The following is a 57,671-nucleotide window of genomic DNA, read 5'->3' on the forward strand; positions in this document are numbered from 1 at the left end:
ATTTAATTATTATTATAACACGAGTGCAGTATCGAAGCGGCAAAAAAAGAAATTTCAACATTGGGTCAGAAAGTTCGAATTGGATTTTAAATTAATATCTAAGCTTAAAAGCAACCTCTGCATTGAGAGATTAAAAATTAAAAAAATCAATAAGATATTATTTTTCTCCCTTCCGGTAGAGATTGCATTTTTGCTTACGCTGGTTTTTATTCCGGTTTTAAATATAGCCGTCAAACCTGCCGGATTGGTCAGTATCAATAATTCAGAGTGGTTTTTGATTAATAAAGATGGTGCCCGTGAATATCAGTATTTTGGCGGGAATACGCCAGCGTGGATAGTAAATAAAGATAACTGTTTATCTCCGGAAGAAATAAAATCAACCTTAGATAAGGATACGGTCACTATGATTTGTAACACCTTTGATAATAAATCAGACCAGGATTATCTTGTGAAATTAATAAAGGAACAACGATTGGTATATGGTTTTTTAGCTATAGTGATATTACTCGTATCAGTATTCCGATTTAAGTATATGCTGTTTTTATCATACACTCTGGATGCAAGAAAGATGCTGTTTAATAAAATAAAATTATATAAGAAACGGAAATAAATATATATCAGGTAAGGCATCCTCCCGGATGCCTTATGAATATAGATTACACATTAAACAGGAAATTCAGTACGTCGCCGTCTTTCACAATGTAATCTTTACCTTCTGCGCGCATTTTACCGGCTTCTTTTGCACCTTGTTCGCCTTTGTACTGGATGAAATCCTCAAATGCGATGGTCTGGGCGCGGATAAAGCCTTTTTCAAAGTCGGTGTGGATTTTACCGGCTGCCTGCGGGGCGGTTGCGCCGACAGGGATAGTCCATGCACGGACTTCTTTCACACCGGCGGTGAAATAGGTCTGCAGGTTAAGCAGGGCGTAACCGGCGCGGATCACGCGGTTCAGGCCCGGTTCTTCGATACCGAGGTCAGCCATAAACTCTTCGCGGTCACCATCCTCCAGCTCAGCGATATCGGATTCGATTGCCGCGCATACCGGCACCACAACTGAACCTTCTTTCTCTGCGATTTCACGCACCTGATCCAGATACGGGTTGTTTTCAAAGCCATCTTCATTGACGTTGGCAATGTACATGGTTGGTTTCAGGGTCAGGAAGCTCAGGTAGCGGATCGCCCCCATTTCTTCTTTATTCAGGTTCAGTGTGCGCAGCATCTGTGCGTTTTCCAGCAGCGGCAGGCATTTTTCCAGTACTTCCAGCTCCAGTTTCGCGTCTTTGTCGCCGCCTTTGGCGCGTTTCTGCACACGGTGGATAGCACGTTCACAGGTGTCGAGGTCAGCCAGCGCCAGTTCGGTATTGATGGTATCAATATCTTCTGCCGGGTTAACACGGCCGGAAACGTGAACAATGTTATCATCGTCAAAGCAGCGGACAACGTGGCCGATAGCTTCTGTTTCACGGATGTTGGTCAGGAACTGGTTACCCAGACCTTCACCTTTGGAGGCGCCTTTCACCAGACCGGCGATATCGACGAATTCCATGGTGGTCGGCAGAATACGCTGTGGTTTTACGATTTCCGCCAGTGCATCCAGACGGGCATCCGGCATCGGCACCACGCCGGTGTTCGGCTCAATTGTACAGAACGGAAAGTTCGCCGCTTCAATACCTGCTTTGGTCAGCGCGTTAAACAGCGTTGATTTCCCGACGTTCGGCAGACCGACGATACCACATTTGAAACCCATAAATTCTTCACCTTAAAAATGACAGCAGACCAAAACGGCCTGCAAGCACGTTAAATAATTGCCGCCGATTATACACGGTTACGGATAAACAGACGATACCTGCGGCTCACTGACCGGCTTTAAATGTATGCAGACGTGAAATGGCTTTTGCCATGCCGTCTTTCATCAGCACATCGGTGCAGCGCACAGCTTCATCGATGGTCTCATCAATCAGTTGTTGTTCGGAGGCGGGGGGCTTGCCCAGTACAAAACCGACAACTTTGCTTTTATCACCCGGATGGCCGATGCCGATACGCAGACGATGAAAGTTCGGGTTGTTACCCAATTTGCTCTGGATATCTTTCAGACCGTTATGACCGCCGTTGCCGCCGCCGAGCTTCATTTTTGCCACGCCGGGCGGGAGATCCAGCTCGTCATGTGCCACCAGAATTTCATCCGGGGCAATCTGGTAAAAACCGGCGAGGGCACCGACTGCTTTGCCGCTCAGGTTCATAAAGGTGGTCGGTACCAGCAGGCGGACATCATTCCCCTGAATATTCAGACGCGCGGTATAACCGTAAAACTTACTTTCTGATTTTAATGACTGATTATAACGGCGGGCCAGTTCATCCACATACCAGGCACCGGCATTGTGGCGGGTTTGGGCGTATTCCGCACCGGGGTTGGCCAGCCCCACAATTAATTTTATCTGACTCACACTTGTATCACTTGTTGTTCAGGCAGGTTTTGACTGCAAAGAGGGCTATTCTACCCGTCACCCGCGCGGAGTACAAAAGAAACGTCCTTCCCGGACGGATGTGACTATTTGTGCAATAATTTAGCGATGAATTATTAAGTTTCGCTTTTTGGCACAATAAGCCAAATAAAAAGTTTTATTTTTGGTCTATGTGATCTCATACGCAACATATACGTATCAATTCGGGCTATAATCTATGTCAAGAAGGAATTCCTACTTTCGTACTTTGAGTTGTTAGCAGACAAAAGAGTGACGGAGGTCCCTATGAAACGTAAATTATCCTTATTGCTCGGTAACCTGCTGATGGTTGTCGGTATGCTGTTGATGGTCGGCAGTATGGCCTTTACTGTCGGAGTCCTTATTTTTGCACTTCCTTTACCGGATATCTATTCTGAAGCCTCCCTGATGGGGATCTTTATCGGTGCCCTGGTGTGGCTGGGCGGAGCCGGTCTGAGCGGGCGCCGTGAATCCATTGCGGATAAATATTACTGGCTGCGTCATTTCCACAGCCGCTACCGCCGTCGGATGCCGTAAACGAAATATTATCGCTAACGGTTAAAATGCCTGCCAACAAAAAACCCGTTGTCTTCACAACGGGTTTAAGCACGCAATGTGTATACTGATTATGAAATCAGTGTTCGAACATCGCGGAGATAGACTCTTCATTACTGATACGGCGGATGGCTTCTGCCAGCATTCCGGATAAAGTCAGAGAACGGACTTTATTCAGTGCTTTGATTTCAGCTGATAACGGAATGGTGTCACAGACAATCACTTCATCAATCACAGAATCACGGATATTGTTGACCGCGTTGCCGGAGAAGATAGGGTGAGTTGCGTATGCAAACACACGTTTCGCACCACGTTCTTTCAGTGCTTCCGCAGCTTTGCACAGCGTGCCCCCGGTATCGATCATATCGTCAACCAGTACACAGTCACGACCGGCAACATCACCGATGATATGCATCACCTGAGAAACGTTCGCACGCGGGCGGCGTTTGTCGATGATAGCCATATCAGTGTCGTTCAGCAGTTTGGCGATCGCACGGGCGCGGACCACACCACCGATATCCGGAGAAACCACAATCGGGTTGTCCAGATCTTTCTGCAGCATATCTTCCAGCAGGATTGGGCTGCCGAAGACGTTATCAACCGGAACATCGAAGAAGCCCTGAATCTGCTCAGCGTGAAGATCCACTGTCAGCACACGGTCAACACCCACACTTGAGAGGAAGTCAGCGACCACTTTCGCGGTGATTGGCACACGCGTTGAGCGGACGCGGCGATCCTGACGGGCATAGCCGAAATACGGGATAACAGCAGTGATACGACCCGCAGAAGCACGGCGCAGTGCATCAACCATGACAACCAGTTCCATCAGGTTATCGTTGGTCGGCGCACAGGTGGACTGGATGATGAAAACATCACCACCACGCACGTTTTCATTGATTTGAACACTGACTTCACCGTCGCTGAAACGACCGATCGCAGCGTCTCCGAGGTTAGTGTACAGGCGGTTGGCAACACGTTGTGCTAGTTCCGGGATGGCGTTACCAGCAAAAAGCTTCATATCAGGCACGAGAAAAACCTCAGGCATGCGTCCAGAGAGATTGAATTGTGAACCTGAAAGCGTCCGGAGACGGAATCAGGGGCAATTACAGTAGACCAGCGCGGAACTGATGAAGCGGCGAAATGTTGACACCACGTGCCACAAAGCCCTTCACCCACGCCGGCGCGTTAATTAACACCTGTCGGGCGGCTGCCTGGTTTTCGAACTCTCCGAACACACATGCACCCGTACCGGTCAGGCGTGACGGAGTATATTGTAGCAGCCAGGAAAGAAGGCAATCAACCTCACGAAAACGTTTTCTTGCAATCGGTTCACAGTCATTTGCGTACGGAGCCTGTAATAATGCGGCCAGAGAGCGGATCGGCGTGTCGCGAATTAATTGCGGATCTGTGAAGATAAGCGGTGTCGGAACCGAAATTCCGGGGTGTGCAACCAGATACCAGCGTTCCGGCGGAGACGCAGGGTGCAGAATTTCGCCTATTCCTTCAGCAATTGCCGCGTGGCCCCGGACAAATACCGGGACATCCGCACCGAGCATCACACCCAGCTCTGCAAGCGTTTCGTCGGGTAACTGTAACTTCCAGTGATAGTTGAGAGCGATAAGCACTGTGGCAGCATTGGAGGAACCGCCACCGATACCACCGCCCATCGGCAGAATTTTTTTAACGGCAATATCCGCACCGGGTAAATCCGCTGTCAGGTGATGCTCCCGTGCATAAATCTGTAACAGACGGGCGGCGCGGATCACCAGGTTTTGCTCATCCGGTACGCCGGCAAGCGGGGTCAGCAGACGAATTTCACCGTCAGTACGTGGTGTAATTGTGACGCTGTCACCATAATCCAGAAACTGAAACAGGGTTTGCAGCGTATGATAGCCGTCCGCGCGGCGGCCTGTGATATATAAAAACAGGTTCAGCTTGGCGGGGGACGGCCAGGTCAGTGATGTCAGTTGAGTGTCCATGAATCCATTTTCAGCTTGATGCGGTTATCACCCTGTTCGATATCCAGGCGGTTCGGCAGTTGCGGGGAGACTTTTTCATCATAGGACTGATAAGTGACTTTCCACTTTTCCATGCCCTGAGCCCAGCTCAGCGCTTTCAGGTGATACTGATTGCTGATGGCATAGGACTGCGCGTCACCCGGCAGGCCGACAATCCACTGACGCAGATTTTCCATCGGGATAGTCATACCGGTCAGCTGGTAAATCATGCTGTCCGGATCATCACTGTAATATTTCTGACCTTTGTTATCGGTCAGCTGGGTCTGGCCGTCTTTGACAATCAGTTCCAGCTCGGTGCTGCCGACCGGGTTGGTGAGCAGCAGTTTGTAGTTGTCCGGGGAATACTGCTGCCAGAAGAAACGGGCATAGGTTTTCTGGGTGGTACCGATGTAGGCAAACGAGCCGCGCGTCTGATAACGCTGTAACTGATTTATTTGTTCTGTCTGTGCTTTCCAGCCGGCAGAGGTGGCGGAAACATCGCCTTTCTCTGTATTGTCGGGCAGGGTACAGGCGGCAAGTATCAGGCTGCACAGGGGCAGAAGCCGGATAAAGCGCGGTAATTGAATAGAGGCCACGTTGTAATTTCCTTTAACAACTTATAAAAGCAATAACAGTATTGTGCCTGTTTCAGTGGCTGTTTCCTACCTCTCTTACGCTGATTTACGCAATTATCCGCCCGGCTGACACGGCCTGTTGCGCACCGCATTACGTGCTTATTATCACTGTTTCCCGTTTAACGCTTTAATTGCGCGGGATCGGCTGCTAAAATGCATGCAGTTATCCTTAGTAAGGGTGTTGATTTCCGGTATACTTAACCGGTATTTTACACACTTACCCCGGTCTGTATTGCAGGATATGACTCTATTAGCTCTCGGCATTAACCATAAAACCGCACCTGTTGCCTTACGTGAGAAAGTGACTTTCTCACCGGACAGCATGGAAGCGGCATTAACCAATCTGCTCGAACAACCGTCCGTGAGCGGCGGCGTTGTGCTGTCTACCTGCAACCGGACAGAAATCTATCTCAGTGTGGATGAACAGAATAATCAGCGCGATCAACTGATTGACTGGCTGTGCCGCTATCACAACATCAACCCGCAGGAACTGATGTCCAGCCTTTACTGGCATCAGGATAATGAAGCTGTCAGTCATCTGATGCGGGTGGCCAGCGGGCTGGATTCCCTGGTACTCGGCGAGCCGCAGATCCTGGGGCAGGTCAAAAAAGCCTTTGCTCAGTCACAGACATACCGTTCACTTTCCCGTGAACTGGAACGCCTGTTCCAGAAATCTTTCTCTGTCGCCAAACGGGTGCGTACTGAAACCGATATCGGTGCCAATGCGGTATCGGTGGCGTTTGCCGCCTGTACCCTGGCGCGTCAGATTTTCGAATCCTTATCCAGACTGAATATCCTGCTGGTCGGGGCGGGGGAAACCATCGAGCTGGTGGCCCGTCACCTGAACGAGCACGGCGTAAAACACATGATGATCGCCAACCGTACCCGCGAGCGGGCCCGCGTGCTGGCGCAGGAAGTCAATGCAGAGGTGATCACACTGCCGGAAATCGACAGCCGGCTGGCGGAAGCGGATATTGTTATCAGCTCCACGGCCAGCCCGTTGCCGATTATCGGTAAAGGTATGGTGGAACGCGCCCTGAAAGCGCGCCGTAACCGCCCGATGCTGCTGGTGGATATTGCGGTTCCCCGTGATATCGAAGCCGATGTGGAAAAACTCAGTAACGTTTATCTCTACACTGTGGATGATCTTGAGGCGATTATTGAGCACAATCTGGCGCAGCGCCAGGTGGCGGCACAAAAGGCGGAATCCATTGTGGTGCAGGAAAGCGGGCACTTTATGGAATGGCTGCGCGCCCAGAGCGCGGTCAATACGATCCGCGAATACCGCGAACAGGCTGAAGAGATCCGCGCCGCCATGGCCGCAAAAGCCGTGGCACTGATTCAGCAGGGGCATGACCCGGAAGAGGTTATCAACCAGATGTCACAGCAGCTGACCAACCGCCTGATCCACTCACCAACCAAATCACTTCAGCAGGCCGCCGGTGACGGTGATACCGGTCGTCTGACTCTGTTACGCGACAGCCTCGGGCTGGAGCATCATTAACTTCCTCTATATATTTTTTAAGGTAGCAGACTACGAATGAAGCCTTCTATTGTCGCAAAACTGGAAGCATTGAAAGAACGTTATGAAGAAATTCAGGCGCACCTAGCGGACGCCGATGTTATCGCTGATCAGAATAAATTCCGTGCCTTGTCGAAAGAATATGCGCAGCTGACTGACGTTGCGAAATGTTTTGAAGCCTGGCAGACCATTCAGGATGATATCGACACCGCCCAAATGCTTCTTGATGATCCTGAAATGAAGGAAATGGCACAGGAAGAGCTGAAAGACGCAAAACTGCGGAATGAAACCTTAGAACAGGAATTACAGGTCTTATTACTGCCGAAAGATCCGGATGATGAACGCAACTGCTTCCTGGAAGTCCGTGCGGGCACCGGCGGCGATGAAGCGGCGCTGTTTGCCGGTGATCTGTTCCGTATGTACAGCCGTTATGCGGAATCACGCCGCTGGCGGATTGAGATCATGAACAGTAACGACGGCGAGCACGGCGGATATAAAGAGATTATTTTCAGAGTCACTGGTGAAAATGCCTACGGTAACCTGAAATTTGAATCCGGCGGCCACCGCGTGCAGCGTGTGCCGGAAACCGAATCCCAGGGCCGTATTCACACTTCAGCCTGTACTGTCGCGGTGCTGGCGGAAGTCCCGGAAGCGGAACTGCCGGATATCAACCCGGCGGATCTGCGCATTGATACCTTCCGTTCATCCGGGGCCGGTGGTCAGCACGTTAACACCACGGATTCCGCTATCCGTATCACTCATATTCCGACCGGGATTGTGGTGGAGTGCCAGGACGAGCGTTCGCAGCACAAAAACAAAGCCAAAGCACTCTCGGTGCTGGCCGCACGAATCAAAGCGGCGGAAGAGTCCCGCCGTCATGAGGCGGAAGCCTCTGAGCGCCGCAACCTGCTGGGTTCCGGTGACCGTTCGGATCGGATCCGCACCTATAACTTCCCGCAGGGACGGGTGACGGATCACCGTATCAACCTGACTCTGTACCGTCTGGATGAGGTCATGGAAGGTAAGCTGGATGCACTGATCCAGCCGCTGGTGAACGAATATCAGGCAGATCAGCTCGCCGCGCTGTCTGAGCAGGACTGATGACGTTCCGGACCTGGCTGGCAGAGGCTGTCAGCCGTTTAAGTCACAGCGACAGCCCGAAACGGGATGCGGAAATCCTGCTGACGTTTGTCACCGGCCGAACCCGCAGCTACATTATTGCTTTTGATGAAACCCCGCTCAGCGGGGATGAACAGCAGCGTCTTGAGGCGCTGCTTGTCCGCCGGGAGCAGGGCGAGCCGGTGGCGTATATCACCGGTGTGCGCGAGTTTTGGTCACTGCCGCTGGAAGTGTCTCCCGCCACACTTATTCCGCGTCCTGATACCGAATGTCTGGTGGAGGCAGCGCTGGAATTGTTACCGGCAGCATCCTGCGATATTCTGGATCTCGGTACCGGCACCGGCGCGATTGCGCTGGCACTGGCCTCTGAACGGCCGGATTGCCATGTGACCGGGGCGGATATCCAGCCGGATGCAGTGGCGCTGGCACAGCGCAATGCCGCCCGTCTGGGGCTGACGAATACAACCTTTAAAGAAAGTCGCTGGTTTGCTTCACTGCCGATTCATCAATTTGCTATGATAGTGAGTAACCCGCCATATATTGATGAGAATGATGAGCATCTGGTGCAGGGGGATGTCCGTTTCGAGCCGCGCAGTGCGCTGGTCGCCCCGCAGAACGGCCTGGCCGATCTGGCGGAAATCGCTGCGCAGTCCGCTCATTATCTGACACCGGGCGGGTGGCTGATTGTGGAACATGGCTGGCGGCAGGGAGACGCTGTCCGCGAACTGTTCCGGGAAAACGGATTTTACCGGGTGGAAACCCGCCGCGATTATGGCGGAAATGATCGGGTTACTTTAGGTCAACGGGAAGAGAAATGAAAAGCATTGCCGATTTTGAATTCAATGGTGCGCCGTTACTGAGCGGCATTATGTTAGTGTTAAAAACTGTCCGTCCGGATTTTGACCGGGAAAAGGCAGAAGCACACATCAATGAACTTATCCGTCAGACCCGTAAACGCCTCCCGCCGTATTCCGACGAACATACCTGTTTACAGACCCTGATCACACTCTTTTACCACAAATGGCAGTTCAGCGGCGCCAGCGGCGTTTATTCGCTGTCTGACACGCTGTGGCTGGATAATGTGCTGCGTACTCAGCGCGGCTCGCCGGTATCACTCGGCATCCTGTTTCTGCATATTGCACAGGCCATCGGTTTGCCGGTTGTGCCGGTGGTTTTCCCGACCCAGCTGATTCTGCGGGCGGATCTTGATGACGAAACCCTGTTTATTAACCCGATTAACGGCGATCTGCTGGATCAGCACACGCTGGATGTCTGGATTAAAGGCACAGTCAGCCCGGCGCATCACCTGACCGGGGATGATCTCGAAGAAGCCGAAAACAGCCATGTGGTGCGCAAATACCTCGACAGTATTAAAGTCGCGCTGATGGAAGAGAAAAAAATGGAGCAGGCACTGAAAGTCAGCGAAACCATTTTATTATTTGATCCGGATGACCCGTATGAAATCCGTGATCGCGGGCTGATTTATGCCCAGCTGGACTGCAGCCATATTGCAGTTTCCGATCTGAATTATTTTATTGAGCAATGTCCGCAGGATCCGGTATCTGAAATGATAAAAATGCAGATCCACACTTACGAACAGCAGCATATCGTTCTGCACTGATAAACGGATATCGTTTTACATATTTTCATAAACGCAATTTAATTGCCTCTGCCAAAAGGTTATACCATGCAACAGAAAGTCGTATCTATCGGGGATATTCGTGTCGGCAACGCGCTGCCGTTTGTTCTGTTCGGCGGCATGAACGTCCTTGAATCCCGCGATCTGGCGATGAAAATCTGCGAACATTACGTGACTGTCACGCAGAAGCTGAATATTCCGTACGTCTTCAAAGCCTCTTTTGACAAGGCAAACCGCTCTTCCATCAATTCTTACCGTGGTCCGGGCCTTGAGGAAGGGATGAAGATTTTTGAAGAGCTGAAAAAAACCTTCGGTGTGAAAATTATTACCGACGTTCACGAATCCTGGCAGGCACAGCCGGTGGCGGACGTGGTGGACGTGATCCAGTTACCGGCCTTCCTGGCGCGTCAGACTGACCTGGTGGAAGCCATGGCGAAAACCGGCGCGGTCATTAACATCAAAAAACCGCAGTTTATCAGCCCGGGGCAGGTTGGTAATATCGCGGAAAAATTCCGTGAAGGCGGCAATGACCAGATCATTTTATGTGATCGCGGTGCAAACTTCGGTTATGACAACCTGGTTGTGGATATGCTGGGCTTTAAAGTGATGGAAAAAGCCTCCGGCGGTTGCCCGGTGATTTTCGATGTCACACACTCCCTGCAATGCCGCGACCCGTTTGGTGCCGCATCCGGCGGTCGCCGTGGTCAGGTGGCTGAACTGGCCCGCGCCGGGATGGCAGTCGGCCTGGCCGGTCTGTTCCTGGAAGCACATCCGGACCCGGATAATGCCCGTTGTGATGGTCCTTCCGCGCTGCCGCTGGCAAAACTGGAGCCATTCCTGCAGCAGGTTAAAGCTATCGACGATCTGGTGAAAAGCTTCCCTGAGCTGGATACCGAATAATTTCCGATGCAGCTTCACACAGTCGTTAACATGTTCGGCGCTGATCTTCAGCGCCGTTATGGCGAAAAAATCCATAAAATCACCCTCCACGGCGGCTTCAGCTGCCCTAACCGTGACGGCACCCTCGGGCGCGGCGGTTGTACCTTCTGTAATGTGGCTTCTTTTGCGGATGAAAATGCACAGTATGATTCCATTGAGGAGCAACTGAGCCAGCAGTCCGGCAAAATCACCCGTGCCAAACGTTATCTTGCCTATTTCCAGGCCTATACCAGCACCTACGCGGAAGTTGAACTGCTGCGTGAGATGTATGAATCCGCACTGACTCAGGCCGATGTGGTGGGATTGTGTGTCGGTACGCGGCCGGACTGTGTGCCGGAGGCGGTGCTGGAGCTGCTGCAAAGCTATCAGCAGCAGGGCTATGAGGTATGGCTGGAACTGGGATTACAGACCGCCCATGATAAAACCCTGAAACGTATCAACCGCGGTCATGATTTTGCCTGTTATCAGGCCACCACCCGGGCCGCCCGTGAACGCGGGCTGAAAGTGTGTTGTCATCTGATCACCGGTCTGCCGGGAGAAACCGCAGCCGATAATCTCATCACACTTGAGCGTGTGCTGGAGACCGGCGTTGAAGGTATCAAACTGCATCCGCTGCATATTGTGGAAGGCAGCACCATGGCAAAAGCCTGGCGGGCGGGGCGCTTACCCACCATTTCCCTCGAAGAGTATGTCGCCACCGCCGGGGAGATGATCCGCCACACACCGCCGGACGTTATTTATCACCGCATCTGCGCCAGCGCGCGGCGTCCGACTTTACTGGCTCCGGACTGGTGCAGCAACCGCTGGCTCGGCATGAACGGCCTGTGGCAGTATCTGCTGGCAAACGGCGGCCAGGGCAGCGCAATCTGAGCGTGAATTACAGCCAGCGCCGTGTCTGCTGGCAATAGGCCGCCCAGTCCTGTTTAAATTTTCCGGCAAGGAATTTTTCTTCCTGCGGGATGCTGAACAGATCGGTGATCAGCCAGAAAATAAGGCCGCCGATGAGAAAATAGTAAGAGTGGGTCAGCAGAGCAAAGCCGATACAGGCAGTGGTCAGCGCGAGGTAGACCGGATTGCGTGACAGACGGAACGGTCCGCCGGTGATGAGATGGGTCGCTTCGCCGAGCGGGTTCGGCGTGGTGTTATGGCGGCGGAAATACACCAGTGATGCACCAATCCAGCCGAGACTTTCCAGCCCGATCAATATGGCTAAAATGCCGCTCCAGCCGCTGAACTGAATCACCAGTGCATCTTTGGCATACAGCCAGATGGCTGCAACGGCGTTGATAATCAGCCAGTTAAGAAAGGGAAGACGGAATACGGCCATGATTTTTCTCCGGTAACAGATAAAGAAACGGCGGACATTACGCCCGCCGCTCTGTTCATTATAGCCTGATTACAGAGGTTATCATGCCTCTGATGTCACACCATCCATCAGCCCCAGTTCAATCAGTGCCTTACTGACCGACGGGTAAAAGCTGATTTTATTCTCAACCGGGACAATCCGTGCCCGCGCCAGGGTTTTCAGCGGCTGGAACGGAATATCGGTGACCACGATGTGTGTATCCACACCAGCTTCGTCAATAAAACGGCGGAAGGCTTTTAATCCACCCGCATCAAGTACCGGCACCGCATCCCACTGCATTACAATGGTGTGATATCCCGAACTTTTGACTTTCAGATCATCAAAAATCCGCTCGGCAGCGGCAAAGAACAGCGGGCCGTTAACCCGGACAACCAGAAGCCCTTTGTCGTGATCGGTATAGGAAGACTCACTCAGGCGCGTCATATTGGCGATACGGCGCATAAACAGCAGTGAGGCCAGCACAATCCCGACACTGATAGCAATGACCATATCAAACAGCACAGTGAGGCTCAGGCACAGCAGCAGCACGATAATATCGTCTTTCGGCGCGCGGCGGATAAGTTCAATGACTTTAGCCGCTTCACTCATATTCCATGCCACCATCAGCAGCAGAGCGGACATCGCGGCCAGCGGCAGATAAGAAAGCAGCGGCGCCAGGATCAGCAGAGTCAGCAGCACCAGCAGAGAGTGAATAATAGCAGAGACCGGCGATGTGGCACCGGCACGCACGTTAGCCGCCGAACGGGCGATAGCAGCAGTGGCGGTAATGCCGCCGAAGAACGGTGCGGTGATATTACCCAGTCCCTGACCCAGTAATTCGCCGTTGGAGTTATGTTTTTTGCCGGTCATACCGTCAAGCACCACCGCACAGAGCAGCGATTCAATCGCGCCCAGCATTGCCATCGAAAACGCTGCCGGCATCAGGGCGGTAATGGTGGCCCAGCTGAACACAAATTCTTTGCCGTCCGGGGTCGGTAAATTCCACGGCAGGATAAACTGCGGCAGAATCGGCGGGATCCCCGCACCCTGTGTACCGTCCGCCAGGGTATAACTGAAACGGGAGCCGATGGTGGCCGCTTCCATGCCGAACAGGGACAGCACCAGCATCACCAGCATCCCGGCAATTACAGCGGGAAGGTGTCCCGGCAGACGAAGTTTCAGTTTCGGCCAGTAGATCAGCACCAGCAGTGTGGTTACGCCAATCAGGGTATCCGACAGATTGATGGTCGGCATGGCTCTGACAAGGGCAATAACCTTATCAACATAGTTTTCCGGTACATGCGCCATGGTCAGACCGAAAAAGTCTTTCACCTGCATGGTGGCGATGGTGATCGCAATCCCTGAGGTGAAGCCGAGCACCACGGAAATCGGAATATATTCAATGAGTTTACCGAAACGCGCCAGACCCATTGCCAGCAGGATAATCCCGGACATCAGAGTGGCTATCAGTAGCCCGCCTAACCCGAACTGCTGGGATACGGGGTAGAGGATCACCACAAACGCGGCGGTCGGCCCGGAGACACTGAAACGGGAGCCGCCGGTCACCGCAATCACAATACCGGCGATAGCGGCCGTATACAGGCCATATTGCGGTGCCACACCACTGCCGATAGCCAATGCCATGGCCAGTGGGATAGCAATAATCCCGACGGTGATACCTGCAATGGTATCTTTTATCAGACGGGAAACGGAGTAAGGCTGTTTCCAGCACGAGTCAATTAATGCAGTAAAAAGAGATAATCCTTTAAATGTTGAAATTTTCATTTCCGGACAACTGTCACCTCTGAGTCATATGAAAAAAATAGGGAGACGCCAACGCGCATTAGTCTACGCAAAACAGGGAGAGATTTAGCTGAGATACATCAAATGACGCTGTATACAATAGCGGATATTAAAATAAAATCAAAAATATGAAGAAGTTAAGGTGTAATAAAACAGGATATTCTGCCGCCGGACCGGATAGCAGCATAAAAAAGAAAAAGCAGAAACGAAAAAAGCCTGCTGATTGCTCAGCAGGCTCTTCTCTTAAGATGGCGGTGAGAGAGGGATTCGAACCCTCGATGCACTTTCGCGCATACACACTTTCCAGGCGTGCTCCTTCAGCCACTCGGACATCTCACCGGGGTACTGTTCGTTGCGTTGATATCTCGCTGCAACGGGGCGCTACTATAGGGGAAGCGACGTAACCCGTCAATACACGCCATGAAAAAAAATGTGTTTTTTCGTTTGTTTAACCAAAAAAACAGCATATTGGTGATTAACATAGCAAATCCGCTGAAAACAGCGTACCGGCTGCCTGAAAAATAACCGCTGATTTTTTTCCGGCGGAAAATCATCTGCCGGAAAAATATGCAGGTCAGTTAACAATAACAACATTTTAACGATACGAAAATCTGTCCGGGGCTTGAATTCTTTGCGTAATCCTATCAGGCTGGTAAAAAAACAGAGGAGCGCCGCATGAATATTATTTTCTACCATCCTTTTTTTGATTCTGAGCTGTGGATCAACGGCATGAAAAAACACCTGCCGCAGGCGGATATCCGCAAATGGGTTCCGGGTGATAACCAGCCGGCGGATTATGCCCTGGTGTGGTTACCGCCGCGTGAGTGTCTGGCCGGGCGCACCACCATGAAAGGGGTCTTTGCGCTGGGTGCCGGGGTGGATGCCATTCTGAAACAGGAACAGGCAAACCCGGGCACACTGCCTGCCGGGGTGCCGGTGATCCGCCTTGAAGATACCGGGATGGGGGCGCAGATGCAGGAGTACGCGGTTGCCAAGGCGCTGTGGTACTTCCGCAAGATGGACATTTATAAACGCCAGCAGGAGCAGCGTATCTGGAAAGCACAGCCTGCTTTCACATTTGATGAATTCGAAATCGGCGTGCTGGGAACCGGTGTTCTCGGCCGTTCTGTGGCGGAAAAGCTGGCAGAGTTCGGATTTAAAGTCCATGGCTGGAGCCGGACACCAAAACAGATCCCCGGCGTGACCAGTTTCCACGGCAACGATCAGCTGGATGAATTCTTAAGCCACAGCCGCCTGCTGATCAACCTGCTGCCTGACACACCGCAGACCAGAGGGATCCTCAACCAGTCACTGTTCAGTAAGCTGCCGCAGAGTTCTTACCTGATTAACCTGGCGCGCGGTTCGCATCTGGTGGATAACGATTTACTGGAAGCCATTGATGACGGACAGATTGCCGGTGCCAGCCTGGATGTGTTCGCCACCGAACCGCTGCCGGAAATGCACCCGTTCTGGACCCACCCGCGGGTGGATGTCACGCCGCACATTGCTGCATTTACCATTCCGTCAGAGGCAATGAAAGCGATTGTCGCCAATATTGATCGGATTGAGCGGGGCGAAGCACCGCAGGGTGTGGTGAATATGGAACTGGGGTATTAATTCTTTACAGCGATAAGGACAATCCGGACAATAGCGGCAACTCAGTTAATAAGGATTTGAAGTATGAATGAATTTTCACTGGTCTGCCGCCTGCTCGGAACGCTGTTTAACCGCGCTCCGGCTGATCCTGTGCTGGCACCGGTTCTGACGATGATTAAGCAGGGGCAACTGAAAGCCCACTGGCCGCTGGAGCAGGATGCACTGCTGACACGGCTGGCTGAGCATTGTGACAGTGCGGAACTGGCAGCGGATTATCAGCAGCTGTTTACTGACGGGGCGGTGGCTCAGCACCGGTCGGACTATACCGGTGAACCGGAAAGTGAAGTCCGTCAGTTTCTCAGTGAGCGCGGTATGCCGCTGACTGATGCGGTAACAGACAGTTTCGGGTCTCTGCTGCTGGCGGCATCCTGGCTGGAAGATCAGGCACAGGAAGATGAAGTCAGTGCGCAGACGGCGCTGTTTGCGGACTATCTGCTGCCGTGGAGTGATGCATTTCTCGGGAAAGTTGAGTCACATGCACAGCACGGCTTTTACCGCACCCTGGCTATTCTGACCCGTGAAGCACTGTCCGCGCTGTATGAAGAGCTGACAGAAGATGCAGAAGAAGACGAAAATGATGATTAATGTGTGACGTTGTCACACATTATTTTTCAGGCCCGGTCAGATGACCGGGCTTTTTGTATCCGGCTCAGAACAGCCCGAGGAACCAGCCTGCTGCCAGGGTGATAAAGCTGAACAGCCAGATCCAGAAGAAGGAGTAGCGCAGATGCCGTCCCATATCCACCCCGGCAATCCCTACAGCCAGCCACACAGCCGGTGAGAACGGGCTGACAAAGGTTCCGGCGTTATTACCGATAGCCATGGCATACACCACATCCGCAGTGGGAATACCGGCGGACGCCACCACATCACGGACAATCGGCAGCAGGGCAAAGTAATAGGCATCGGTACTGGTAAAGATATCCAGCGGTACACCAATAAAGCCGATAATGATGTGGAACTGTTCCGCCATGTGTCCCGGAATAATCAGCAGCAGATCCTTAGCCACGGACTCCAGCATCCCGCCTTTATCCATAATCCCCAGGAATACCCCGGCGGAAAGGATAATTGCTGCCATGGATAACGCCTGCGGGGCATGATGGTTAATTACTGCCACCTGATCTTTCGGTTTCGGGTAATTGACAATGAGAGCGGCGGAGAGCGCCAGCATAAAGATATACGGTGCCGCGAGCCACCCCAGAGCCAGGCTGAGGATCGCCAGCAGGATCAGCGAGATATTAATCAGAAAGCGCTGTGGTTTTTCCGTACCGTGTTCGTTATCCGCCTCATCATACAATTCAAGAAGCGAATCCTGCTCATACGGTGTGGTGCCGTATTGTGCCGCCCGGGCGATACGGCGTTTTTCCCGCAGACCAAACAGTGCGGCAACCAGCACGGATGCGGTAATACCGATAATTTGCACCGGGATCAGCGGCTGCCACAACACTGAGGCGGAAATACCGGTCACAGCAGATGCGCGGCCGAGCGGCCCGCCCCACGGCACCATATTCATCACCCCCATACTCATACACATCAGCAGCAGCATCAGATACGGGCTCATACCCAGCCGCCGGTAGATAGGCAGAAATGCCGGGATAATAATCAGAAAGGTTGCCGCACCGGAACCGTCGAGATGCACAACGGCTGCCACCAACGCAGTGACCATCGCCACAATTACCACATTTCCCCGGGTCAGCCCGAGCATCAGCCGGATAAACGGATTGAAGATATGCAGGTCTTTCATAATGCTGAAAAACAGAATGGCAAACAGGAACATTACCGCGACACTGGCAACTTTCTTGATGCCGTAATCAAAAAATTCAGTGATTTCAGGCAGAGAGTAGCCGGCCAGCAGGGCGCCGAGCAGGGGAATAACAGACATGGCAATTACAGGGCTGGTTTTTCCTGTCATCAGCAGAACGACAATAGAAATGATGATCAGCAGCCCAATCAGTGTCAGCATCAGATGATCCTTATCCGGAATAGTTATTTTCTGATGTTACTGAAAGAGATTAGGTGAGTGTTAAAAATGTTTATGAATTGTGAAATATATCATCAAAAAAGAATCCTGCAGATTCAGAAAAAAGCGCTCAATCACAAATTAATTTTATCTGTAACAGCAGAAAAATCAGTGTTTCGCTCTGTTTTACAGGAAGCGTACTGCAGATGCGTCAGAATGGGATAACCTGGTATCTTTTCGTATGCATTGAATTTTCGTCATATTCTTCGGCAAAACAGGAAGGTGATACCGTTCCCGGCGGGATAGTTAAGGAACGGTATCATAATTTAGTGAATTAATAATTTACTATCACAATTAAAATTTTTAATCGAAATTATTCGGTTAACGGGATAACGATCCGGCCCGGCCGGATTTCAATGCCCTTGGCAAACTTCTTCGCAGCCGCTTCGGCTGTATTATCGCCATTCAGAACATACACCGGGGTGATATTGAAAAAGGTGCTCAGTGTATGATTGAGATAAGGGATCAGCGCGGAAATCAGAGTATCCCATTTGTCCGGATCCAGCGTGTAATTGGTAATTTCAATATCCCGCATATAGATTGACCCGCTTGCAGCATCAAAATACGGTGCGGCGCTGAGAGACATCGAAATGGTGAAATCCCGCGAACCAAACAGCGAAACCAGCTTCAGCGAGCCGATTGCCGTCAGTTTTACTTTGCCCGGCTCTTCACGGCCAATCTCGGTGAGCAGTTTTTCCAGGGTAAAATCCGCATCTGCCACACCATCCATACCAATCTGTTTATTCAGACGGATATTCTCTGCCACCGCACTGTTAATGGTCTCTTCACTGACACTGATTTCGGTTAATTTATCGCAGCCGGTTAAAACTGTTGCTGCGACCAGTGCCGCGGTAAAAAGGAATAATCTCATCGGTATCTCCTGTTGTATACCACCCGATACTAACCTGTGCTGCGGCAAATCCCAAATATCCGGATCAATTTAATACGGCAGGGCTTATTTTCTTCGGGTTAAACTGGCGGTAAAGTGCTATCAGTGTAATCAGTCCGATTGTACCGAGTAAAAACCAGGGAAGTTCAGGTAATTGCATTTCTTTACCCAGATCATACAGCCAGCCGCCGCCGGTATAACCGATGGCACCGCCGAATGCCAGCCCCAGGCGGCTGAAGCCCATGTAACTGCCGCGTGCGCGCGGATCCGCCAGTGACGCGCTGAGGGTTTCCCGTGCCGGCTCGGCAATCACTGATCCTAAATAGAACAAACAGATAATCGCGAATAATACATGCAGTGAATGAGTCAGTGCGACCGGGAACATACTCAGGCTCATCAGGAATAAACCGGCCATCAGACGGGTTTCCAGCCGGAAGTGTTTTTCACTCCAGCGGGCCAGCGGATAGAGCAGAGTCAGTGATAATGCAGCCTCAATGGCATACATCCATTTTACCGCCGCCGGTGTGCCCGCCAGTTCGTTGACGATGATCGGGAACATCAGCATCACCTGCACGGAGAGGATAAAGTAACCGGTCAGTGTCAGCACATAGCGGGAGAAGCGTTTGTCACTCAGTACGCGGGTCAGCCCCTCTTTGACCGGGGTGCGGGTGGTGGAAATGCGGTAAGCGGGCAGCAGCCAGGCATTACACAGGGCGGTGATAATAAAGATTGCCGCGCCCACCCAGCAGACCAGATGAAAGTCATAAATCAGCAGCCAGCTGCCGAGCAGTGCCCCGAGTACCGCCCCGGCGCTGTCCTGCATCAGCAGAAGGGAATAGAAACGGCCGCGTTCATACGGGCGGGTCAGTTTGATCACCAGTGCAGTGCGCGGCGGGTCAAACAGCGTGCCGCCGATAGCCGAGAGAATACAGGAAAGCCAGAGGATCCACGGCTCATCCGCCATTGCCATCAGGGCGAAACCGCCTGCACGGAGAAACATACCGATGACGATCATCGGCTTGGCGCCGAAGCGGTCAGCAATCGCACCGCCGAATATCCCCAGCCCCTGCTGGACAAGCTGGCGCAGTCCCAGGGCAAACCCGACCACAATCCCCGCCCAGCCGAGTTGTTCAACAAAACGGATGGAGATCAGCGGGAAGACCACAAAGAAGCCGAGAACAACCAGCAGGTTATCCACCAGCAACCAGTACTTACCCAGCGTCCGGGCTTGTCTGACAAGTGACATTCAGCACCACATTAAATATTGAAAGGAATAGAAAAAAGGGAGATGATTACACCTTCTATTCTCTGCTTATTCAGTGTCTGATAACAGAGAATTCAGGATGATATTTTTTTATCGACGGAACGTGGTTAAACACACCCTGACTACGGCCTTCTGAGAGAGGAATTATGTTGTTCGGCTACCGCGCGAATACGCCGCAGCTGCGTTTTAACACGGACAGAATGGTGGTCCGGCTGGCGCACGAGCGGGACGCGTACCGCATCAGTGAATATTACTGTGAAAACGAAGCATTTCTGAAACCCTGGGAGCCTCTCCGCGACCGCAGCCACTATCATCCTTCCGGCTGGTCATCCCGCCTGCAGCTGATGACGGATATGCACCGTCAGGGCACCGCTTTTCATTTTTTGCTGCTGGATCAGGCTGAAAATGAGGTGATGGGGGTAGCGAACTACAGTAATGTCATCCGCGGCGTGTTTTACGCCTGTTTTCTCGGCTATTCGCTGGGTGAAAAATGGCAGGGGCAGCATTATATGCAGGAAGCCCTGGAGCCGACACTGCGTTATATGCAGCGTCAGCAGGGCATGCACCGCATTATGGCAAACTATATGCCGCATAATCAGCGCAGCGGACAACTCCTCGCCCGGCTCGGGTTTGAGAAAGAGGGTTACGCAAAAGATTATCTGATGATTAACGGCCGGTGGCGTGACCATGTTCTGACCGCACTGACCACCCCGGACTGGGTTAAGCCACGATAACGGCGGGTTTTTCTGTTCCGCCTGCGTTATCGTGATACTATTTCCGCCTTTGTTATCTGACCAGCACACTCAGCATGAATTTATTGAAATCTCTCGCCGCCGTCAGCTCGATGACGATGTTCTCGCGTGTACTCGGCTTTATCCGCGATGCCATTATCGCCCGGATTTTCGGGGCATCGATGGCCGCCGATGCCTTCTTTGTCGCCTTTAAACTGCCGAATCTGCTGCGGCGTATTTTTGCCGAAGGGGCATTCTCCCAGGCCTTTGTGCCGATTTTATCGGAATATAAAACCCAGCAGGGCGAGGAAGCGACCCGCACCTTTATCGCCTATGTCTCCGGGATGCTGACACTGATTCTGGCGGTGGTCACCGTGCTCGGAATGCTGGCCGCGCCGTGGATTATCTATGTCACCGCGCCGGGTTTTACTGATGACCCGGATAAATTTACGCTGACCGCCAATCTGCTGAAAGTCACCTTTCCGTATATCTTTCTGATCTCCATCGCTTCACTGGCGGGGGGGATCCTCAATACCTGGAACCGTTTTTCCGTCCCGGCGTTTGCACCGACTCTGCTGAATGTCAGTATGATTGGCTTTGCGCTGTTTGCCGCCCCGTATTTTGATCCGCCGATTATGGCGCTGGCGTGGGCTGTGCTGGCAGGGGGGGTATTACAGATTGCCTATCAGCTCCCGCACCTGAAAAAAATCGGCATGCTGGTGCTGCCGAGAGTCTCTTTCCGTAACAGCGGTGTCTGGCGGGTAATGAAACTGATGGGGCCGGCGATCCTCGGGGTATCGGTCAGCCAGATTTCACTGATTATCAACACCATTTTTGCCTCATTCCTGGTGTCCGGCTCGGTCTCCTGGATGTATTACGCCGACCGTCTGATGGAACTGCCGTCCGGTGTGCTCGGGGTGGCACTGGGGACGATTCTGCTGCCGTCACTGGCAAAAAGCTTCTCCAAAGGGGATGCCACCGAATACCGCAAACTGATGGACTGGGGATTACGCCTCTGTTTCCTGCTGGCTCTGCCGTGTGCGGTGGCGCTCGCGATTCTGGCGGAAGCACTGACGGTCAGCCTGTTCCAGTACAAAAACTTCACTGCCTTTGATGCCCTGATGACACAACAGGCGCTGATTGCCTACTGCGTCGGTCTGATGGGGATGATTGTGATTAAAGTACTGGCACCGGGATTCTATTCCCGCCAGAACATCAAAACACCTGTTAAAATCGCGATTGCCACACTGATCCTGACACAGCTGATGAACCTGGCCTTTATCGGGCCGTTTAAACATGCCGGTCTGGCGCTGTCGATTGGTATCGCGGCCTGTTTCAACGCCTCGCTGCTTTACTGGCAGCTGCGCAAACAGAATATCTTCACACCGTTGCCGGGCTGGGGAAAATTTTTCCTCAAACTGGTGATCGCAATGCTGTTTATGGCCGCGGTACTGGTGGGTATGATGTACCTGATGCCGGAATGGTCACAGGGCAATATGCTGATGCGTATGCTGCGCCTGATGGGTGTGGTGATTGCCGGTGCCGGTGCCTATTTTGCCGCACTGTATGCGCTTGGTTTCCGCCTGCGGGACTTTGCACAGCGCAGCTTATAAACTGTTTTTATCTTATTCTGACGGGGCTGATAACAAGCCCTGCGGAATCGCGGATGCCGGAGCGTTTGTATGCTGCACCAACACACTGTTTCTGATGCTGAACTGAACCTGGATAACGGCGGGTATACGTCAATTGATGCGTTTATCACGCCGCCGTATACCCGGCAGGTTATCAGTGCCTATAACAATCAGCTCTCTGAATATCCGGCTGCACTGCGTCACTGTACGTCATTACGGGTACTGAATCTCTCCTGTAATCAGCTGGCTTATATTCCGCCGGATATTGCACAGCTGACTGCCTGTGAAATGCTGGATCTGGGACATAATTGCATCGCGGATGTTCCGCCGGAAATAGGTGAATTACATCAGCTGCAATATCTTTATCTCAGTGAAAACGGATACAGCAGCTTACCGTCGTCATTTTCCGGACTGAAAAATCTGCGTTATTTTAATGCAACGGATAATCAACTGACAGCAATACCGGCATGGTTTTCTGAAATGGAAAAATGGAAGAAATCCGTCTTTATAATAACCGGATAACGGAACTGTCTTCTGCTGTCAGCGGGCTGAAAAATACCCGCGAAATGCATCTGATGAATAATAAAATAACCGCTGTTCCGGATGAGATTGCAGCTGTGGCAGCGCTGGAAATTCTTGATCTGAATAATAACCGGGTGGCGTTTATTTCGCCGGAAATAAGCCGGTTACAACAACTCAATACACTGAATCTGCGTTTCAATGCCCTGAAAGCCCTGCCGGAAAACACCGGTGAATTATCATCCCTGTTATATCTGGATTTACGTGCGAATCAGCTGAGTACACTGCCGGACAGCCTGGCAGCATTAACACAGCTGCGCAAACTGGACCTGCGCTGGAATAATTTCTCCGTCATTCCGCCGGTGGCAGAAAAATTACAGGCAGCAGGGTGCCGGGTATTGCTGTAAGAGACTCAGAAGGCAATAAAAAAGGAACCATAAGGTTCCTTTTTTGCAGAAATAATCGCCGGTAATGCCGGGATTACATCTTCTCGACAGTACCGATACCCAGAGTATCCAGACCGGCTTTCAGGGTTTTCTGTGTCAGCAGCGCCAGTTTCAGACGGCTCTGGCGCAGTTCTTCGCTTTCCGCTGCCAGAATCGGGCAATGCTCGTAGAAACCGGAGAACAGACCTGCCAGATCATACAGGTAGCTGCACATCATATGCGGCAAACCTTCACGGGCAACAGCAGTAATGGTTTCCTCAAACTGTAACAGACGGGCTGCTAACTGGCGCTCGTGGTCGTCAGTCAGGATAATAGGTTGTGTCAGGCTGTCCGCATCAATATCCGCACGTTTGAAGACGGATGCCACACGGGTATAGGCATACTGCATATACGGTGCGGTGTTACCTTCAAAGGCCAGCATGTTGTCCCAGTCGAAGATATAGTCGGTGGTACGGCTTTTTGACAGATCCGCGTATTTCACCGCGCCGATACCGACAACTTCCGCCAGCTGTTTCAGCTCATCTTCCGGCATATCGCTGTTTTTCTCACGGATCAGTTTCTCCGCGCGTTCAACAGCTTCATCCAGCAGATCGGACAGGCGGATAGTGCCGCCGGCACGGGTTTTGAACGGTTTGCCGTCTTTACCGAGCATCATACCGAACATATGGTGTTCCAGTGTCATGCTCTCCGGGATATAACCGGCTTTGCGGACGATGGTCCACGCCTGCATCAGATGCTGGTGCTGGCGGGAATCAATGTAATAGAGAACGCGGTCGGCATGCAGTACGTCATGACGGTATTTCGCACAGGCGATATCGGTGGTGGTGTAGAGGTATCCGCCATCTTTCTTGCGGATAATAACCCCCATCGGCTCGCCTTCTTTGTTTTTGAATTCGTCGAGATAAACAACAATCGCGCCTTCGCTCTCTTCGGCGATACGGCGGTTCAGCAGGTCACTGACAATGCCCGGCAGCATGTCGTTGTACAGGCTTTCACCCATGACATCATCTTCGGTCAGGGTGACATTCAGACGGTTATAGGTTTCCTGGTTCTGCTGCATGGTGATATCCACCAGCTTACGCCACATGGTGCGGCAGTATTCATCACCACCCTGTAATTTGACCACATAGCCGCGCGCGCGCTCAGCAAATACTTCGTCTTCGTCGTAATGCTTTTTCGCTTCGCGATAGAAGGCTTCCAGGTCGGCCAGTGCCATATCGCCGGCATCTTCATTCTGCATTTTTTCAAGATACGCGATAAGCATGCCGAACTGTGTTCCCCAGTCACCGACGTGGTTACAGCGGATCACTTTATGGCCCAGATACTCCTGGGTACGTGCTGCCGCATCACCGATGATGGTGGAGCGCAGATGACCGACGTGCATCTGTTTGGCTACGTTCGGAGCAGAGTAGTCGATGGCGATGGTCATCGGCTCAACCGGGGTCAGGCCCAGTTTGTCATCAGCCAGCGCGGTTTCCAGCTGAGTGGTCAGCCAGTCAGGGGAGAGGAAAATATTGATAAAACCGGGACCGGCGATTTCCGTTTTTTCCGCAATTCCGTCGAGATCCAGCAGTTCAATCACTTTCTCAGCGAGCTGTCGGGGCGGCATACCCATTTTTTTCGCGGCAGCCATCACACCATTGGCCTGGTAATCACCAAACTGCGCTTTGGCGGACTGCTTAACGATAGCATCACAATCAAGTGGTGCCCCTGCGCTGATAAGAGCCTGTTGGATCTTATCTGAAAGAATTGCCTGAATATTCACCGGTTTACCTTAATTTAAAGAACAAAATGACACCCCGGAAACAGCGGCGGAGGAGCGGGCTCGTCCGGGCGGGATGTTGTCGTGAAATTTGGCTGGTTTTATACCACAAAAACAGGGTCTCATGCTACTATCTGCGCCTTTGCGGATGAATTCTCACAGGGGATCATAATGAAAAACAGCGTACAGACAGCATCCCTTGCCGGTCTGATGGCAGAGCTGCCGGTGTTTGCCGGAAAAATACAGCAGTTTGCGGCGGATTTGCAGCTTGATCTCACGCATTATCAGGCAGATCACATCTCACTGCGGGCTCACGATACGGCACTGGCGGAACAGTGGCTGGCCGGATTCCGCGAATGCGGCACCGTTTTATCGGATAATCAGATTAACGGCCGCCCGATTTATCTGTTTTTACTGTATGAGCCGCTGACACTGCTGCACTGGCAGATTCCGGTGGTGGAACTGCCGTTCCCGAAAGATAAACAGTATGCACACCAGGGCTGGGAACATATCGAACTGGTGTTACCGGGTGACCCGCAGACCCTGACAGAGCGGGCTGCCGCACTGCTGCCGTCACCATTACCGGCCGGGGTAGTGATAAAAGCCAGCCATCCGCACGGCGAACAGGAGCGGTTGCCGAACCCGACACTGGCTGTCAGCCGGGAAAATATCACCATTAAGTTTCATCCGTTTACATTGCAGGAGATTGTCGAAAGTGAGCGGTAACCTGCAATTCTGACATTTCCCTGTGCGAATCGGCCGGATATTTCGCATCTTGTGATATTTAACAATTCATTAATCTAAATTACATGTAATAGTGTATATCAGGATGACTGAATCGTTTACGAGAGATATTTACCTGCGAAATTAAGTGATGAGGCTAATCAATGGCGAAACTGGAAATTTGTTGTTACAGCGTGGAATGTGCCCTCACTGCGGAAAAAGCCGGCGCTGACCGGATTGAACTGTGTGCCGCGCCGTCAGAGGGCGGGCTGACCCCGAGCTGGGGCATGCTGAAACAGACTATCGACCGGTTGCGGATCCCGGTTCACCCGATCCTCCGTCCGCGCAGCGGTGACTTTTGCTATACAGCCTCGGAATTTGCGGTTATGAAGAATGATATCGCCAAAATCCGCGACCTGGGTTTTCCCGGGGTGGTCACCGGTATTCTGGATGAGGACGGGCATGTTGATCTGCCGCGGATGAAGATGCTGTGTAAACTGTCGGGCGACATGGCGGTCACTTTCCACAGAGCCTTTGATATGTGTGCGAATCCGATGCTGGCATTACAGCAGCTGACCGACCTGGGTGTGAGCCGTATTCTGACATCCGGCCAGCAGCTGAGTGCGGAGCTGGGATTACCTCTGCTCAAAGAGTTACAGGAAGCCAGCAGAGGGCCGGTGATTATGGCCGGTGCCGGTGTGCGGCTGGCGAATATTCAGAAGTTCCTTGATATCGGCCTTCAGGAAGTGCACAGTTCAGCATCCAAAACCAAGCCGTCCACTATGCGCTACCGCAAAGTCGGTGTGGCGATGGGCAGTGACAGCGAAGCTGATGAGTTTTCCCATACCTGTGTGGACGGGGACACCGTCGAGGCGATGAAAGGGGTTCTGGATCTGCACAGTATGGTCGTGCACTGATCCGGTTCATTTCCGGTTACATCAAAAACGCCCTCATACTGAGGGCGTTTTGCTGTCAGAAGGCGGCGTTAACGGGCTTTCCCTCTGCCGGTATCGCACTGAGTGAGCGCGGCGGATAACCGGCAATGGCATGGTCAGCAAAATTCACGGTGATGACAGAGCCATCACTGAACTGTGTCTGTTGTACCAGGCCGTCACTGTCCAGCCAGCGGAAGCCGGTCAGGGCTTTATTCCATAACTGCTGATGCAGCGGGCGGAAAATACTGTCCGATTTTATCATCGCAGGAAGACGCTTCTGTACCGTATCACGGCTGAGGTTATAAAGTGGCGGCGTGTTATACAGCTGGCTCAGCAGTTCCCGTGTGGTGGTAACCGCCGGGAATTTCAGGTTATCCAGCGTCCAGTGATGCGTGGTGATCACCGCATCATGAAATACAGCCTGATACAGCGGCAACCGCCAGCGCGGATCAAATTCCGTGCTCAGGTAGATATCTTTCAGTTTTCCCGGTGTAAAAAAGATCGCCGGTTCATTTTCCGGCCACCAGGCTCCCAGATAGTAAGGGGACTGTTTGTTGCGGTGAATATCCGCATCACTCCAGCCGAAGCCGCGGGTTTCGGTACCGTGGGCAAACATCAGATATTGCGCGGTCACGGCATTACCGTCTTCCGAACCCAGCGGGATACGGATGTTTTCTGCCACCGACCGTAAGCGGTTATTTCTCGCTGCCGCCATAGCATCCGCACTTGTGGGTGACGCCGGATTATAATCATCAGACACCATGCCGGTGCCGTCCACGTCAAGAAACAGACTGTTGATGCCGGTCAGCTGTACCAGTTCAGTCATGCGTGTTTCTGAAAAATCCTGCATGCAGCCCGGATTCAGGTAATAACCATCCCCGCCGAATCCCGGCAGTTTTCTGCCTGTTCCGGTCACAATCGCGCATTTTTCGCGTAATTCTGACGGGATCTGTGCCGTCAGCCATTCCGTATTTTTTCCCGAGGGGATGGCGGTGTCGTAGGAATCATAGCTGGCGATAAGATAACCGTGCTCTTTGGCATAGCTGACCGCCTGCGGCTGATACCAGGTAGCAGTCCAGTTATCGGTGCCCAGCCAGAGCTTATCCAGTTTTGCCCCGGTCAGTGCGGTTAAAAGAGGAAGGGATAACCCCTGACCCCAGTTGGCTTCCGGTGCCAGGAACGGACTCAGTTGCTGTTTTACGGCAGAACGGATCGCCCGGGCCTGTGTTTTCTGCGCAGCCATAAAGTCACTGTCATCCGGGGTGCGGCTCAGTGGTGTAACTTTCTTCAGTGCCTGGTTGAGAGCATCGGCCAGAAACGGCTGCTGCCATTTTTCCGGTGTTTTACCGTTCAGAGCAGCAAAAGCATCACGGCTCTGAGGCTCCATTGCCGACCATAACCCGTTACCGGCGGGGGATTGCAGATAACGTACCAGTCCCGGCCAGTCAGTAATATCCTGCTGATCGATAATACTTTTTCCCCATAAATAGATATGGGTGGCACCGATCAGTTTTTTGCCGTCCGGGATCTGTGCGAATTTTTCTTCCAGTGATGTGAACTGCTTATTATCCTGTAACCAGCGGCGGTAGCGCAGTGCGCCGTCCAGCGGGGTATCACCGGTGTGAAGCAGAACAGTAAACGGCTGCTGCTGATTAAAACGGTTAAACTGATGTACCGCGCTCATCTGCAGGCGCTGCTGTTTTTCCTCAAAGTGCAGACGGTTATGGAACGGGCTGAGTAACACCCAGCTGTAGACCCGATCCTGCTGCTGACTCCAGAGCGGTAACTGCAAATCCTGATTGGTATCGATATTATCCTGTTCAGTAACCATATAGTGACGCCACTGTTCATTATTCAGCGGAATATGACGTCCTTCGCCCAGCGGCATATAGAGGGCGGAAACAGTGTTATCCGGCAGGGTGAACCACTGAAAATTCTGCGGCTGATTGGTGGTGAATGTCAGGGTCAGCTCGGTATCATTGAGGACAGCGGTGACATTCATATCTCTGTCCGGCCAGAACCAGCTGACACGGCGGGGATATTCTGTTAAATCACTGACCGGCTGTTTTTCTGTTCCCCGGCTGACAGTGGTATCCGCCACTGCTATGTGCAGGGTTTCCGGGTCGATAAAAACCTGATGATTATTATCCGTTAACACAGTGGCAGAGGCCGCAGAGGCAGACAACAGAAGCGGAAGATACAGTGCGGACAGGCGATATTTCATGATCCGGAGTGGCCTTTATTCGTCATAATATGACAGGCAGGGTAGCTGAATCCCCGGGGAGAGAACAGTCAGTTTTTCGGAGGTATATACCCTGCAAATGACAGGGTATATACGTATTACTGATGACTATGGTTTTTCGGCGATCAGAACCGCACGGCGCGGTGCCGGATAGCCTTCAACCGTCAGTGACGGGTCGTCAGGATTGAGGAAATCCGCGAGAGATTCATTGATCATCCACTCCGTACGGCGCTGCTCATCCGTGGTGGTAACAGATTCATCTGCGATCCGGATATTGGTGAATCCGCATTTTTCCAGCCAGACAGCCAGCATTTTTGCTGACGGAATAAAGTAAACGTTACTCATCTGCGCGTAGCGTTCGCCGGGGATCAGGCACTGATGTTCATCACCCTCAACAACAATACTTTCCAGTACCAGTTCGCCGCCGGAGACCAACTGATCTTTCAGTTGCCAGAGGTGGTCGAGCGGGGAGCGGCGATGATAAAGCACACCCATGGAGAACACAGTATCAAAAGCCTGAAGTGCGGGCAGCTCCTGAATACCCAGCGGCAGCAGATGCACGCGCTGGTCATTGCCGAGCAGCTTGCGTACGGCTTCAAACTGGCAGAGGAAAAGCTGAGTCGGATCCACGCCGACCACCAGTTCCGCGCCTTCACCTGCCATACGCCACATGTGATAACCGCTGCCGCAGCCGACATCCAGAATGGTACGCCCGGCAAGCGGGGACAGATGCGGCAGAACGCGATCCCACTTCAGATCGGAGCGCCATTCGGTATCAATCTCCACGCCATAGAGAGAGAACGGGCCTTTACGCCACGGCATCAGGTTGCGCAGAATGTTATTGATACGGCGGGTTTCCCCGTCCGTCAGCGGCAGCGTACGCTGCGCGGTAACCCCGGTTTTCAGATCGAGAATGTCCGGGGTCATGTCCGGCAGATTTTCAATGGTTTTTACCCAGCCAGGATAGTAGCCGTGCAGGGACTCTTTATTCCATTTCGCAATCTGCGCGGGCAGTGTTTCCAGCCAGTGGCTCAGGCGCTCATTTTTTGCAATTAACTGATAAAAATTGCCGAAATCAATCATGGTTATTCTCTTTCACTGCCAGTAATGACCCGAAGTTAAAGCACTGGAACCAGACTTCACAATGTTCAAAACCGGCCGCTTTCAGCCGTGATTTGTGGGTTTCCACACTGTCGGTCAGCATGACATCTTCCAGCATGGTGCGTTTCTGGCTGATTTCCAGCTCACTGTAGCCGTTGGCACGTTTGAAATCGTGGTGCATGCTGAACAGCAAATCGCCGATCTGCTCATCCTCAAAACTGAATTTTTCCGATAACACCAGCACGCCGCCCGGCAGCAGGCCCTGATAGATTTTTTTCAGCAGTGCGGCGCGGTCATCCGGTGCCAGGAATTGCAGGGTAAAATTGAGAACCACCATTGAGGCATTCTCAATCGCAATATGGCGGATATCGCCTTCGGTTACTTCAACCGGTACCGGGGATTTATAACTTTCCACATGGCGGCGGGCGTGTTCCACCATCGGCGCGGAATTATCCACGGCGATGATCCGGCAGCCGGGTTTATCCGCGATATTCGGGCGGATAGACAGGGTGGCGGCAGCGCGGGAACAGCCGAGATCATAAACCTGACTGCCGGGCGTGACAAAACGGCCGGCCAGCATGCCAATCATGGCAATAATATTGGAGTAGCCCGGAATTGAGCGTTTGATCATATCGGGAAACACATCCGCGACTTTCTCATCAAACGTCCAGTCACCAAGACGGGCAATCGGTGCCGCGAACAGAGTATCCTGCGGCGGATTCGGAATTTCTTTGGACATAACACAGATCTGCAATACAAAAAGATGCGCGCATTCTAACAGAGGTGACCCGGCGCAGAAAGTGTTATGTCCCGGCGTGAGCGGTTACATGTACGGCGAAAAAATCTGCTGCCACGGCAGATACCAGATATTCGCCAGCACCATCAGGATCATGGCGGTGAAGGTGGCCGCCATCCCGGTACGCCGCCAGCGGTTCTCGCGGTGTTTTAATCCGTAAGAGTGAAACAGCCGGCCGGCAATCAGAATAACCCCGCAGACATGGACCATCCACACCTGGGCGCCGTTTTGCTCCATCACCAGTAACAGCAGGAGTGCAACGGGGATATACTCAACCGCATTGCCCTGCACGCGAATCGCCGTCTGTAACTCGTAAAATCCGCCGTCACCATAAGCGACGCGGTAAAGTGTCCGCAGTTTAATCACATCGAGTGATAGTTTAATGATTAACAGCGCACCCAGTACAATATAAAGGGAACTAACCATTTTTTACTCCATGGCCAATTGAAACAGCAAAAGAATGATAAACCTCAAAGCAGCGGGTAACACAATCCTTAATATTAATGCATACTGAATTATTTGAAAATTATCAATTAGTGGCTAAATTCTCTGCGGCAGATGTGCTGTTTGTACTTATCTCATCAGGAATTTTCCACTATAATGATCGCCTTTTTGACATTTCTTCATAAAGAACCATGCCAAAATTTTGCAGAAACGCACAATAGCGGACAAAAGGATATCGTATGCGTACTAATTATTGTGGGCAGCTCAACAGTGCTCACATCGATCAAAAAGTAACCCTTAGTGGTTGGGTAAACCGTCGTCGTGATCTCGGGGGTTTGATTTTTATCGATATGCGTGACCGTGAAGGCATCGTTCAGGTTTTCTTCGATCCCGACCAAAAAGAAGCATTTGCCAAAGCCTCTGAATTACGGAATGAATTCTGTATTCAGATTACCGGAACTGTCCGCGCGCGACCTGAAAATCAAATTAATAAAGAGATGGCGACCGGCAGTGTGGAAGTGCATGCAGATGGCCTGACCATTTTTAACCGCTCCGAGCCGTTACCGCTCGACAGCAACCACGAAAACACCGAAGAGATGCGTCTGAAATACCGCTATCTCGACCTGCGCCGCAGCGAAATGGCGAACCGCCTGAAAACCCGCGCACGCATCACCGGGTTTGTCCGCCGCTTTATGGATACCGAAGGGTTCCTCGATATCGAAACCCCGATGCTGACCAAAGCCACACCGGAAGGTGCCCGTGACTACCTGGTGCCGAGCCGTGTCCACAAAGGCAAATTCTACGCACTGCCGCAGTCTCCGCAGCTGTTCAAACAGCTTCTGATGATGTCCGGTTTTGACCGTTACTATCAGATTGTCAAATGTTTCCGTGATGAAGATTTACGTGCTGACCGTCAGCCGGAATTCACTCAGATCGATGTGGAAACCTCTTTCATGACTGCGGACCAGGTCCGTGCGACCATGGAGCGTATGATCCGCTCACTGTGGAATGAAATCATCAATGTTGAACTGGGTGATTTCCCGGTGATGACATTTGCGGAAGCAATGCGCCGCTTCGGTTCTGATAAACCGGATTTACGTAACCCGCTGGAACTGACAGATATCGCCGACCTGGTGAAAGATTCTGAGTTCTCTGTATTTGCTGATGCGGCAAATGATCCGAAAGGCCGTGTTGTGGCACTGTGTGTCACCGGCGGCGCGGAAATGACCCGTAAACAGATTGATGAATACGGCAAATTTGTCGGCATCTACGGCGCGAAAGGCCTGGCGTGGATGAAAGTGAACGACCGCTCTGCCGGTATTGAGGGTGTTCAGTCTCCTGTCGCCAAATTCCTGACCGCAGAAACCGTTGAAGCCATTCTGGAGCGCACTGACGCACAGACCGGCGACATTATTTTCTTCGGCGCGGGCGCGAAAGGCACCGTAACCGATGCAATGGGCGCGCTGCGTCTGAAAACCGGCCGTGACCTGAACCTGACCGACCTGAACAGCTGGCGTCCGCTGTGGGTGATCGACTTCCCGATGTTTGAAGACGACGGTGAAGGTGGTCTGACCGCGATGCACCATCCGTTCACCTCTCCGCGTGATATGTCACCGGAAGAGCTGAAAAACGCGCCGGAAGACGCGATCGCCAATGCCTACGATATGGTTATCAACGGCTACGAAGTGGGCGGCGGCTCTGTCCGTATCCACCGTAACGAAATGCAGCAGACGGTATTCGGCATCCTCGGGATCACCCCGGAAGAACAGCGCCGCAAATTCGGCTTCCTGCTCGATGCGTTACAATACGGCACACCACCTCATGCGGGTCTGGCCTTTGGTCTTGACCGTCTGGTGATGCTGCTGACCGGTACCGAAAACATCCGTGACGTTATCGCGTTCCCGAAAACCACGGCTGCCGCCTGTCTGATGACAGATGCACCGAGCTTCGCGAATGACGATGCTCTGAAAGAGCTGGCGATTGCAGTAACTCAGAAAGAGAGTGACTGAATCTGATGGCTTTTAAACGCCCTGAATCTGTGCTGGTGGTTATCTGTGAGCAGGAAACGGGGCGTGTTCTGATGTTACAGCGCCGTGACGATCCTGCTTTCTGGCAGTCCGTCACCGGCAGTCTGGAACCGGGAGAAACTCCCCGCGATGCCGCATTGCGGGAAGTAAAAGAAGAAACCGGTATTGATATCCTTGCGGAGGGACTGCGGCTGACGGATTGTCAGCGCACCGTCCGCTATACCATTTTTCCGCATTTCCGTCACCGGTATGCACCGGACGTGACGCACAATACGGAACACTGGTTTGTGTTATGCTTACCCGCGCTGAAAGCGGTTCCCTTAACGGAGCATCTGGCGTATGAGTGGTTACCGGCAGCGGATGCCGCCGCGAAAACTATCTCACCCAGTAACGGGGAAGCAATTGAAGAATTCGTTCGTCAGTGTGTTCTTCCGCAGTGACAGCGGATTTAAATGAATGAACGTCGTAAGACTTAATCTGGAGATTAGAGAATGGCAGGTCATAGTAAATGGGCCAACACCAAACACCGCAAGGCCGCGCAAGATGCGAAGCGCGGTAAAATTTTCACGAAAATCATTCGTGAATTAGTCACGGCGTCGCGCATTGGTGGTCCTGATCCTGCATCTAACCCACGTCTGCGTGCGGCAGTGGATAAAGCGTTAGCAAATAACATGACCCGCGATACCCTGAACCGTGCGATTGCACGCGGGGCGGGTAATGATGAAAACGATAACATGGAATCCATCGTATACGAAGGTTACGGCCCGGGCGGTACTGCTGTGATGGTTGAGTGCCTGACGGATAACCGTAAACGTACGGTTTCTGATGTGCGCCACGCGTTCACCAAAACCGGCGGCAATCTGGGAACCGATGGCTCCGTCGCTTATCTGTTTACCCGCAAAGGTATCATTTCCTATGCACCGGGTCTGGATGAGGATGCGGTGATGGATGCGGCGCTCGAAGCCGGTGCTGAAGACGTTGAAACCTTTGACGACGGCGCTATCGACGTTTACACCGCCTGGGAAATTCTGGGTGATGTCAAAGACGCGATGGATGCAGCCGGTTTCAAAGCTGAATCTGCCGAAGTCTCGATGATCCCGTCCACCAAAGCGGATCTGGATGCGGAAACCGCACCAAAACTGATGCGCCTTATCGATATGCTGGAAGACTCTGACGATGTGCAGGAAGTCTACCACAACGGCGATATCTCAGACGAAGTTGCAGCACTGCTGTAATTTCCGTCACTCACTCCGCAGAGGATGCGCCACTGTGCGCATCCCTCTGTTTTCTTGCTTTTTTCCTGTTGTGACAATACGGTCCTCCTATGGCAATTATTCTCGGTATTGACCCCGGCTCGCGGGTGACCGGTTATGGTGTTATCCGCCAGCAGGGACGGCGTCTGCTGTATATCGGCAGCGGCTGTATCCGCACACAGGTGGATGATCTTCCGTCCCGTCTGGGCAAAATTTACGCCGGTGTCAGTGAAATCATCACCCAGTATCAGCCGGATTGTTTTGCTATCGAACAGGTCTTTATGGCCAAAAATGCTGATTCCGCCCTGAAGCTGGGACAGGCCCGTGGTGTGGCTATTCTGGCGGCGGTGAATAATAATCTGCCGGTATTTGAATATGCGGCGCGCCAGGTGAAACAAACGGTCACCGGTACCGGGGCGGCGGAAAAAGCCCAGGTACAGCATATGGTGCGCTCAATACTGAAACTGTCAGCGGCACCGCAGGCAGATGCGGCAGATGCACTGGCGATTGCTATTACTCACTGTCACTTTAACCAGAACCTGGTGCAGATGGGGCAGCCGCGTCTGGTGATGGCACGCGGACGGCTGAAAGAGTAACCGGTGTCGCAGATACCCGTGATTTTCTGATGGCTGGATATACGTCCAGCTTTTTTTATGCTATAAACAGGCTCTGCCGCAATCATAAAGGAGACGCGCGTGATCGGTCGCTTAAGAGGTATTGTGCTGGAAAAACAGCCGCCTGTCGTATTACTGGAAACCAATGGTGTGGGCTATGAAGTCCATATGCCGATGACCTGTTTCTATGAACTGCCGGATGCCGGTCAGGAAGCCATTCTGTTCACCCAGTTTATTGTGCGGGAAGATGCACAGTTACTGTACGGCTTTAATGATAAGCAGGAACGCGCGCTGTTCCGTGAATTAATCAAAGTGAATGGCGTCGGGCCGAAACTGGCACTGGCGATCCTCTCAGGTATGTCTGCGCAGCAGTTTGTGGCGGCGATTGAGCAGGGGGCTGTGGCACAGTTAATTAAATTGCCGGGTGTGGGCAAGAAAACTGCCGAACGTCTGGTCGTGGAAATGAAAGACCGCTTCAAAGGGCTTAACGGTGACCTGTTCCGTGATGCGGAAATGTCGCTTCCGGCCAGTCAGCAGGCGGGTAACAGCCAGGCAGATGCGGAATCTGAAGCCATTGAGGCACTGATTTCCCTCGGCTATAAACCGCAGGAAGCCAGCCGCATGATAGCGAAAGTCTCAAAAGCCGGTTCAGACAGCGAAACACTGATCCGCGAAGCACTGCGCGCCGCGCTGTAATAATAAAAACGATGATGACACAACGGGGTGACAGGTCATGATTGAAGCTGACAGACTGATTACGGCGGAAACGCTGCCGGATGATGAGGTGGTGGATCGCGCTATCCGGCCGAAATTACTGGCGGAGTATGTGGGTCAGCCGCAGGTCTGTTCACAGATGGAAATCTTTATCGAGGCTGCCCGTCAGCGCGGGGATGCCCTCGATCATCTGCTGATTTTCGGCCCGCCGGGGCTCGGGAAAACCACACTGGCGAATATTGTCGCCAATGAAATGGGCGTTAATCTGCGCACCACCTCCGGACCGGTACTGGAAAAAGCCGGTGATCTGGCGGCCATGCTGACCAACCTCGAACCCCACGATGTGTTGTTTATCGATGAAATCCACCGCCTCTCTCCGGTGGTGGAAGAAATTCTCTATCCGGCGATGGAAGATTACCAGCTGGATATCATGATCGGGGAAGGGCCTGCTGCCCGTTCCATTAAAATCGACCTGCCGCCGTTTACTCTGATCGGTGCCACCACCCGTGCAGGCTCTCTGACATCACCGCTGCGGGACCGTTTCGGGATCGTGCAGCGGCTGGAATTTTATAATACTGATGATTTGCAGCATATTGTCAGCCGCAGTGCACGTTATATGGGGCTGGATATCTCGGATGATGGTGCCCGCCAGATTGCCATGCGCTCACGCGGCACGCCGCGTATCACCAACCGTCTGCTGCGCCGGGTGCGGGATTTTGCCCAGGTGAAAGGTGACGGCGGTATTGACGGGCTGATTGCCGGTCAGGCTCTGGATATGCTGAATGTGGATTCTGCCGGGTTTGATTACCTGGATCGCAAGTTGCTGGTCACCATTATTGATAAATTTATGGGCGGCCCGGTCGGGCTGGATAACCTGGCGGCGGCCATCGGTGAAGAGCGGGAAACCATTGAGGATGTCATCGAACCTTTCTTAATCCAGCAGGGCTTTATTCAGCGGACACCGCGCGGACGCCTTGCCACCGCACATGCCTATCGTCACTTTGGTATTGATCACAGTGGAAACGATTAAGAACCCGGCCGTCAAACCTTAGGGTAAACATAATATGTTTACCATTTTGCCCATGTGATAATTAAATGGCTTTTTTGGGGATTATTCCGGGAGGATATCTCTGTAATTGGTTGTTTTTCGACATTTAAAAATTGGCGTGCATCGTCTGAACCCTGTAATGTAAAAAGGAGGATTTCGTTAAAGGGAAAAGGAACTGACTATGCGTGTTCATTTTATCATTCATGACTATTTTGAAGCACCGGGCGCTTACGAGTATTGGGCAAGGAAGAATAATTACGATGTCACGTTCACCCGTCTGTATGAAGGTGACAAGTTACCTGACAGCATCAGCGGAATTGATTTTCTGATTATCATGGGCGGGCCGCAAAACCCGGAAACCACCACTGCGCAATGCTCTTATTTTGATTCCAAAAAAGAGCAGGCGTTTATCGCCAATGCTATCAATTCAAATAAAGTTGTCATCGGGGTCTGCCTCGGGGCACAGCTTATCGGCGAAGCATTAGGCGCGCCGTATACACAAAGTCCGGAAAAAGAGTTCGGCAAATTTACCATCCATATGACCAAGGCCGGAAAACGCAGCCAGCTGTTTTCTCATTTCGGCGATTCGCTGGGGGTGGGCCACTGGCATTATGATATGCCGGGATTAACCGAAGGCGCGCAGATTATCGCTTTCAGTGCCGGTTGTCCGCGTCAGATTATTGAATACACCAAACGCGTTTACGGCTTCCAGTGCCATATGGAACTGACCCGTGATGTGGTGGAGTATCTGATCCTCAACGGCGAAAATGATCTGAAATCTGCCGCCGGATTCCGTTTTGTTGATACACCAGGTGCTATCCGCAGACACAGCTACAGTGAAATGAATGAAAAACTGATCACATTTCTCGACAAGCTGGTGCTGAGTGTGAATCCGGTGAAACCGAAAGTGCGGACAAAATCAGAAACAGCGTAATAACGCGGTATGACCGGAAGTAAAAAGCCCTGAAAATCAGGGCTTTTTACTGTATATACAATTAATTGCGTGGTTTTACCAGCAGGCTGAGAATAAAGCAGCAGGCGGCGCACAGCACAACAGACGGACCCGCCGGAGTGTCATAAAAAGCGGAGAAGGTTAATCCGCCGGTGATGGAAATCATCCCGGTGACAACAGCACCCGCAGCCATCTGTTCCGGTGTCCGCGCAAAACGGCGGGCAGCGGCGGCAGGAATAATCAGCAGAGAGGTGATAATCAGCGCTCCGACAAATTTCATGGCAAGGCCGATGGTCAGCGCCGTGACCAGCATCAGCATCATCCGCAGTCTGCCCGGATTGATACCGTCAACAAACGCCAGTTCCGGGCTGATGGTCAGAGAGAGCAGATTACGCCACTGCCACATCAGCAAGCCGGTCACGATAGTCACACCCACGGCAATAGGCAGCAAATCTTCATAGGTCACTGAGAGCAGGTCACCGAACAGATACGCCATCAGATCCACCCGCACATTCGACATCAGACTGACCACCACCAGACCGAGAGACAGCGCACTGTGCGCCATAATACCCAGCAGAGTATCCACCGCCAGTTGCGGACGGCGTTCCAGCCAGACCAGCAGCATAGCCAGAATCAGTGTCACGGCAATCACGGCATAAAACGGACTGACATTCAGCAGCAGGCCAAAGGCGACCCCGAGCAGCGAAGCGTGCGCCAGCGTATCTCCGAAATAGGACATCCGCCGCCAAACCACAAAGGAGCCGAGCGGACCGGCCGCGATCGCCAGTAAAATCCCGGCGAGCCAGCCCGGTAACAGTAATTCAATCATGGCGGCACTCCGGAGCGGGTTTTACAGAGACATCTGCCGGGGCGTGATTCCCGCAGCAGGGTGCAGAAGGGGATAGCACTGCACTGCCGTTCTCGTGACTATGGTTGTGATGATGACGGTACACGCCGATCTGTGTCGCGGCCCGGCTACCGAACATGGCGGTAAACTCCGGATGGGCGGCTACCACATCCGGCTCGCCGGAGCAGCAGATATGCCGGTTGATACACAGCACGGTATCGGTTTTTGCCATCACCAGATGCAGATCGTGAGAAACCATCAGCACCGCGCAGTTCAGTTCATCACGCAGCCGGGTGATCAGGTCATACAGCGCGACCTGGCCGTTGACATCCACACCCTGAGTCGGCTCATCCAGCACCAGCAGCTGCGGCCGGGCGAGCAGGGCACGGGCCAGCAGCACACGCTGCATTTCACCGCCGGACAGCCGTTGCATCGGTTTTCCGGTCAGATGCGCGGCATTGACCCGCTCAAGCGCCGCGAGACACTCGCCCTTGCTGACACCGCGCTTCAGACGCAGAAAACGGGCCACCGTCAGCGGCATTGTCGGGTCGAGATAGAGTTTTTGCGGAACATAGCCGACAGTCAGACCCGGTGTGCGGGTGACGGTGCCGGACGTCGGTTCGGTAAGGCCGAGTACCACACGGACAATAGTGGATTTTCCCGCGCCGTTCGGCCCGAGAAGGGTGATGATTTTCCCGGGGGATAATGTAAATGAAATGTCCTCGAGTACCGTATTGGCACCAAAAGCGACAGAAACATCATTTACCGCGATAAGTGTTGACATGACAAATTATTATCTTGCAGAATGAATGAAACGTTATAATATAACATTATCGCAATCATGTCACGGAGTTTCCATTATGCAGCACCAGTCACGGCACGGAATAAAAACAGCGTTTATTGCCACATTTTTGAGTCTGGCCGCACAAACCGCCAGCGCAGATGTGTTAACATCAGTACGTCCTATCGGGTTAATCGCCGCTGCGGTTGCAGATGGCGTCACGGACACACAGATTTTACTGCCGGATGGTGCTTCGCCGCATGATTATGCACTCAAACCGTCTGACCTGAAAAAAATCCGTTCAGCGGATTTGGTTGTCTGGGTCGGGCCGGAGCTGGAAACCTTCCTGCAAAAGCCGCTTTCAGCTGTTCCGGAGCAAAAACAGATCGTTATCAGCGAACTTGAGTCTGTTAAACCTTTTCTGCTGAAAAACGATGAAGATGACGACCATGATGAGGACGGGCATCACCACCACGGTGAGTACAATATGCACCTGTGGATGTCGCCGGATATTGCCCGGCAGACCGCTCAGGCAGTGTATAATAAACTCCTGGTGAGTTATCCGGATAAAAAATCTGTGTTGGACGTAAACCTGCGTAAATTCAATGGACAACTTACTGAAACTGAGAAGAATATTGCTCAGCAGCTGGCACCGGTGAAAACACACGGGTATTTTGTTTTTCATGACGCCTATGGTTATTTTGAAAAACGTTTTGACCTTTCGCCTTCCGGGCATTTTACGGTCAACCCTGAAATTCAGCCGGGTGCGCAGACACTCAATAACATCAAATTAAAGCTGGCTGAGCAAAACGCCTTGTGTGTGTTTGCTGAGCCGCAGTTCAGGCCGGCAGTCATTAAAGCGGTGGCCAAAGGGACGAACGCGAAGATGGGCGTCCTTGACCCGCTGGGCAGCGGAATTGCAGTGGATCGGGACGGTTATACCAACTTCCTGTCACGGTTATCAGCACAGTACGCATCCTGCCTGGAGCAATAAATAAGGAACAGAACGCGTGCAATTGCAGCAACTGGCAAAATCCGCCGTTCTGGTATACAACCAGTTACCCAAAGCGCATCGCATGATGCTGGGGATGTTAACTGCCGCAACACTGGGTGTCGCTGTCTGGCACCCGTTTGCTGTATATCATGAGCGGAATGCTGATAACGAACAATATATTGAAACTGATTTTGCGCCACCTGCTGACACCTCCGGCACGCAGGCAGGAACCGGCACGGACACTGATACCGATACTGACGATATTATCACCGACAGCAGTGATCAGCTGCCGGATGAAGGACTTGCCAAAGAGTCTGATGATATCGACGAAGCCTCCCCGACTGACACCGTTATCCCGACATCACTTGAATACACTGTTGCCAGCGGCGACAGCCTGTCTGCCATTCTGACACAGTACGGGATAGATTCCTCTGATGTGGCTTTATTATCCAATCAGTACAAAGGGTTGCGTAACCTGCAAATCGGCCAGACCCTCGCCTGGGAGCTGAATGACGACGGCGAACTGAAATCCCTGAGCTGGGCGGTGAACCGCCGTGAAACCCGTACCTATGTCCGCAGCGGCAACGGATTCAAAGAAACCAAAGAGATGCGCGAAGGTGAATGGCAGACTAAACGCCTGACCGGCAAAGTCAGCGGCAGCCTGAATGCCAGTGCATCAAAAGCGGGACTGACCCGCAGCGAAGTGCGTGATATTTCCAAAGCATTACAATGGCAGGTGGATGTCCGTAAAGTGAAAAACGGCGATCGCTTCACTGTACTGACCTCCCGTGAAATGCTGGACGGCAAACAGGAACAGAGCCAGATGCTGGCTGTACGTCTGCATACTAACGGACGTGATTATTATGCATTCCGCGCCGAAGACGGCCGTTTTTATGATGCCAAAGGCGACGGGCTGGAGCGCGGCTTCCTGCGTTTCCCGACCGCCAGACAATTCCGTGTTTCCTCACACTTTAACCCGCGCCGTGTAAACCCGGTCACCGGGCGTGTTGCCCCGCATAAAGGGGTCGATTTCGCGATGCCGGTCGGCACACCGGTACTGGCAGTCGGTGACGGGGAAGTGGTTGTGGCTAAATTCAGTGGTGCGGCGGGTAATTTCGTGGCTATCCGTCACGGTCGTCAGTTCACCACCCGTTATATGCACATGCGCAAACTGCTGGTCAAACCGGGCCAGAAAGTCAAACGCGGTGATAAAGTCGGGTTATCCGGTAATACCGGGCGCTCAACCGGTCCGCATCTGCACTTTGAAGTCTGGAACGGACAACAGGCTGTGAACCCGCTGACAGCAAAACTGCCGCGTTCCGGCGGGCTGACCGGCAAAGACCGTACCGGCTATCTGGCACTGGTAAAACAGTACCGGCCACAGCTGACACTTGATTAATCCTCTCATTCCGGCGGCGGGTGCACAGACACCCGCCTGCCGCATTCTCAGTGTACAGAATTTTAATGTACTTCTGATTTCAGATAATCAATAATAATAGATCACGGTATTTATAATATCATGATAAATAAGCTTAATTTAATACGGGTATCCCTCTGTGTATAAAGAAAACGATACAGACAGCAAAGCGGGCTATATCCCGACATTTCACCGCCATTACCTGCACCCGAAATACTGGGGCATGTGGGTTGCGGCAGGCGCACTGGCCGGTCTGAGCTACCTGCCGGTTAAATTACGTGACCCGATGCTGGCCGGTGTGGGCCGGATTGCCGGGCGTTTTGCCAAAGGCGGACGCCGCCGGGCGTTAATCAATCTGTATTACTGTTTCCCGGATATGCCGAAAGCGGAGCGGGAAAGGATCACAGATGAAATGTTTGCCAGTGCACCGCACGCCTTTGTGATGCTGGCGGAATTGTGCCTTCGCAATCCGCAGCGGGTGATTTCCCGCACGCAGGTTCACGGGCAGGACATTATTGACGCGTTACAGGCAGAAGGGCGCAATATCATCTTTATGGTGCCGCACGGCTGGGCGATTGATTTACCGGCGATGTTGTTTGCCGCGCAGGGAAATAAAGTGGCGGGTATGTTCCATCACCAGAAAAACCCGGTGGCGGATTACCTGTGGAATAAAGCCCGGGTTCACTTCGGCGGACGTCTGCACTCCCGCGAAGCCGGTATCAAACCGTTCATTGCCAGTGTGCGTAATGGTTTCAGTGGATATTATCTGCCGGACCAGGATCACGGCGAAGAGCACAGTGAGTTTGTGCCGTTTTTCAGCACCTATAAAGCCACACTCCCTGCTATCGGGCGGCTGATGAAAGTGTGCAAAGCGGCGATTGTCCCGCTGTTTCCGGTGTACGATCATAAAAATCACCAGTTCCATATCCACGTCCGCCCGCCGATGGATGATATTGACGGTCAGGACGACCCGTATATCGCCCGTCGCATGAACGAAGAAGTGGAAGCCCTGGTGCGCCCGAATATCGAACAATACACCTGGATCCTGAAACTGCTGAAAACCCGCAAAGACGGTGAAGAAGAGCCGTATAAAATCTATAAACACAAAGAATTGCCCTGAGACGGGGCATAAAAAAAACCGCCCGTCATCCGACAGGCGGTTTCATTTTTATCTGAAGAAAATCACTTCACTTCAAGAATACGGCTGGTATTGGTGCTGCCGACCAGGCCCATCTGGTCGCCCTGGGTGACCATGACCAGGTCGCCGGTGCACAGATAGCCTTTTTCTTTCAGGCGGCTGATAGCTTCGGTGACTGCTGCCAGGCCATCGGTGTGGGTGCTGCAGAATACCGGGGTGACACCACGGTACAGTGAGCACTGATTCAGAGTTTTTTCATGGCGGGACATGGCGAAAATCGGCAGGCCGGAGCTGATGCGGGACATCATACGCGCGGTACGGCCGGATTCGGTCATGGCAATAATCGCTTTCACGCCGTTGAGGTGGTTGGCCGCGTACATGGTGGACATCGCAATTGCTTCTTCCGGATTGTCGAAGGTCATATCCAGGCGGTGTTTGGAGATATTCACATTCGGCATTTTCTCTGCGCCCAGGCAAACCCGCGCCATTGCTTCCACGGTTTCCGCCGGATACTGGCCAGCAGCGGTTTCTGCAGAGAGCATTACTGCATCGGTACCATCAAGTACGGCGTTTGCCACGTCCATCACTTCCGCACGGGTCGGCATCGGGTTAGTGATCATGGATTCCATCATCTGGGTTGCTGTGATCACGACACGATTCAGTTGACGGCTGCGACGAATCAATTTTTTCTGGACGCCGACCAGCTCCGGATCGCCGATTTCCACACCGAGGTCACCACGGGCGACCATCACCACATCGGATGCGAGAATGATTTCATCCATCACCTGATCGGTGGCGACCGCTTCGGCGCGTTCGACTTTGGAGACAATCATTGCCTCACAACCGGCATCACGGGCGAGACGGCGGGCGTAGTGCAGATCTTCCGCACTGCGCGGGAAGGAGACAGCAAGGTAATCAACATTAATACGGGCTGCGGTTTTGATATCTTCTTTATCTTTTTCTGTCAGCGCATCGGCAGATAACCCGCCGCCGAGTTTGTTGATACCTTTATTATTGGAAAGCAAACCACCGACGGTCACTTCGGTCATGATTTTAGTGCCTTTGACATCCAGCACTTTCAGCTGCACACGGCCATCGTCGAGTAACAGAATGTCATCTGTCACCACATCTTCCGGCAGCTTTTTATAGTCGATCCCGACGTGCTCACTGGTACCTTCGCCTTTGCCCAGCTCTGCATCCAGAATAAATTTATCGCCGACATTCAGCAGAACTTTATTGTCTTTAAAGGTGGACACCCGGATTTTCGGCCCCTGGAGATCACCCAGGATAGCCACCTGTACGCCGAGGCGGGCAGCGATTTCACGGACTTTATTCGCACGTTCAACGTGATCGTCCGGGCTGCCGTGAGAAAAGTTCATACGAACCACATTGGCACCGGCACGGATGATTTTTTCAAGATTGTTATCGCGATCGGTGGCGGGGCCCAGGGTCGTTACGATTTTCGTTCTTCTGAGGCGTATTGACATAAATTACTCCGTTGACCTGAATAAGGTGAAATGGTGTTGATAAAAACTCCCCGCCGGGAAAATCGCTCCCGGCAGGAAAGTGTAAAATCGATTCACTCCTGTCTGATTATCGCGTATTTAAAATAAAAATCGAGTCAGCAAACGCAAAACAGTGAGTCAGACGTTATCCTACCATCCGTTATATTACTAATTCGTGATGGTCATTACACCCGGCAGCAGGAAATGTGTCAAATTGACACAAATGGTTAAAAATCAACGGAGTTTATCTATTCGGGAGTCTTTCAGGGCTTCTTTGACCCGGCGCAGGTTATCGCGGAATTTGGGGCCGCGGCGCAGGGTAAAACCGGTGGCGAGGACATCAATAATCGTCAGCTGTGCCAGACGGGAGATCATCGGCATATAAATATCAGTGTCTTCCGGTACATTAAGAATGATGGTGAGAGAGGCTTCCGCCGCGAGCGGCGAGTTCTCGGAGGTGATGGCGAGCACGGTAGCGTCATTTTCACGGGCGATACGGGCGATTTCAACCAGGTTTTTTGTCCGGCCGGTGTGGGAAATTAAAACCACCACATCACCTTCGGTGCTGTTGATACAACTCATGCGCTGCATCACCACATCGTCGGAATAAATCACCGGGATATTGAAACGGAAGAATTTATTCATCGCGTCATGGGCGACCGCCGCAGATGCACCCAGGCCGAAAAAGGCGATTTTCCGGGCTTGTGTCAGGCAATCCACGGCGCGGTTGATGGTCAGCATATCGAGGGTGCTTCTGACTGCATCCAGACCAGCCATGGCGGACTCAAAGATTTTGCCGGTGTATGCCTCAACGGAATCATTTTCATCCACATTGCGGCTGACATACGGAGTGCCGTTTGCCAGGCTTTGCGCCAGCAGCAGTTTGAAATCCGGAAAACCTTTGGTGTCCAGACGGCGGCAGAACCGGTTAACGGTTGGTTCGCTGACATCCGCCATTTTGGCGAGTGTGGCGATACTGGAATGAATAGCTATTTGTGGTGCACCGAGGATCGTCTCTGCAACTTTTTTTTCCGATTTACTCAGGTAATCCAGACTGTTACGGAGACGGTCTAAAATATTCATGCCACTGTGCCTTTTATATTGATCTGTGTGACACACCGGCCACCCTCATTTTTTGAAAATATACTACGTAAGCCCGGGCAAAGGAGAGGGGAAACTCCCCCGGATCCGGCTTTTTTTTGAAAGTTTGAGCTGTGTCTGATTTTCATTTTAGTAAGTTTGCATCAAAAAAGTAATTAAATTACAAAACTGCACACAGAAAGACCGGCGACAGAGACCTGTCAGAATGTGCGGTAACCCGCATTTATGTTTACTGGCCAGGCGCAAACGAGTACATTATTCGTTATCTCTGTAACAAAATTACAATTCCACAGCCACGAAGAGAGGTTTTCTATGGCGCTGACAGCAACGGTTCCCGCCTGTGATTTAGTCATTTTCGGTACCAAAGGCGACCTCGCACGCCGCAAGTTACTCCCGTCTTTATATCAGCTGGAAAAAGCCGGTAATATTCATCCGGAAACGCGGATTATCGGGGCAGGCCGTGCGGACTGGTCCCGTGAGGAGTATCAGAAATTTGTTGAGGATGCGTTCAATACCTTCCTCAACGAGCAACTGGATCCGGTGCTCTGGGAACGATTCAGTGCCCGTCTGCTGTTTTGTAATCTCGATGTGAATGAGACCTCTCATTTCAAAAGCCTCGCCAATATTATTGCGGAAAACAAAAATACTGCTGTTTACTATTTCGCGATGCCGCCGGGCACGTTCAGCGCCATGTGCAAAGGGCTGGGTGAAGCGCATCTGAATAAAGAACCGAGCCGTGTGGTGATGGAAAAACCACTGGGTAATGATCTGGCCTCATCACAGGCGATCAATACCGAAGTAGCGAAATATTTTAAAGAGAGCCAGATTTACCGCATCGACCATTATCTCGGCAAAGAAACGGTACTGAACCTGCTGGCGCTGCGTTTTGCCAATTCCCTGTTTGTGAATAACTGGGATAACCGTACCATCGACCACGTCCAGATCACGGTGGCGGAAGAAGTGGGGATTGAAGGGCGCTGGGGTTACTTTGATAAAGCCGGGCAGATGCGTGACATGGTGCAGAGCCATCTGCTGCAAATTCTGACTATGATTGCCATGTCACCGCCGGATGACCTGACCAGTGACCGTATCCGTGATGAGAAAGTGAAGGTGCTGCGCTCACTGCGGACCATTGATATCACGAATGTCCGTGAAAAAACCGTACGCGGGCAATATACCGCCGGGTTTGTTCACGGCGAAAAAGTACCGGGTTATCTGGATGAAGAGGGCGCGAATACCGTCAGCCAGACCGAAACCTTTGTCGCTATCCGCGCGGATATCGACGACTGGCGCTGGTCCGGTGTGCCGTTCTATCTGCGTACCGGAAAACGGATGCCGTCAAAATGTTCGGAAGTGGTGGTCTATTTCAAACAGCCGTCCCTGAATATTTTCAATGAAACCTATCAGCATCTGCCGCCGAATAAACTGACTATCCGTCTGCAGCCGGACGAAGGTATTGATATTGAAGTGCTGAACAAAGCACCGGGGCTGGATCATAAACACCGTCTGCAAACCACCAAGCTGGATCTGAGTTTCTCGGAAACGTTCAACCAGACACATATTGCGGATGCGTATGAACGTCTGCTGCTGGAAGCTATGCGCGGTATTCAGGCACTGTTTGTCCGCCGTGATGAAGTGGAGGAAGCCTGGAAGTGGGTGGATTCTATTATGCACGCCTGGGCAATGGATAATGAACCGCCGAAACCGTATCAGGCAGGCAGCTGGGGGCCGATAGCTTCTATCGCCATGATGGCCCGTGACGGTCATGCCTGGAACGAAGTGGAATAATTATCCATCTGCGGTATCAGTAAAGGTAGTTAACCGGTTCAATATTTGCGTAATTATGACCATCTTCTGAATAAGAAGGTGGTCATTTTTTATAACTGTCTAAAAAATAAAATTATTTACTGAAAAATAATTCAGCGCACCATTGCTGAACTGCGTTACTTGTGCTAAAAATAATATGAATATTAATAACCGGAGGATTCTTTCATTGTTGTCACCCTGTCCGGGGACAGACAAAAGAATAAGACATCATGCAAAGCGACAGTAGTAGCAGGATTAAAATCCGACGTTCTACCCATGTACTTTTCCTTTCCGCTATCGTATCAAGCGAACACTACTGGTACGGCGAGTTATAGCTATTTCTCTTTTCGTCTGACGAACCAAGCGCGCCTGCGTTTTTGGTCACATCGTTACATTTAACGTTTTCGTTTCGCGATAAACGCACCCGTTCACGCAAACAGTCTGTTTTGCGCCGTGAACCTGTATGCGTTGTCCATCAGGAGAAATAACTATGATTTACTGGATGTTTTTAGGCTTAGCCATTATTACCGAGGTGATCGGTACATTGTCGATGAAATACGCGAGTGTCTCCGGTGACAGTGCGGGGATGATTGTGATGTATATCATGATTGCCTCTTCTTATATTTTATTATCCATGGCAGTGAAAAAAGTGGCCCTCGGGGTGGCTTATGCGCTGTGGGAAGGGATCGGGATCCTGATCATCACCACGTTTAGTGTGATGTGGTTCCATGAATCGCTGTCACCGCTGAAACTGGGCGGTCTGGCACTGTTAATCGCGGGTATCACCCTGATTAAATACGGCACCAAAAAAGTGCAGAAAAAGCAGCCTGCTGCCAAACCGGTTCGTGCGCCACTGAATGAGATGCTGAAAGGGGCGTAATATGTTATCGACATTTGAATGGTGGCACGGTGCATTTTTACTGCTGGCCGTGGTACTGGAGATTCTGGCGAATATCCTGCTGAAAATGTCAAACGGCTTTAAACGTCTGTGGCTGGGTATTTTATCGCTGCTGGCGGTATTGGGGGCATTCAGTTGTCTGGCACTGGCAGTCCGCGGTATCGAGCTTTCCGTTGCGTATGCATTGTGGGGAGCATTCGGTATTGTGGCAACAGTTGCCGCAGGCTGGATCCTGTTTAACCAGCGCCTCAATTATAAAGGCTGGAGCGGGATTATTCTGCTTCTGCTGGGTATGGTGATGATTAAGTTTGCCTGATCATTGCGTCACAGAAAAACAGCAGACAACCCGGAGTTGTCTGCTGTTTTTTTATGTCCGGAATTAAAATACACTGATGCAGGATGTACAGGTAAAATTCCGGATTATAAAAATGAAAATATTACTGATTGAAGATCATGAAAAGACCGGCAGCTGGGTTAAAAAGGGATTAGAGGAAGCCGGATTTATTGTTGATATCACGGCAGATGGCAGAGACGGGTTGTATCTTGCTCTGGAGAACAATTACCGGCTGGTTATTCTCGATATTATGTTGCCCGGTATGGATGGCTGGGAAGTGCTGAGAATATTGAGAACCGCCAAAATGGTACCGGTTATTTGTCTGACAGCCAGGGATGCAGTTGCTGACCGGGTAAAAGGACTGGAACTGGGCGCGAATGATTATCTGGTTAAACCGTTTTCATTTTCCGAATTACTGGCGAGAGTCCGGAATCAGCTGCGTACTTCTCAACCGGCTTCCAAAGTGATTGAGATCGCCGATCTCAGCATTGATCTGACCCGTCATGATGTACAGCGGGGAGGCGTGAAAATATCGCTGACACGTCAGGAATATTCACTGTTGCTTTTTTTTGCGCTGCATTCAGGGGAGATCCTGCCCAGAACACTGATTGCCTGTGAGGTATGGGGAATGGATTTTGAGAGTGATACCAATATTGTCGATGTGGCTGTCCGGCGGCTCAGAAAAAAAATAGATGACGATCATGATCGTAAATTAATTGAAACTGTCCGTGGTATGGGATACCGCCTGAACGGATCGGAATGATGAAAATACGTTCACTGAGATTTAAAATTGTATCATTATTTATGTTGCTGATGGTGGCAAACGCAGGTTTTGTCACACTGATCCTTTATCACTCTCTGAAAAATGAACTTGCCTCAAAAGATGATGACATCCTGATTAACCGTGCCGACCAACTGGCTAAACTGATAGTCAGTGGTATTGATATTAAATCGTTACCTGTTTATTTCCGGCGGATGATGGATATGCGGCAGGATGTTATTAAGATAGCAGATGCTGATAATCACGTTATTGTGGATACCAACCCGGAGATAACCCTGAATACCCGGGACAAACTTAATTATCCGGATAATCAGGAAACGCCTTTAATCTCATACCAGAATACGGATGATAACATGCCGGTTTCCGTGGTTAATTTTGAGATTCAGGCTCCTGAAGGTAAATTATATGTCACTCTGGCAAAGCGTTCGGTTGATCGCAGCAGTGTTTTACGCGGATATTTACAGCAAAGTCTGATTGTTTCCGTTATTGCTATTCTTCTGATGGTCGTCTTCAGTATATGGCTTATCCGCCGGGGATTGCAGGATATTACGCATCTCAGCCGGATCACCGCGAAAACAGATCTGCACTCTCTGGGACAGACGGTGGATATCAGCCGCTTACCGGATGAACTGAAAAGTTTGGGTGATTCATTGAATATCATGCGCTCACGGCTGAAAAATGATTTTGTCCGGCTGACACAACTTGCGGATGATTTAGCGCATGAATTAAGAACACCCATTAATGCCATTAAAATTCAGAATGAAATCACATTACAAAAAACGCGCACTGCGGATGAGTATGAAGCGATTATCGCCAGCAATACAGAAGAGCTGGATAAACTGGCAAAAATAATACAAAACATTCTGTTTATCGCCAGAGCAGAGAATAAAAATATTAATCTGAAGCGGGAAACCATCGTTGTTTCTGAGCTGGTTGAGGATATTTATGAGTTACTGGCATTTTATGCCGATGAGAAAAATATCCGGCTGGTTAATAAAATATCGGATGTGACGGTATCAGCAGACAAAGTATTGCTGATGCAGATTATGGTTAATGTTGTGTCAAATGCGGTTAAATATTCATATGAAAATACGGAGGTTATTGCCTGTGCAGAAAATAATCATGGCAGCACCGTCATTTCAGTGATGAACAAAGGTGATGTTGTTGCAAACAGTGAACAGGTCTTTACCCGCTTTTGGCGCGGAGATAATGCGAGAACGTCAGAAGGAAGCGGGCTGGGCTTATCGATTGTTCAGGCAATAACAGAATTGCATTCAGGTGAGGTCAGATTTGAACGTACCGGGTCATATAACACGGTAACCTTAATTTTTCCGGATACTCATCCCCTTTCATGACAAATTTGTCATCGTCCTGTCAGCTTTAAATTCAGATTATGCGGTATAACAGTTCCTGAATGTTATCACCGTGATTGTTGAATACAGGGACTCATCATGAAGAAAATAATACGATCGTCTGAGATTACGCCGGAATCCGTTTTTATGATGAAGCGCAGGAATCTGCTTAAATTATTAGGTGCCGGTACGGCCGGATTAATGGTCAGCCCGTCAGTCAGCGCCGGTCTGTTTTCGTGGTTTTCCGGCGATGATAAGCCCGGCGTTCCGGAGACAATCTTAAAAGACCTCAGTTATACAAAACCTGAAAAGTATCAGTCCGGCCTGGCATTAACGCCGGAGGATAAGGTGACTGGTTACAATAATTTCTATGAATTCGGCCTGAATAAATCGGACCCGGCTGAAAACGCACATACCCTGAAAACGGATGAATGGACACTGACAGTTGAGGGGGAAGTTAACCGGCCTCTGGTATTAAATGCCGATGAGATCCGTCATAAATTTCAGGCTGAAGAGCGTATTTACCGAATGCGCTGTGTGGAAGCATGGTCAATGGTTATTCCGTGGGTCGGTTTTCCTCTGAGAGATTTATTATTATCAGCGGAACCGAACAGCAAAGCGAAATATGTTGCTTTTGAAACGGTGTACGCTCCGGAACAAATGCCCGGTCAAAAGAGCCGTTTTACCGGAGGCGGGCTTCAGTATCCGTATATTGAGGGGTTGCGCCTGGATGAAGCACTTCACCCTCTGACACTGATGGCAACCGGTGTTTACGGAAAAGAACTGCCGAAACAAAATGGAGCACCTGTCCGGCTGGTGGTACCGTGGAAATATGGTTTTAAAGGCATAAAATCCATTGTTAAAATTCGCCTGACAGAATCTGAGCCGCCGACCACATGGAATCTTTCAGCACCCCGTGAATATGGGTTTTATGCCAATGTAAACCCGCAGGTTGATCATCCGCGCTGGTCACAGGCTACAGAACGTTTTATCGGCTCCGGAGGGTTAGGCCGGACAACACGGCAGCCGACATTACTGTTTAACGGGTATGCAGAAGACGTGGCAGAATTATATAAAGGGATGGATTTGCGGAGATATTTCTGATGATGAAATTATTCCGTTACCCGGTGGTTAAACTTTTTTTTCATATGACGGCAGTATTGCCACTGGTATGGCTTATTTATGCTGTGAGTTACGGGGTACTGGGGGCAGATCCCGCAAAAGACATTCAGCATTTCACCGGTATTATGGCACTTCGTTTAGTTATTATTATCGCAGTGATACCGGTGATTGCTTTTTATTTTAAGCTGAACAGTTTATATCAGGTGAGAAAATTACTCGGATTATGGTGTTTTTTCTGGGCAACGCTGCATCTGGCCAGCTATTTTTTTCTTGAAATAGGTGCAGAAAATACGGCACTCTTTTTCAGTGAGATACTTTCCCATTTTTATCTTAATCTCGGTGTGGCTGGCTGGTTAATTTTGTGCCTGATGGCAGTGACGTCGTCTGACCGGATACGCAACTTATCAGGCCGGTGGTGGAAACGAATTCATAATTTGCTGTATCCGTTGTTGTTTATTGTTATTACGCACTATATTTTAGCAGCGAAGACAGATACACCGGAACCGGCCATTTATCTGGTACTGGTTATTCTGGCGTACTGTCATCGCCGGCAGCAGCGAAGTAAAGAACAAGTATTACCCGATAAAATCGGGTAATACGATTATGCTGATTGTCTTCTGCTGTTATTTATCACTGTAATACTCATAAGTGGTACGGAAAGGTACTTCACCGGCCGGTTCACCGTTAATATGCCGGAGCCAGAGCCCTGCGGTACAGTTTTGATAGGTATCCCATTCTGTACACTGAATATCATTACCGGTGACGATCCCGATCGACTCCGTTCTTTCTGTTCCTTTATCCAGGCCGCCTTTCTCATTGTAGGTAAAATGGTAATTACTGAGAAGGGTCGGCGTGGTGTAAATACGGGTTACCCGGCCGGCACTGTCATATTCAAAGATCATACTGTAGGGTTTGGCGAGAACTTCGCCGTCTATCACTACAGAATGTATATTGCCATCGCGGTATTCCACAGCGCCGTTTTCGGTCAGGATAGTGCTGTTGCCCTCAATAAAATTTTCTGTCCGGTAGCCGCTAATCACTTGTTGTGCATCTTTGAGCAGGATAATCCGGCTGATGGTCGGGCGCTCTTTTTTCCGGCCGACTTCGTCTGAGGAAAAACGGTATTCCATACTGATGGCATCAGCGGTTTCCGCTCCGGCTACCTGTATATCAAAGGTCATGCCGTATTGCATACTTCTGCGGATGAAATCATAGTGAGTGATCTGTCCGCAGGGTGACAGTGTCACATTACTGGCAGAAAATATCCTGACATCGCTGTCCTGCTGATCGCTGTCGGTGACCATGGAGGATGATTTTACCGGTCCGTTCAGGTAAGAAAGCCCCATCATCCTCATATGATTGAGCCGGGTTTGTTCAGACATCGGCTGGCAGTCAGTTTCTGCGGCATAGGATGGCAGGGCGAAAACAGCGGAAAACAGCGCCAAAGGCAGAACTGAGCAGGTTACTGTGAGTTTTTTCACGATTTCTCCGGAAAGCTATAAATTCAGATTCATTTATTTCGATGGTAAGGGAGTTATTCCGTTCAGGCAACCAGACAAACAGACAATCTGCATTATTTATTCTGAAATTCTCTTAATGATATTCGCCGAAACAACAGTTTTAGAAAGTCAGAGTAACGCATTTCAGTATTGTCCGGAAAAGAATCACCAGATAAAATCACCTGCAGGCAGATTTTAAAGTAATGCTGCTGATAATATGTATGATATAGCTGATACAGCATATTCATTGTGAATGGCGTTCAGAAGAGGAGATGAATGGATTGAGTCAGATTTTATTATGAGAGAAAAATATGTAAAATGATTGATTACAATGAAATGGTAAAAAATGAATCGATGGAAGATGTTATCCTGTTTCTGGTTGCCAGGCGTGAAAGTGGTCTTATTTACCCGGCAATAGATCGTTTTTTTTATCGTCATAATGGCCCGGATAAATATGAGTCGTGTAATATTATGATTCTCCGCGAAACGCACCGGCTTCTGAATGAAGAAAAAATAATGTGCGGAGGAGAGAAAGGCGGCCTTTATATGAAAGGACCAAAATGGATTGAGCCCGATTTTATGTCAGAAGGAAAATATGAGATAGATTAAAAAATACATGCTTGTTATTTTTGAGTGCAATTATGAACATGCGTATTATATTTTATTAATCCGATTTTTCGGGAAAAATAAAAAAATAAGATAAATAATCATCCATAAAAATGAAACAATGAATAATCAATACAAAAAAGTGACCGCCATTGTGCGGTCACTTAACAGATCAAACAGGATATGCTTATTTCACTTCCGGCATCAGCCCGATAAAGACAGTTTTCTTACGCGGGCCGGTCATCAGGTCTTCCAGCTTTTCCACGCACTGTAAATAGTGCGGGGTTTTCTTATGTGCCGCCACGGCTGCATCATCGGCATAGGCTTCATAGATATAAAAGCGGGTTTCCACTTCCGGGTCCTGTAACACATCAAAACGCAGGTTACCGGGCTCTTTTATCGATCCCAGATGGTTTTCACGAAAAACGGCAATAAATTCATCCACTTTGCCGGGTTTCACATTAATTTCCACTAATGTTACGTTCAAAATTTACCCCTTGTTCTTTTCGCTCAGGAACAGCTGATAAGCCTGTGCTGCACTCTCACCGCCATGCACAACGGCACGGATCGCTTTCATCATGGCAACCGGGTTTTCGGACTGGAAAATATTCCGGCCCATATCCACCCCGGATGCGCCCTGGTCAATGGCGCGGAAACACATGTCGAGAGCTTCGTTTTCCGGCAGTTTTTTACCGCCTGCAATGACAATCGGTACCGGACAACCGGCGGTGATGCGCTCAAAACCTTCCTCAACAAAGTAGGTTTTGATGATATTAGCGCCCATTTCTGCAGCAATACGGCTGGCGAGTGAGAAATAACGCTGATCACGCGCCATATCTTTACCCACCCCGGTCACTGCCATTACCGGCATACCGACACGCATCCCCGCATCCACCATTTTGATGATGTTTTTGATGGACTGGTGTTCATGCTCAGTACCGATATAGACCTGAGCCGCAACCGCCGCCACATTCAGGCGTACCGCATCATCCATTGCCACCGCAACCGCTTCGTTGGAGAGTTCGGTCAGGATGGAGTTAGCACCGGATGCCCGCAGCACCACCGGTTTGTTGGTCGTGACCGGCACCTGGGCACGCAGGATCCCGCGGGTACACATCAGGACATCGGTATGCTCAAAAAGCGGGGCGATATTAATATCAATCCGCTCAAGGCCGGTGGTCGGCCCCTGGAAATAGCCGTGGTCAAAGGCCAGCATGACCGTTTTATTATCCTGCGGATTAAAAATACGGGCCAGACGCGACTGCATACCCCAATCCAGCGAACCGCAGCCTTTGAGGGTATAAAGGGTGTTTTTTTGCGGCGTATTAAGCCCGAAGTCTTTGCCGTCACGGATATCATCTAAATCAGCCATGGAATTCTCCCCTGGTTAAACTGGCGCGGAGGGTGCCCGCGCCATTGGTTAAATCAGCAACTACATCAGAAATCATAGTTGTTAATGTTCTCTTTGGTGAAGATCACGCGCTCAGGCAGTACCACAATCCCGTTGCCTTTTGCTTCGTAGTCATAGCCCTGAACACTGTTCGGGGAGACTTCAACTTCACCGACACCGGCGACGGTAATCTTATCGCCGACATTCAGTTCGCCTTTTTTCATCAGTGCATCAGCCACGGCGACAGAAATTTCGCCCTGTTTGACAACATCCCATAACGCGAACTGATTAACTGTGCCGCGCTCCACATACGGACGCATCACGTTCGGGGTACTGAACCCGACAACCGCCACATCGTTACGTTTCAGGTTCTCTTTGGCCTGAGCCGCCGCCGGCAGGGCGTTGGCATCCGGCGCGATAATCACATCCAGGTCACTCCAGGCATTAAGAATACCTTCGGCAGTCTGTAAGGATTTGGTGGCATCGTTATAACCGTACTGGGTGGTGACGACTTCCCAGCCCGGATGCTCGGCTTCGATTTTCGCTTTCGCTTCTTTGACCCACTGGTTCTGGTCAGTTACGGTCGGGCTGGAATAGAAGAAGGCGACTTTGGCTTTCTCTTTCTTCACCTGATCCGCAGCCATATCCACCAGGATGCCGCCGAGCTGTTTCGGTGTGCCCTGGTCGATATAAATGGAGCGGCATTCCGGGTTGGTATCGGAATCCCAGGTCAGGACTTTCACACCGCGCTGCATAGCGCGTTTCAGTGACGGACATAACCCGTCCGGCGAAACGGCAGAAACAATAATCGCGTCATAGCCCCGGTTAACGAAGTTGTTGATAAGCTGCACCTGACCGGACACACTCGGCTCGGTCGGGCCGTCGTAGGTGACATCGATACCGAGTTTTTTCCCGGCTTCCACAGCACCCTGGCCGCCGCTGGTAAAGAAGCCGACACCGACAAGTTTAGGAATAAAGGCGACTTTTTCTGCTGCATTCGCCCAGGAAACACATGCGAGACTTAATGCAGTGGCGAGCGCCAGTTTTTTCATGATGGGTTTCATGGTTTTCTCCATTTCGTCAAATCTGTGATAACAAACGTGTTTTACTCTGATACGAATTGCCTGTTGCGTTTACGCGCCCACCAGCCAAGGATGTGATGTCGGTGTAAAGAAACGGAACGACCAACAACGGCAACAATAAGCAGCGCACCCGAGAGTGCACTGGAGACCTGATTTGGTACGCCGATCATCTGCAATCCCTGCTGTAAAAAGCCGATCAGCAAAACAGCCAGCGCGGTGCCTAATACAGAGCCGGAACCGCCGTAAATATTGGCACCACCCAGTACAACAGCGGTGATAGCAGGCATCAGGAACGATGCCCCGAGATCCGCACGGGCAGAGCCGAAATAGGACACTAAAATGACAGAGGCGAGTGCGGCACTGACACCGACCATCGCATACAGCAGACAGATAGTGCGTGTCACCGGGAAAGCACTGTAGCGCGCGACACGGGCATTCTGCCCGATTAAAAAGACATTACGGCCCGGATGGGTACGGTGCAGATAAAACCAGAACACCAGTACACACAGGACAAAAATGATCAGCGGCAGCGGAATGCCGAGTAAATCAAGGTTAGCAAAATCAGTGAAGGCTGCCGGGAAGCCGCCGATCCCCTCAAAACCGGTCGCACCGGATAATCCGGAGAGCAGCAGGGCGCAGCCGCCGAACAGATACATGGTGCCGAGCGTAATCACCAGCGGGTTAACCCCGGTAAACAGGATCAGCAGGGCGTTAATCAGACCGCACAGTGCGCCGGTCAGCAGAGTGAGCGGAATAGCGGCAATCATCGGTACACCGGCCTGATTGAGGATCCCGAGTACAATGGCGGTCAGCCCGATAGTGGAACCGAAGGAGATATCCATCCCGCCGCTGACAATCACCAGCGTCAGCGGCAGCGCCACCAGACCGATACAGATAAAGTCACTGGTACTGAACAGCAGCACATTGACATCCAGCAGGCGCGGGTTACCCATACCGAATAACAGGATTTCGAGGACAATCAGCAGCGCCAGGGCAATTTCCCAGCCATAACGTTTGGTGATGCTCATTTTTTCGCCTCCTGCGGTGCGGAAGGATTAAGGAACCGGGCATAGCGCTGGGCGCGGAGGTTTTTCTCCAGCGCCACACGCAGACGGCCGTCAAAGACCAGAACCGCGAGTAAAACAAAGCCGGCGATAAAGTCATTCCACCAGGCCGGCAATCTGAGCAGCACCAGCACACTGTCAATCTGAGTCAT

General features: G+C 51.3%; 59 protein-coding genes and 1 tRNA gene (1 of these 60 running past the window's edge). 34 read left to right on the forward strand and 26 right to left on the reverse strand.

All coding sequences use genetic code 11. The annotated features are described in order from the left end of the window. Positions 1-610: DUF6216 family protein (locus GN208_RS10085; RefSeq protein ID WP_243828353.1), on the forward strand; the 610-nt coding region annotated here is incomplete at its 5' end. Between the two features lie 46 nt (positions 611-656). Here the strand turns inward: GN208_RS10085 and ychF are convergent. Beyond that, entirely contained in the window at positions 657-1,748 is a 1,092-nt protein-coding gene (gene ychF, locus GN208_RS10090; RefSeq protein ID WP_004237332.1) for a redox-regulated ATPase YchF, read from the reverse strand. Positions 1,749-1,854: 106 nt separating this feature from the next. After that, complete coding sequence (gene pth / locus GN208_RS10095; protein ID WP_004239475.1) at positions 1,855-2,445, reverse strand: aminoacyl-tRNA hydrolase; 591 nt, start codon at positions 2,443-2,445, stop codon at positions 1,855-1,857. Positions 2,446-2,748: 303 nt separating this feature from the next. Between pth and GN208_RS10100 the strand changes: the two genes are divergently transcribed. Continuing rightward, the gene (locus GN208_RS10100) at positions 2,749-3,018 is read left to right on the forward strand and encodes a stress-induced protein YchH (protein WP_004237330.1); all 270 of its coding nucleotides are present in this window, start codon (positions 2,749-2,751) and stop codon (positions 3,016-3,018) included. Between the two features lie 97 nt (positions 3,019-3,115). Here the strand turns inward: GN208_RS10100 and prs are convergent, their stop codons facing one another. The 3 genes from prs to lolB form a co-directional block, all read right to left on the reverse strand. Further along, the gene (gene prs / locus GN208_RS10105) at positions 3,116-4,063 is read right to left on the reverse strand and encodes a ribose-phosphate diphosphokinase (RefSeq protein WP_004239474.1); all 948 of its coding nucleotides are present in this window, start codon (positions 4,061-4,063) and stop codon (positions 3,116-3,118) included. 76 nt (positions 4,064-4,139) lie between these two features. Continuing rightward, a complete protein-coding gene (gene ispE / locus GN208_RS10110) occupies positions 4,140-5,015 on the reverse strand; it encodes a 4-(cytidine 5'-diphospho)-2-C-methyl-D-erythritol kinase (RefSeq protein ID WP_004237327.1) in 876 nt (291 codons plus the stop codon). Further along, complete coding sequence (gene lolB / locus GN208_RS10115; protein ID WP_032098297.1) at positions 5,000-5,620, reverse strand: lipoprotein insertase outer membrane protein LolB; 621 nt, start codon at positions 5,618-5,620, stop codon at positions 5,000-5,002. The genes ispE and lolB overlap by 16 nt, the downstream gene beginning before the upstream one ends. A gap of 289 nt (positions 5,621-5,909) precedes the next feature. Here lolB and hemA point away from each other — a divergent pair, with 289 nt between their 5' ends. The 6 genes from hemA (at position 5,910) to GN208_RS10145 (ending at position 11,757) form a co-directional block, all read left to right on the forward strand. Next, positions 5,910-7,172: a glutamyl-tRNA reductase gene (hemA, locus tag GN208_RS10120; protein WP_015422676.1), complete on the forward strand. Its 1,263-nt coding sequence runs from the start codon at positions 5,910-5,912 to the stop codon at positions 7,170-7,172. A gap of 36 nt (positions 7,173-7,208) precedes the next feature. Next, positions 7,209-8,291, forward strand: coding sequence for a peptide chain release factor 1 (gene prfA, locus GN208_RS10125; RefSeq protein WP_004237324.1), 1,083 nt, complete (start codon positions 7,209-7,211; stop codon positions 8,289-8,291). After that, positions 8,291-9,127, forward strand: a complete 837-nt coding sequence (gene prmC / locus GN208_RS10130; RefSeq protein ID WP_004237323.1) for a peptide chain release factor N(5)-glutamine methyltransferase — start codon at positions 8,291-8,293, stop codon at positions 9,125-9,127. The genes prfA and prmC overlap by 1 nt, the downstream gene beginning before the upstream one ends. After that, on the forward strand, positions 9,124-9,930 hold the full coding sequence (sirB1, locus tag GN208_RS10135; protein ID WP_004237322.1) for an invasion regulator SirB1: 807 nt from the start codon (positions 9,124-9,126) through the stop codon (positions 9,928-9,930). Before prmC ends, sirB1 begins: the two co-directional genes overlap by 4 nt. Before the next feature lie 66 nt (positions 9,931-9,996). Then, on the forward strand, positions 9,997-10,848 hold the full coding sequence (gene kdsA / locus GN208_RS10140; protein WP_004237321.1) for a 3-deoxy-8-phosphooctulonate synthase: 852 nt from the start codon (positions 9,997-9,999) through the stop codon (positions 10,846-10,848). Between the two features lie 6 nt (positions 10,849-10,854). Further along, entirely contained in the window at positions 10,855-11,757 is a 903-nt protein-coding gene (locus tag GN208_RS10145; protein WP_015422677.1) for a TIGR01212 family radical SAM protein, read from the forward strand. Between the two features lie 7 nt (positions 11,758-11,764). Here the strand turns inward: GN208_RS10145 and GN208_RS10150 are convergent, their stop codons facing one another. The 3 genes from GN208_RS10150 to GN208_RS10160 form a co-directional block, all read right to left on the reverse strand. Further along, positions 11,765-12,214, reverse strand: a complete 450-nt coding sequence (locus GN208_RS10150) for an isoprenylcysteine carboxylmethyltransferase family protein (RefSeq protein WP_004237319.1) — start codon at positions 12,212-12,214, stop codon at positions 11,765-11,767. 81 nt (positions 12,215-12,295) lie between these two features. Continuing rightward, the gene (gene dauA, locus GN208_RS10155) at positions 12,296-14,017 is read right to left on the reverse strand and encodes a C4-dicarboxylic acid transporter DauA (protein WP_004237318.1); all 1,722 of its coding nucleotides are present in this window, start codon (positions 14,015-14,017) and stop codon (positions 12,296-12,298) included. A 267-nt stretch (positions 14,018-14,284) separates the two neighbouring features. Beyond that, a tRNA-Ser gene (locus GN208_RS10160) sits at positions 14,285-14,374 on the reverse strand. A 336-nt stretch (positions 14,375-14,710) separates the two neighbouring features. On the opposite strand from GN208_RS10160, the gene ghrA reads away from it, so the two are divergent. Together ghrA and GN208_RS10170 are read left to right on the forward strand one after the other, a co-directional pair. Beyond that, complete coding sequence (ghrA, locus tag GN208_RS10165; protein WP_004237316.1) at positions 14,711-15,652, forward strand: glyoxylate/hydroxypyruvate reductase GhrA; 942 nt, start codon at positions 14,711-14,713, stop codon at positions 15,650-15,652. Positions 15,653-15,715: 63 nt separating this feature from the next. Beyond that, positions 15,716-16,276, forward strand: a complete 561-nt coding sequence (locus GN208_RS10170; protein WP_004237315.1) for a molecular chaperone — start codon at positions 15,716-15,718, stop codon at positions 16,274-16,276. A 64-nt stretch (positions 16,277-16,340) separates the two neighbouring features. On the opposite strand, the gene GN208_RS10175 is transcribed toward GN208_RS10170, so the two are convergent. From GN208_RS10175 to mdtH, 3 genes are all read right to left on the reverse strand, one after another. Further along, the gene (locus tag GN208_RS10175; RefSeq protein ID WP_004237314.1) at positions 16,341-17,654 is read right to left on the reverse strand and encodes a citrate:proton symporter; all 1,314 of its coding nucleotides are present in this window, start codon (positions 17,652-17,654) and stop codon (positions 16,341-16,343) included. 370 nt (positions 17,655-18,024) lie between these two features. Then, positions 18,025-18,582, reverse strand: coding sequence for a lipoprotein (locus GN208_RS10180; RefSeq protein ID WP_004237313.1), 558 nt, complete (start codon positions 18,580-18,582; stop codon positions 18,025-18,027). Between the two features lie 64 nt (positions 18,583-18,646). Continuing rightward, positions 18,647-19,846, reverse strand: coding sequence for a multidrug efflux MFS transporter MdtH (mdtH, locus tag GN208_RS10185; RefSeq protein WP_004237312.1), 1,200 nt, complete (start codon positions 19,844-19,846; stop codon positions 18,647-18,649). A 167-nt stretch (positions 19,847-20,013) separates the two neighbouring features. On the opposite strand from mdtH, the gene rimJ reads away from it, so the two are divergent. The 4 genes from rimJ to GN208_RS10205 all read left to right on the forward strand — a co-directional run bounded on the left by rimJ (position 20,014) and on the right by GN208_RS10205 (position 23,152). Then, entirely contained in the window at positions 20,014-20,598 is a 585-nt protein-coding gene (rimJ, locus tag GN208_RS10190) for a ribosomal protein S5-alanine N-acetyltransferase (RefSeq protein WP_004239462.1), read from the forward strand. Positions 20,599-20,672: 74 nt separating this feature from the next. Further along, a complete protein-coding gene (gene murJ / locus GN208_RS10195) occupies positions 20,673-22,208 on the forward strand; it encodes a murein biosynthesis integral membrane protein MurJ (protein WP_004237309.1) in 1,536 nt (511 codons plus the stop codon). A 69-nt stretch (positions 22,209-22,277) separates the two neighbouring features. Then, on the forward strand, positions 22,278-22,748 hold the full coding sequence (locus GN208_RS10200; protein WP_243828354.1) for a leucine-rich repeat domain-containing protein: 471 nt from the start codon (positions 22,278-22,280) through the stop codon (positions 22,746-22,748). Further along, entirely contained in the window at positions 22,715-23,152 is a 438-nt protein-coding gene (locus GN208_RS10205) for a leucine-rich repeat domain-containing protein (RefSeq protein ID WP_243828355.1), read from the forward strand. Before GN208_RS10200 ends, GN208_RS10205 begins: the two co-directional genes overlap by 34 nt. A 73-nt stretch (positions 23,153-23,225) precedes the next feature. Here GN208_RS10205 and argS read toward each other — a convergent pair whose 3' ends face one another. Next, positions 23,226-24,956, reverse strand: coding sequence for an arginine--tRNA ligase (gene argS / locus GN208_RS10210; protein WP_015422678.1), 1,731 nt, complete (start codon positions 24,954-24,956; stop codon positions 23,226-23,228). Positions 24,957-25,124: 168 nt separating this feature from the next. Between argS and GN208_RS10215 the strand changes: the two genes are divergently transcribed. Further along, positions 25,125-25,679: a VOC family protein gene (locus GN208_RS10215; RefSeq protein WP_004237304.1), complete on the forward strand. Its 555-nt coding sequence runs from the start codon at positions 25,125-25,127 to the stop codon at positions 25,677-25,679. 161 nt (positions 25,680-25,840) lie between these two features. Further along, positions 25,841-26,593, forward strand: a complete 753-nt coding sequence (gene cutC, locus GN208_RS10220; RefSeq protein WP_004237303.1) for a copper homeostasis protein CutC — start codon at positions 25,841-25,843, stop codon at positions 26,591-26,593. Positions 26,594-26,648: 55 nt separating this feature from the next. On the opposite strand, the gene GN208_RS10225 is transcribed toward cutC, so the two are convergent. The 4 genes from GN208_RS10225 to GN208_RS10240 all read right to left on the reverse strand — a co-directional run bounded on the left by GN208_RS10225 (position 26,649) and on the right by GN208_RS10240 (position 31,176). Further along, complete coding sequence (locus GN208_RS10225) at positions 26,649-28,835, reverse strand: glycoside hydrolase (RefSeq protein WP_243828356.1); 2,187 nt, start codon at positions 28,833-28,835, stop codon at positions 26,649-26,651. Positions 28,836-28,961: 126 nt separating this feature from the next. Continuing rightward, positions 28,962-29,936: a tRNA 5-methoxyuridine(34)/uridine 5-oxyacetic acid(34) synthase CmoB gene (gene cmoB / locus GN208_RS10230; RefSeq protein ID WP_004237300.1), complete on the reverse strand. Its 975-nt coding sequence runs from the start codon at positions 29,934-29,936 to the stop codon at positions 28,962-28,964. Continuing rightward, positions 29,929-30,693, reverse strand: coding sequence for a carboxy-S-adenosyl-L-methionine synthase CmoA (cmoA, locus tag GN208_RS10235; protein WP_004237299.1), 765 nt, complete (start codon positions 30,691-30,693; stop codon positions 29,929-29,931). The genes cmoB and cmoA overlap by 8 nt, the downstream gene beginning before the upstream one ends. A gap of 84 nt (positions 30,694-30,777) precedes the next feature. Then, the gene (locus GN208_RS10240; RefSeq protein ID WP_004239452.1) at positions 30,778-31,176 is read right to left on the reverse strand and encodes an MAPEG family protein; all 399 of its coding nucleotides are present in this window, start codon (positions 31,174-31,176) and stop codon (positions 30,778-30,780) included. Between the two features lie 257 nt (positions 31,177-31,433). On the opposite strand from GN208_RS10240, the gene aspS reads away from it, so the two are divergent. From aspS to GN208_RS10275, 7 genes are all read left to right on the forward strand, one after another. Further along, positions 31,434-33,203, forward strand: coding sequence for an aspartate--tRNA ligase (aspS, locus tag GN208_RS10245; RefSeq protein WP_015422679.1), 1,770 nt, complete (start codon positions 31,434-31,436; stop codon positions 33,201-33,203). Positions 33,204-33,208: 5 nt separating this feature from the next. Beyond that, on the forward strand, positions 33,209-33,661 hold the full coding sequence (gene nudB, locus GN208_RS10250; protein WP_004237296.1) for a dihydroneopterin triphosphate diphosphatase: 453 nt from the start codon (positions 33,209-33,211) through the stop codon (positions 33,659-33,661). 51 nt (positions 33,662-33,712) lie between these two features. Then, positions 33,713-34,456, forward strand: a complete 744-nt coding sequence (locus GN208_RS10255; protein ID WP_004237295.1) for a YebC/PmpR family DNA-binding transcriptional regulator — start codon at positions 33,713-33,715, stop codon at positions 34,454-34,456. 89 nt (positions 34,457-34,545) lie between these two features. Then, complete coding sequence (gene ruvC / locus GN208_RS10260; RefSeq protein ID WP_004237294.1) at positions 34,546-35,070, forward strand: crossover junction endodeoxyribonuclease RuvC; 525 nt, start codon at positions 34,546-34,548, stop codon at positions 35,068-35,070. A gap of 99 nt (positions 35,071-35,169) precedes the next feature. Further along, positions 35,170-35,784: a Holliday junction branch migration protein RuvA gene (gene ruvA, locus GN208_RS10265; protein WP_004239448.1), complete on the forward strand. Its 615-nt coding sequence runs from the start codon at positions 35,170-35,172 to the stop codon at positions 35,782-35,784. A gap of 37 nt (positions 35,785-35,821) precedes the next feature. Beyond that, the gene (ruvB, locus tag GN208_RS10270) at positions 35,822-36,832 is read left to right on the forward strand and encodes a Holliday junction branch migration DNA helicase RuvB (protein ID WP_004237292.1); all 1,011 of its coding nucleotides are present in this window, start codon (positions 35,822-35,824) and stop codon (positions 36,830-36,832) included. 199 nt (positions 36,833-37,031) lie between these two features. Beyond that, the gene (locus tag GN208_RS10275; RefSeq protein ID WP_004237291.1) at positions 37,032-37,784 is read left to right on the forward strand and encodes a hypothetical protein; all 753 of its coding nucleotides are present in this window, start codon (positions 37,032-37,034) and stop codon (positions 37,782-37,784) included. 61 nt (positions 37,785-37,845) lie between these two features. On the opposite strand, the gene znuB is transcribed toward GN208_RS10275, so the two are convergent. Together znuB and znuC are read right to left on the reverse strand one after the other, a co-directional pair. After that, complete coding sequence (gene znuB, locus GN208_RS10280; protein ID WP_004237290.1) at positions 37,846-38,631, reverse strand: zinc ABC transporter permease subunit ZnuB; 786 nt, start codon at positions 38,629-38,631, stop codon at positions 37,846-37,848. Then, positions 38,624-39,433: a zinc ABC transporter ATP-binding protein ZnuC gene (gene znuC, locus GN208_RS10285; RefSeq protein ID WP_004237289.1), complete on the reverse strand. Its 810-nt coding sequence runs from the start codon at positions 39,431-39,433 to the stop codon at positions 38,624-38,626. Before znuC ends, znuB begins: the two co-directional genes overlap by 8 nt. Positions 39,434-39,509: 76 nt before the next feature. Between znuC and znuA the strand changes: the two genes are divergently transcribed. The 3 genes from znuA to lpxM all read left to right on the forward strand — a co-directional run bounded on the left by znuA (position 39,510) and on the right by lpxM (position 42,961). After that, entirely contained in the window at positions 39,510-40,424 is a 915-nt protein-coding gene (gene znuA, locus GN208_RS10290) for a zinc ABC transporter substrate-binding protein ZnuA (protein ID WP_004237288.1), read from the forward strand. Positions 40,425-40,446: 22 nt separating this feature from the next. Continuing rightward, complete coding sequence (gene mepM / locus GN208_RS10295; protein ID WP_032098299.1) at positions 40,447-41,823, forward strand: murein DD-endopeptidase MepM; 1,377 nt, start codon at positions 40,447-40,449, stop codon at positions 41,821-41,823. Positions 41,824-41,980: 157 nt separating this feature from the next. Next, positions 41,981-42,961, forward strand: a complete 981-nt coding sequence (gene lpxM, locus GN208_RS10300; RefSeq protein ID WP_004239444.1) for a lauroyl-Kdo(2)-lipid IV(A) myristoyltransferase — start codon at positions 41,981-41,983, stop codon at positions 42,959-42,961. 62 nt (positions 42,962-43,023) lie between these two features. Here lpxM and pyk read toward each other — a convergent pair whose 3' ends face one another. Next, positions 43,024-44,466: a pyruvate kinase gene (gene pyk / locus GN208_RS10305; protein WP_004239443.1), complete on the reverse strand. Its 1,443-nt coding sequence runs from the start codon at positions 44,464-44,466 to the stop codon at positions 43,024-43,026. Positions 44,467-44,718: 252 nt separating this feature from the next. Continuing rightward, positions 44,719-45,567 (reverse strand): MurR/RpiR family transcriptional regulator, encoded by an 849-nt coding sequence (locus tag GN208_RS10310; protein WP_004237479.1) that lies wholly within the window; start codon positions 45,565-45,567, stop codon positions 44,719-44,721. A 330-nt stretch (positions 45,568-45,897) separates the two neighbouring features. Here GN208_RS10310 and zwf point away from each other — a divergent pair, with 330 nt between their 5' ends. The 7 genes from zwf (at position 45,898) to GN208_RS10345 (ending at position 52,474) form a co-directional block, all read left to right on the forward strand. Next, on the forward strand, positions 45,898-47,373 hold the full coding sequence (gene zwf / locus GN208_RS10315) for a glucose-6-phosphate dehydrogenase (RefSeq protein WP_004237480.1): 1,476 nt from the start codon (positions 45,898-45,900) through the stop codon (positions 47,371-47,373). A gap of 508 nt (positions 47,374-47,881) precedes the next feature. Next, positions 47,882-48,271: a multidrug/spermidine efflux SMR transporter subunit MdtJ gene (gene mdtJ / locus GN208_RS10320; RefSeq protein ID WP_004237482.1), complete on the forward strand. Its 390-nt coding sequence runs from the start codon at positions 47,882-47,884 to the stop codon at positions 48,269-48,271. Position 48,272: 1 nt separating this feature from the next. Continuing rightward, a complete protein-coding gene (mdtI, locus tag GN208_RS10325) occupies positions 48,273-48,605 on the forward strand; it encodes a multidrug/spermidine efflux SMR transporter subunit MdtI (RefSeq protein ID WP_004237484.1) in 333 nt (110 codons plus the stop codon). Between the two features lie 112 nt (positions 48,606-48,717). Next, the gene (locus GN208_RS10330; RefSeq protein WP_015422693.1) at positions 48,718-49,386 is read left to right on the forward strand and encodes a heavy metal response regulator transcription factor; all 669 of its coding nucleotides are present in this window, start codon (positions 48,718-48,720) and stop codon (positions 49,384-49,386) included. After that, positions 49,383-50,759, forward strand: coding sequence for an ATP-binding protein (locus tag GN208_RS10335; RefSeq protein ID WP_004237487.1), 1,377 nt, complete (start codon positions 49,383-49,385; stop codon positions 50,757-50,759). The genes GN208_RS10330 and GN208_RS10335 overlap by 4 nt, the downstream gene beginning before the upstream one ends. A gap of 96 nt (positions 50,760-50,855) precedes the next feature. Next, positions 50,856-51,860, forward strand: a complete 1,005-nt coding sequence (gene msrP, locus GN208_RS10340) for a protein-methionine-sulfoxide reductase catalytic subunit MsrP (protein WP_004237488.1) — start codon at positions 50,856-50,858, stop codon at positions 51,858-51,860. Beyond that, the gene (locus GN208_RS10345; RefSeq protein WP_004237490.1) at positions 51,860-52,474 is read left to right on the forward strand and encodes a protein-methionine-sulfoxide reductase heme-binding subunit MsrQ; all 615 of its coding nucleotides are present in this window, start codon (positions 51,860-51,862) and stop codon (positions 52,472-52,474) included. The genes msrP and GN208_RS10345 overlap by 1 nt, the downstream gene beginning before the upstream one ends. A 27-nt stretch (positions 52,475-52,501) precedes the next feature. Here GN208_RS10345 and GN208_RS10350 read toward each other — a convergent pair whose 3' ends face one another. Next, complete coding sequence (locus tag GN208_RS10350) at positions 52,502-53,359, reverse strand: hypothetical protein (RefSeq protein ID WP_015422694.1); 858 nt, start codon at positions 53,357-53,359, stop codon at positions 52,502-52,504. 336 nt (positions 53,360-53,695) lie between these two features. Here GN208_RS10350 and GN208_RS10355 point away from each other — a divergent pair, with 336 nt between their 5' ends. Then, positions 53,696-53,986 carry a hypothetical protein gene (locus GN208_RS10355; protein ID WP_004237492.1) on the forward strand — a complete coding sequence of 97 codons (291 nt, stop codon included), beginning with the start codon at positions 53,696-53,698 and terminating at the stop codon, positions 53,984-53,986. A gap of 184 nt (positions 53,987-54,170) precedes the next feature. Here GN208_RS10355 and lsrG read toward each other — a convergent pair whose 3' ends face one another. The 5 genes from lsrG to lsrC form a co-directional block, all read right to left on the reverse strand. Next, entirely contained in the window at positions 54,171-54,470 is a 300-nt protein-coding gene (gene lsrG, locus GN208_RS10360) for a (4S)-4-hydroxy-5-phosphonooxypentane-2,3-dione isomerase (RefSeq protein ID WP_015422695.1), read from the reverse strand. Positions 54,471-54,473: 3 nt separating this feature from the next. Next, positions 54,474-55,355 carry a 3-hydroxy-5-phosphonooxypentane-2,4-dione thiolase gene (gene lsrF / locus GN208_RS10365; protein ID WP_004237494.1) on the reverse strand — a complete coding sequence of 294 codons (882 nt, stop codon included), beginning with the start codon at positions 55,353-55,355 and terminating at the stop codon, positions 54,474-54,476. A gap of 65 nt (positions 55,356-55,420) precedes the next feature. Next, complete coding sequence (gene lsrB, locus GN208_RS10370; RefSeq protein ID WP_015422696.1) at positions 55,421-56,437, reverse strand: autoinducer 2 ABC transporter substrate-binding protein LsrB; 1,017 nt, start codon at positions 56,435-56,437, stop codon at positions 55,421-55,423. Between the two features lie 41 nt (positions 56,438-56,478). Then, a complete protein-coding gene (gene lsrD / locus GN208_RS10375; RefSeq protein ID WP_004237496.1) occupies positions 56,479-57,483 on the reverse strand; it encodes an autoinducer 2 ABC transporter permease LsrD in 1,005 nt (334 codons plus the stop codon). Beyond that, positions 57,480-57,671: the final stretch of an autoinducer 2 ABC transporter permease LsrC gene (gene lsrC, locus GN208_RS10380; RefSeq protein WP_004237497.1), read on the reverse strand. Its footprint extends 813 nt past the window's final position; the window shows 192 of its 1,005 coding nt (coding positions 814-1,005); its start codon lies beyond the right edge, outside the window; the stop codon is at positions 57,480-57,482. Before lsrC ends, lsrD begins: the two co-directional genes overlap by 4 nt.

The sequence above is a fragment of the Morganella sp. HSTU-ASny43 genome (assembly GCF_022819185.1).
GTDB classification, from domain to species: domain Bacteria; phylum Pseudomonadota; class Gammaproteobacteria; order Enterobacterales; family Enterobacteriaceae; genus Morganella; species Morganella morganii.

Bases quoted from the DNA above. Each gene is read 5' to 3' on its own strand.
- lsrF (WP_004237494.1), bottom strand. From the start codon at position 55,355: ATGGCTGATTTAGATGATATCCGTGACGGCAAAGACTTCGGGCTTAAT.
- aspS (WP_015422679.1), top strand. From the start codon at position 31,434: ATGCGTACTAATTATTGTGGGCAGCTCAACAGTGCTCACATCGATCAA.
- GN208_RS10205 (WP_243828355.1), top strand. From the start codon at position 22,715: ATGGAAGAAATCCGTCTTTATAATAACCGGATAACGGAACTGTCTTCT.
- GN208_RS10200 (WP_243828354.1), top strand. From the start codon at position 22,278: ATGCTGCACCAACACACTGTTTCTGATGCTGAACTGAACCTGGATAAC.
- GN208_RS10150 (WP_004237319.1), bottom strand. From the start codon at position 12,214: ATGGCCGTATTCCGTCTTCCCTTTCTTAACTGGCTGATTATCAACGCC.
- zwf (WP_004237480.1), top strand. From the start codon at position 45,898: ATGGCGCTGACAGCAACGGTTCCCGCCTGTGATTTAGTCATTTTCGGT.
- pyk (WP_004239443.1), bottom strand. From the start codon at position 44,466: ATGTCAATACGCCTCAGAAGAACGAAAATCGTAACGACCCTGGGCCCC.
- lsrD (WP_004237496.1), bottom strand. From the start codon at position 57,483: ATGAGCATCACCAAACGTTATGGCTGGGAAATTGCCCTGGCGCTGCTG.
- GN208_RS10255 (WP_004237295.1), top strand. From the start codon at position 33,713: ATGGCAGGTCATAGTAAATGGGCCAACACCAAACACCGCAAGGCCGCG.
- GN208_RS10310 (WP_004237479.1), bottom strand. From the start codon at position 45,567: ATGAATATTTTAGACCGTCTCCGTAACAGTCTGGATTACCTGAGTAAA.
- GN208_RS10335 (WP_004237487.1), top strand. From the start codon at position 49,383: ATGATGAAAATACGTTCACTGAGATTTAAAATTGTATCATTATTTATG.
- GN208_RS10355 (WP_004237492.1), top strand. From the start codon at position 53,696: ATGATTGATTACAATGAAATGGTAAAAAATGAATCGATGGAAGATGTT.
- mdtH (WP_004237312.1), bottom strand. From the start codon at position 19,846: ATGTCACTTGTCAGACAAGCCCGGACGCTGGGTAAGTACTGGTTGCTG.
- GN208_RS10170 (WP_004237315.1), top strand. From the start codon at position 15,716: ATGAATGAATTTTCACTGGTCTGCCGCCTGCTCGGAACGCTGTTTAAC.
- hemA (WP_015422676.1), top strand. From the start codon at position 5,910: ATGACTCTATTAGCTCTCGGCATTAACCATAAAACCGCACCTGTTGCC.
- kdsA (WP_004237321.1), top strand. From the start codon at position 9,997: ATGCAACAGAAAGTCGTATCTATCGGGGATATTCGTGTCGGCAACGCG.
- GN208_RS10240 (WP_004239452.1), bottom strand. From the start codon at position 31,176: ATGGTTAGTTCCCTTTATATTGTACTGGGTGCGCTGTTAATCATTAAA.
- ruvB (WP_004237292.1), top strand. From the start codon at position 35,822: ATGATTGAAGCTGACAGACTGATTACGGCGGAAACGCTGCCGGATGAT.
- GN208_RS10175 (WP_004237314.1), bottom strand. From the start codon at position 17,654: ATGCTGACACTGATTGGGCTGCTGATCATCATTTCTATTGTCGTTCTG.
- znuC (WP_004237289.1), bottom strand. From the start codon at position 39,433: ATGTCAACACTTATCGCGGTAAATGATGTTTCTGTCGCTTTTGGTGCC.
- ispE (WP_004237327.1), bottom strand. From the start codon at position 5,015: ATGGACACTCAACTGACATCACTGACCTGGCCGTCCCCCGCCAAGCTG.
- ruvC (WP_004237294.1), top strand. From the start codon at position 34,546: ATGGCAATTATTCTCGGTATTGACCCCGGCTCGCGGGTGACCGGTTAT.
- sirB1 (WP_004237322.1), top strand. From the start codon at position 9,124: ATGAAAAGCATTGCCGATTTTGAATTCAATGGTGCGCCGTTACTGAGC.
- ghrA (WP_004237316.1), top strand. From the start codon at position 14,711: ATGAATATTATTTTCTACCATCCTTTTTTTGATTCTGAGCTGTGGATC.
- GN208_RS10100 (WP_004237330.1), top strand. From the start codon at position 2,749: ATGAAACGTAAATTATCCTTATTGCTCGGTAACCTGCTGATGGTTGTC.
- GN208_RS10180 (WP_004237313.1), bottom strand. From the start codon at position 18,582: ATGAGATTATTCCTTTTTACCGCGGCACTGGTCGCAGCAACAGTTTTA.
- znuB (WP_004237290.1), bottom strand. From the start codon at position 38,631: ATGATTGAATTACTGTTACCGGGCTGGCTCGCCGGGATTTTACTGGCG.
- cutC (WP_004237303.1), top strand. From the start codon at position 25,841: ATGGCGAAACTGGAAATTTGTTGTTACAGCGTGGAATGTGCCCTCACT.
- nudB (WP_004237296.1), top strand. From the start codon at position 33,209: ATGGCTTTTAAACGCCCTGAATCTGTGCTGGTGGTTATCTGTGAGCAG.
- mdtI (WP_004237484.1), top strand. From the start codon at position 48,273: ATGTTATCGACATTTGAATGGTGGCACGGTGCATTTTTACTGCTGGCC.
- GN208_RS10225 (WP_243828356.1), bottom strand. From the start codon at position 28,835: ATGAAATATCGCCTGTCCGCACTGTATCTTCCGCTTCTGTTGTCTGCC.
- prmC (WP_004237323.1), top strand. From the start codon at position 8,291: ATGACGTTCCGGACCTGGCTGGCAGAGGCTGTCAGCCGTTTAAGTCAC.
- mdtJ (WP_004237482.1), top strand. From the start codon at position 47,882: ATGATTTACTGGATGTTTTTAGGCTTAGCCATTATTACCGAGGTGATC.
- GN208_RS10330 (WP_015422693.1), top strand. From the start codon at position 48,718: ATGAAAATATTACTGATTGAAGATCATGAAAAGACCGGCAGCTGGGTT.
- GN208_RS10215 (WP_004237304.1), top strand. From the start codon at position 25,125: ATGAAAAACAGCGTACAGACAGCATCCCTTGCCGGTCTGATGGCAGAG.
- dauA (WP_004237318.1), bottom strand. From the start codon at position 14,017: ATGAAAATTTCAACATTTAAAGGATTATCTCTTTTTACTGCATTAATT.
- cmoB (WP_004237300.1), bottom strand. From the start codon at position 29,936: ATGATTGATTTCGGCAATTTTTATCAGTTAATTGCAAAAAATGAGCGC.
- ychF (WP_004237332.1), bottom strand. From the start codon at position 1,748: ATGGGTTTCAAATGTGGTATCGTCGGTCTGCCGAACGTCGGGAAATCA.
- lsrB (WP_015422696.1), bottom strand. From the start codon at position 56,437: ATGAAACCCATCATGAAAAAACTGGCGCTCGCCACTGCATTAAGTCTC.
- znuA (WP_004237288.1), top strand. From the start codon at position 39,510: ATGCAGCACCAGTCACGGCACGGAATAAAAACAGCGTTTATTGCCACA.
- murJ (WP_004237309.1), top strand. From the start codon at position 20,673: ATGAATTTATTGAAATCTCTCGCCGCCGTCAGCTCGATGACGATGTTC.
- GN208_RS10275 (WP_004237291.1), top strand. From the start codon at position 37,032: ATGCGTGTTCATTTTATCATTCATGACTATTTTGAAGCACCGGGCGCT.
- cmoA (WP_004237299.1), bottom strand. From the start codon at position 30,693: ATGTCCAAAGAAATTCCGAATCCGCCGCAGGATACTCTGTTCGCGGCA.
- prfA (WP_004237324.1), top strand. From the start codon at position 7,209: ATGAAGCCTTCTATTGTCGCAAAACTGGAAGCATTGAAAGAACGTTAT.
- msrP (WP_004237488.1), top strand. From the start codon at position 50,856: ATGAAGAAAATAATACGATCGTCTGAGATTACGCCGGAATCCGTTTTT.
- GN208_RS10345 (WP_004237490.1), top strand. From the start codon at position 51,860: ATGATGAAATTATTCCGTTACCCGGTGGTTAAACTTTTTTTTCATATG.
- GN208_RS10145 (WP_015422677.1), top strand. From the start codon at position 10,855: ATGCAGCTTCACACAGTCGTTAACATGTTCGGCGCTGATCTTCAGCGC.